The 57,671-nt window shown below is 62.8% G+C and carries 42 protein-coding genes (2 of these 42 running past the window's edge); 27 read left to right on the top strand and 15 right to left on the bottom strand.

The features are described from left to right. The 3 genes in view from phnK to HDE76_RS00660 are tightly spaced (at most 23 nt apart) and all read left to right on the top strand, a layout consistent with a single transcriptional unit that may run on beyond the window. On the top strand, positions 1-441 hold the 3' portion of the coding sequence (gene phnK / locus HDE76_RS00670; protein ID WP_179482908.1) for a phosphonate C-P lyase system protein PhnK. 330 nt of this gene lie to the left of the window's left edge; 441 of the gene's 771 nt are visible here — the last part of the coding sequence; the start codon falls outside the window, past its left edge; its stop codon occupies positions 439-441. Continuing rightward, positions 438-1,160, top strand: coding sequence for a phosphonate C-P lyase system protein PhnL (gene phnL / locus HDE76_RS00665; RefSeq protein ID WP_184504784.1), 723 nt, complete (start codon positions 438-440; stop codon positions 1,158-1,160). Before phnK ends, phnL begins: the two co-directional genes overlap by 4 nt. A 23-nt stretch (positions 1,161-1,183) precedes the next feature. Next, a complete protein-coding gene (locus HDE76_RS00660; protein WP_184504782.1) occupies positions 1,184-2,326 on the top strand; it encodes an alpha-D-ribose 1-methylphosphonate 5-triphosphate diphosphatase in 1,143 nt (380 codons plus the stop codon). Here the strand turns inward: HDE76_RS00660 and HDE76_RS00655 are convergent. Beyond that, positions 2,323-4,134, bottom strand: coding sequence for an EAL domain-containing protein (locus HDE76_RS00655; RefSeq protein ID WP_184504780.1), 1,812 nt, complete (start codon positions 4,132-4,134; stop codon positions 2,323-2,325). The two genes, HDE76_RS00660 and HDE76_RS00655, sit on opposite strands and share 4 nt — an antisense overlap. Positions 4,135-4,518: 384 nt before the next feature. Between HDE76_RS00655 and HDE76_RS00650 the strand changes: the two genes are divergently transcribed. Beyond that, positions 4,519-5,088 (top strand): hypothetical protein, encoded by a 570-nt coding sequence (locus HDE76_RS00650; RefSeq protein ID WP_179482900.1) that lies wholly within the window; start codon positions 4,519-4,521, stop codon positions 5,086-5,088. A gap of 1,125 nt (positions 5,089-6,213) precedes the next feature. Next, positions 6,214-6,468, top strand: a complete 255-nt coding sequence (locus HDE76_RS00645) for a CsbD family protein (RefSeq protein WP_179482898.1) — start codon at positions 6,214-6,216, stop codon at positions 6,466-6,468. A 330-nt stretch (positions 6,469-6,798) separates the two neighbouring features. Here HDE76_RS00645 and HDE76_RS00640 read toward each other — a convergent pair whose 3' ends face one another. After that, positions 6,799-7,533: an AraC family transcriptional regulator gene (locus tag HDE76_RS00640; protein ID WP_179482162.1), complete on the bottom strand. Its 735-nt coding sequence runs from the start codon at positions 7,531-7,533 to the stop codon at positions 6,799-6,801. A gap of 211 nt (positions 7,534-7,744) precedes the next feature. On the opposite strand from HDE76_RS00640, the gene HDE76_RS00635 reads away from it, so the two are divergent. The 16 genes from HDE76_RS00635 (at position 7,745) to HDE76_RS00560 (ending at position 33,291) form a co-directional block, all read left to right on the top strand. Then, a complete protein-coding gene (locus HDE76_RS00635; RefSeq protein ID WP_184504778.1) occupies positions 7,745-8,686 on the top strand; it encodes a proline racemase family protein in 942 nt (313 codons plus the stop codon). Continuing rightward, positions 8,683-9,780, top strand: a complete 1,098-nt coding sequence (locus HDE76_RS00630; protein ID WP_184504776.1) for an FAD-binding oxidoreductase — start codon at positions 8,683-8,685, stop codon at positions 9,778-9,780. The genes HDE76_RS00635 and HDE76_RS00630 overlap by 4 nt, the downstream gene beginning before the upstream one ends. Next, a complete protein-coding gene (locus HDE76_RS00625; RefSeq protein WP_184504774.1) occupies positions 9,777-10,031 on the top strand; it encodes a 2Fe-2S iron-sulfur cluster-binding protein in 255 nt (84 codons plus the stop codon). Before HDE76_RS00630 ends, HDE76_RS00625 begins: the two co-directional genes overlap by 4 nt. Further along, on the top strand, positions 10,024-11,307 hold the full coding sequence (locus HDE76_RS00620) for an FAD/NAD(P)-binding oxidoreductase (RefSeq protein ID WP_184504772.1): 1,284 nt from the start codon (positions 10,024-10,026) through the stop codon (positions 11,305-11,307). The genes HDE76_RS00625 and HDE76_RS00620 overlap by 8 nt, the downstream gene beginning before the upstream one ends. Positions 11,308-11,317: 10 nt before the next feature. Further along, complete coding sequence (locus HDE76_RS00615) at positions 11,318-12,220, top strand: dihydrodipicolinate synthase family protein (RefSeq protein WP_184504770.1); 903 nt, start codon at positions 11,318-11,320, stop codon at positions 12,218-12,220. Position 12,221: 1 nt separating this feature from the next. After that, positions 12,222-13,817, top strand: a complete 1,596-nt coding sequence (locus HDE76_RS00610) for an aldehyde dehydrogenase family protein (RefSeq protein WP_184504768.1) — start codon at positions 12,222-12,224, stop codon at positions 13,815-13,817. Next, positions 13,814-15,022, top strand: a complete 1,209-nt coding sequence (locus HDE76_RS00605; RefSeq protein WP_184504766.1) for a Xaa-Pro peptidase family protein — start codon at positions 13,814-13,816, stop codon at positions 15,020-15,022. The genes HDE76_RS00610 and HDE76_RS00605 overlap by 4 nt, the downstream gene beginning before the upstream one ends. A 264-nt stretch (positions 15,023-15,286) precedes the next feature. Continuing rightward, positions 15,287-17,017, top strand: coding sequence for a DUF885 family protein (locus tag HDE76_RS00600; protein ID WP_255481420.1), 1,731 nt, complete (start codon positions 15,287-15,289; stop codon positions 17,015-17,017). 28 nt (positions 17,018-17,045) lie between these two features. Further along, positions 17,046-18,617: an APC family permease gene (locus HDE76_RS00595; protein WP_184504764.1), complete on the top strand. Its 1,572-nt coding sequence runs from the start codon at positions 17,046-17,048 to the stop codon at positions 18,615-18,617. Positions 18,618-18,809: 192 nt separating this feature from the next. Beyond that, positions 18,810-21,179: a Tat pathway signal protein gene (locus HDE76_RS00590; RefSeq protein WP_184504762.1), complete on the top strand. Its 2,370-nt coding sequence runs from the start codon at positions 18,810-18,812 to the stop codon at positions 21,177-21,179. Positions 21,180-21,202: 23 nt separating this feature from the next. Continuing rightward, positions 21,203-22,420, top strand: coding sequence for a glycoside hydrolase family 27 protein (locus HDE76_RS00585; protein ID WP_184504760.1), 1,218 nt, complete (start codon positions 21,203-21,205; stop codon positions 22,418-22,420). Between the two features lie 287 nt (positions 22,421-22,707). Next, positions 22,708-24,675 carry a glycoside hydrolase family 127 protein gene (locus HDE76_RS00580; RefSeq protein ID WP_184504758.1) on the top strand — a complete coding sequence of 656 codons (1,968 nt, stop codon included), beginning with the start codon at positions 22,708-22,710 and terminating at the stop codon, positions 24,673-24,675. A 266-nt stretch (positions 24,676-24,941) separates the two neighbouring features. Continuing rightward, positions 24,942-27,821, top strand: a complete 2,880-nt coding sequence (locus HDE76_RS00575; RefSeq protein WP_184504755.1) for a TonB-dependent receptor — start codon at positions 24,942-24,944, stop codon at positions 27,819-27,821. 47 nt (positions 27,822-27,868) lie between these two features. Next, positions 27,869-29,461 (top strand): DUF5597 domain-containing protein, encoded by a 1,593-nt coding sequence (locus HDE76_RS00570; RefSeq protein WP_184504753.1) that lies wholly within the window; start codon positions 27,869-27,871, stop codon positions 29,459-29,461. A gap of 455 nt (positions 29,462-29,916) precedes the next feature. Continuing rightward, positions 29,917-32,094 carry a TonB-dependent siderophore receptor gene (locus HDE76_RS00565; RefSeq protein WP_343205646.1) on the top strand — a complete coding sequence of 726 codons (2,178 nt, stop codon included), beginning with the start codon at positions 29,917-29,919 and terminating at the stop codon, positions 32,092-32,094. A 6-nt stretch (positions 32,095-32,100) separates the two neighbouring features. Then, the gene (locus HDE76_RS00560) at positions 32,101-33,291 is read left to right on the top strand and encodes a PepSY-associated TM helix domain-containing protein (RefSeq protein ID WP_184504749.1); all 1,191 of its coding nucleotides are present in this window, start codon (positions 32,101-32,103) and stop codon (positions 33,289-33,291) included. Between the two features lie 271 nt (positions 33,292-33,562). Here the strand turns inward: HDE76_RS00560 and HDE76_RS00555 are convergent, their stop codons facing one another. The 7 genes from HDE76_RS00555 to HDE76_RS00525 all read right to left on the bottom strand — a co-directional run bounded on the left by HDE76_RS00555 (position 33,563) and on the right by HDE76_RS00525 (position 43,239). Further along, entirely contained in the window at positions 33,563-35,122 is a 1,560-nt protein-coding gene (locus HDE76_RS00555; protein WP_184504747.1) for a chemotaxis protein CheW, read from the bottom strand. An 11-nt stretch (positions 35,123-35,133) separates the two neighbouring features. Next, positions 35,134-35,607, bottom strand: a complete 474-nt coding sequence (locus tag HDE76_RS00550; RefSeq protein WP_184504745.1) for a chemotaxis protein CheD — start codon at positions 35,605-35,607, stop codon at positions 35,134-35,136. Continuing rightward, a complete protein-coding gene (locus HDE76_RS00545) occupies positions 35,604-36,437 on the bottom strand; it encodes a CheR family methyltransferase (protein ID WP_184504744.1) in 834 nt (277 codons plus the stop codon). The genes HDE76_RS00550 and HDE76_RS00545 overlap by 4 nt, the downstream gene beginning before the upstream one ends. An 11-nt stretch (positions 36,438-36,448) precedes the next feature. Continuing rightward, positions 36,449-37,972 carry a PAS domain-containing methyl-accepting chemotaxis protein gene (locus HDE76_RS00540; RefSeq protein WP_184504742.1) on the bottom strand — a complete coding sequence of 508 codons (1,524 nt, stop codon included), beginning with the start codon at positions 37,970-37,972 and terminating at the stop codon, positions 36,449-36,451. Positions 37,973-38,665: 693 nt separating this feature from the next. Beyond that, positions 38,666-39,436 carry an SDR family NAD(P)-dependent oxidoreductase gene (locus tag HDE76_RS00535; protein WP_184504740.1) on the bottom strand — a complete coding sequence of 257 codons (771 nt, stop codon included), beginning with the start codon at positions 39,434-39,436 and terminating at the stop codon, positions 38,666-38,668. A gap of 13 nt (positions 39,437-39,449) precedes the next feature. Continuing rightward, positions 39,450-40,874 carry a coniferyl aldehyde dehydrogenase gene (locus HDE76_RS00530; RefSeq protein ID WP_184504738.1) on the bottom strand — a complete coding sequence of 475 codons (1,425 nt, stop codon included), beginning with the start codon at positions 40,872-40,874 and terminating at the stop codon, positions 39,450-39,452. A 34-nt stretch (positions 40,875-40,908) separates the two neighbouring features. Continuing rightward, on the bottom strand, positions 40,909-43,239 hold the full coding sequence (locus tag HDE76_RS00525) for a TonB-dependent receptor (protein WP_343205625.1): 2,331 nt from the start codon (positions 43,237-43,239) through the stop codon (positions 40,909-40,911). A 303-nt stretch (positions 43,240-43,542) separates the two neighbouring features. On the opposite strand from HDE76_RS00525, the gene HDE76_RS00520 reads away from it, so the two are divergent. The 3 genes from HDE76_RS00520 (at position 43,543) to HDE76_RS00510 (ending at position 47,347) form a co-directional block, all read left to right on the top strand. Next, positions 43,543-44,586, top strand: a complete 1,044-nt coding sequence (locus tag HDE76_RS00520) for an AraC family transcriptional regulator (protein WP_184504734.1) — start codon at positions 43,543-43,545, stop codon at positions 44,584-44,586. Positions 44,587-44,840: 254 nt separating this feature from the next. Then, complete coding sequence (locus tag HDE76_RS00515) at positions 44,841-46,157, top strand: D-arabinono-1,4-lactone oxidase (protein WP_184504732.1); 1,317 nt, start codon at positions 44,841-44,843, stop codon at positions 46,155-46,157. Further along, a complete protein-coding gene (locus HDE76_RS00510) occupies positions 46,154-47,347 on the top strand; it encodes an alanine racemase (RefSeq protein WP_184504730.1) in 1,194 nt (397 codons plus the stop codon). Before HDE76_RS00515 ends, HDE76_RS00510 begins: the two co-directional genes overlap by 4 nt. Before the next feature lie 41 nt (positions 47,348-47,388). Here the strand turns inward: HDE76_RS00510 and HDE76_RS00505 are convergent, their stop codons facing one another. The 3 genes from HDE76_RS00505 to HDE76_RS00495 are packed head-to-tail and all read right to left on the bottom strand — an operon-like array spanning position 47,389 to position 50,429. Then, positions 47,389-48,582, bottom strand: coding sequence for an MFS transporter (locus HDE76_RS00505; RefSeq protein WP_184504728.1), 1,194 nt, complete (start codon positions 48,580-48,582; stop codon positions 47,389-47,391). A gap of 4 nt (positions 48,583-48,586) precedes the next feature. Continuing rightward, a complete protein-coding gene (locus tag HDE76_RS00500) occupies positions 48,587-49,618 on the bottom strand; it encodes an SMP-30/gluconolactonase/LRE family protein (protein ID WP_184504726.1) in 1,032 nt (343 codons plus the stop codon). Further along, positions 49,611-50,429, bottom strand: coding sequence for an SDR family oxidoreductase (locus HDE76_RS00495; protein WP_221262219.1), 819 nt, complete (start codon positions 50,427-50,429; stop codon positions 49,611-49,613). The genes HDE76_RS00500 and HDE76_RS00495 overlap by 8 nt, the downstream gene beginning before the upstream one ends. 139 nt (positions 50,430-50,568) lie before the next feature. On the opposite strand from HDE76_RS00495, the gene HDE76_RS00490 reads away from it, so the two are divergent. The 3 genes from HDE76_RS00490 (at position 50,569) to HDE76_RS00480 (ending at position 54,745) form a co-directional block, all read left to right on the top strand. Next, positions 50,569-51,345 carry a class II aldolase/adducin family protein gene (locus HDE76_RS00490; protein WP_184504724.1) on the top strand — a complete coding sequence of 259 codons (777 nt, stop codon included), beginning with the start codon at positions 50,569-50,571 and terminating at the stop codon, positions 51,343-51,345. A gap of 137 nt (positions 51,346-51,482) precedes the next feature. After that, on the top strand, positions 51,483-53,894 hold the full coding sequence (locus HDE76_RS00485) for a DEAD/DEAH box helicase (RefSeq protein WP_184504722.1): 2,412 nt from the start codon (positions 51,483-51,485) through the stop codon (positions 53,892-53,894). Next, entirely contained in the window at positions 53,891-54,745 is an 855-nt protein-coding gene (locus HDE76_RS00480; RefSeq protein WP_184504719.1) for a ribonuclease H-like domain-containing protein, read from the top strand. Before HDE76_RS00485 ends, HDE76_RS00480 begins: the two co-directional genes overlap by 4 nt. 15 nt (positions 54,746-54,760) lie before the next feature. Here the strand turns inward: HDE76_RS00480 and HDE76_RS00475 are convergent, their stop codons facing one another. The 3 genes from HDE76_RS00475 to HDE76_RS00465 form a co-directional block, all read right to left on the bottom strand. Continuing rightward, the gene (locus tag HDE76_RS00475; RefSeq protein WP_184504717.1) at positions 54,761-55,783 is read right to left on the bottom strand and encodes a Gfo/Idh/MocA family oxidoreductase; all 1,023 of its coding nucleotides are present in this window, start codon (positions 55,781-55,783) and stop codon (positions 54,761-54,763) included. Between the two features lie 128 nt (positions 55,784-55,911). After that, the gene (gene iolG, locus HDE76_RS00470; RefSeq protein ID WP_184504715.1) at positions 55,912-56,904 is read right to left on the bottom strand and encodes an inositol 2-dehydrogenase; all 993 of its coding nucleotides are present in this window, start codon (positions 56,902-56,904) and stop codon (positions 55,912-55,914) included. Next, a protein-coding gene (locus HDE76_RS00465) for a MurR/RpiR family transcriptional regulator (RefSeq protein WP_218862539.1) crosses the window boundary here: on the bottom strand, positions 56,897-57,671 show its 3' portion. The gene runs 92 nt beyond the window's last position; the window shows 775 of its 867 coding nt (coding positions 93-867); its start codon lies beyond the right edge, outside the window; it ends in the stop codon at positions 56,897-56,899. Before HDE76_RS00465 ends, iolG begins: the two co-directional genes overlap by 8 nt.

Here is a 57,671-nt window from a genome sequence, read left to right as displayed (position 1 = left end):
GCCGAACGATTGATGGCCAAGGGCATGCGCAACTACGGCCAGCTGCGCGCTATCGCCAAAGGCTGGCTGGAGCGCGTCGAAATTGATCCGGCGCGCGTGGACGATGCACCGACATCGTTCTCCGGCGGTATGCAGCAACGTCTGCAAATTGCCCGCACCCTCGTCACCCAGCCGCGGCTCGTGTTTATGGATGAGCCCACGGCTGGCCTCGATGTTTCGGTGCAAGCGCGCATTCTCGATCTGCTGCGCCGATTGGTGAACGAGCTGGGACTGGCCGCGGTGATGGTTACGCACGATCTGGCGGTGGCGCGCCTGCTGGCGGCGCGCACCATGGTGATGCAGGGCGGCCGCGTGGTCGAAACCGGACTCACCGACCAGATTCTCGACGATCCGCAACACCCCTATACCCAATTGCTCGTTTCCTCGGTGCTGACGACATGACCGCTTCCACTACGACCAACCACGCGTTGCCGATGCTTGAGCTGCGCGGACTAGGCAAATCGTTCGAGCTGCACCATCAAGACGATACGCATCTCGACGTGCTGAGCGATATCGACCTCACCCTGCACGCCGGCGAGTGCGTGGTGCTCTCCGGCCCGTCCGGCGCGGGCAAGAGCAGCCTGCTGCGGGTGGTCTACGGCAACTACCGCACCAGCCGCGGCACCGTGCGCGTGCGCCACGATGGCGACTGGCTCGATCTGACCGAAGCCACCCCGCATCAGGTGCTCGACGTTCGACGGCGCACGCTGGGCTATGTCAGCCAATTCCTGCGGGTCATTCCCAGGGTGCCTGCACTGGATGTTGTTGCGGGTCCGTTGGTCGAGGCAGGTGCACACGTAGAAGAGGCGCGAGATCGCTCCAGCGCCCTGCTGCGCCGACTGAATGTGCCGGAGCGCCTTTGGCGTCTGCCGCCCGGCACGTTCTCCGGCGGGGAACAGCAGCGGGTCAATATCGCTCGCGGCTTGATCGTTGCGCGTCCGCTGCTTTTGCTGGACGAGCCGACGGCCTCGCTCGACGGCGGCAACCGCGATGTCGTCGCCGAACTGCTGCAGGAAGCGAGCGCGGCCGGTACGGCAGTACTGGGCATCTTCCACGACGACGACATGCGTCATCGCGTTGCAACGCGGCTATTCCCCATGCGTCAGCTATCGATCGCTTAAATTCAACTCAACGGCACTTCTCCATGAATGATTTGGTTCTGACCAATGCTCGCATCGTGCTCGACGATAGCGTCGTGCACGGCACCTTGATTGCCCGAAACGGCCTCATTCGGCTCGTGGACGAGGGATCGACGCAAGCTCCGGGGGCTATCGACTGCGATGGCGATTTCGTCATACCCGGCTTGATCGAATTGCACACCGACAATCTGGAAAAACATCTGATGCCCCGCGCCGGCGTGATCTGGCCAGCGCTTTCCGCCGTGCTGACCCACGATGCGCAAATCGTGGCGTCTGGCATCACCACGGTCTTCGATGCGCTGTCGGTTGGAGATCTTGAAGAAGAAAGCGTGCGCATCGAAACGCTGCGTAGCACCTACGATGCCATTCTCGCCGGACAGGCCAGCGGCGCCCTGCGCGCCGATCACTGGATTCACCTGCGCTGCGAACTGGCATACCCGCGATTGCTCGAGGCGCTGGAGCCGCTGATGAATCACAGCAGCGTTCGCTTACTGTCGCTGATGGATCACACACCGGGACAACGCCAGTACCAGGACATCGAACAGTACCGAAAGTACTACAGCAAGAATCACATGACCTGGACCGAAGAGGAGTTCGCCGACGTCGTGAAGCGTCGCGTCGATCAACAAGCCAGCTACAGTGCGCGCCACGAAAAGGCCGTCCTCGACCTTGCACGCGGCAGAAATGTCGTGCTGGCAAGCCACGACGATACCAATGCGGAACAAGTGGCCCATGCACAGCACATCGGTGTGACTATTTCCGAGTTTCCCACGACACTGATAGCTGCCGATGCCGCAAAAAAGCTTGGCCTGACTACCGTCATGGGTGCACCCAACGTGGTGCGCGGCGGCTCGCACTCGGGCAATGCCTCAGCCTTGGACCTGGCCAAAGCCGATCGCCTCGATATGCTGTCGTCCGACTACGTGCCGGCGAGTCTGCTGCACGGTGCGTTCATGCTGCACACTCATGCAGGATGGTCGATGCCACGCGCCATAGCGACAGTCGCACTGAATCCGGCCAGGGCGCTGGGTCTGCATGATCGTGGTCAGCTTACGCCAGGGTATCGCGCGGACCTCGTACGGATGCGTGCGATGGACGGATTACCCGTCGTTCGTCAGGTCTGGGTAAGAGGCGAACGCACTTTCTAATACGGCGTCGCTCCCTCGGCGGCTTCGGTTGATTCCGTGGAATAACCCGAAAGAACATGGAAACCCGAGCGTTCGCGCTTTGCTCGACGCTTGGCTCTCGCAGCGAGCGTAGCGATCATCTCCGGACGCCGAGGGAACGACGTTTGAATGTTGACTGCGCCGATCGATACCGTCGTCAACGGAAAAAACTGTTTGGCGCCACGGCGATCCTCGCCGTGGATGCCGCCTAGATCGAGGTCGCCGGCATCGAACAAGGAGCGCGAGCGCTCATTGAACTCGGCAATGATGGTGCGGCAGATGGACTGCCACTGCTCACTTTGGAAAAGCAGCATGAAATCGTCGCCACCGATGTGGCCGACGAAATCTCGCTCGGAGTCGATTCGTGCGGTGAGAATCGCTGCAAGCAAGCGGATCATTTCGTCACCGCGCAAGTAACCGTAATGATCGTTGAACGGTTTGAAGTCGTTGAGATCGACATAGGCGGCGACGAATGGGCGCCTCTCGCGCATCAACCTCTCGATATGTTCAGTCACCGGAATATTGCCGGGAAGGAAAGTGAGCGGATTGGCGTAGCGAGCCGCTTCGACTCTGAGCTCGGTGACACGCCTGACCAGCGACTCACCCGTGCCCAGACCGAGATAGCAGCCGTTACGCGTAATGATGAATCCATCGGTAAGGTAACGCTGGTCCTCGCCGCGAAGCACATCGGCCATGCTCTCGACGGATTGTTTCTCATCGCACAGCAAGGGGGACACGTTCATGAAGGTCTCGCAAGACTTACGACCGAACAGTTCCCGCGCAAAAGGCTGCGCCAGCCGTTCCGTAAATAGCCTGCGATTGATCAGGCCCAGCGGGCGTTCGCCATCGGTGACGGCCACGGCGTGTATCTCGCTATGCTGAGCGAAGACCGCAGCGACATCGTCGTTGGTGTGCTGCAACGTGACGGACGGCGCGAGAATCACGAGATGAGCCGCCTGCAGCGGCCTTTGGGTAACCGGCCCACGTGGGCGAGGAGGAACCGGCACCGTTTGTTGCCGAAGCGCTTCGCGAGCCTCACCGCTCGCAGAGATCACGGCGTTGGCAACGGGCCGACCCAGTAGAAAGCCCTGCGCGTAGGAGATACCGAGTTCCCGAAGCAGTCGTAGGTCTTCCGCGTCTTCCACGCCCTCGCCAACCAGGTCGGCACCCAGTGTCTCGGCAACACTGCACAGGGCTCGGACGATGGCAAGCTTTTCGGCGCTATGCGCCAGTCCATGGACCAAATAACGATCGATCTTCACCACCTCGGGATGTAGTTCATTCCACATCTCGAAATTGGAGTGACCGTTACCGAAGTCGTCTAGCGCAATACGCGTTCCCCGTGCTCGAAGATAGCCCAGCGCGTGCGCCAACTCCGCTGGATTTTCCACGATGTCGCGTTCGGTAATTTCGATCGTGATCCGGTCGAGGCTCACTCCCGCATCGGACAGCGCCGCAATAAGCAGGTCTGGCTTCAAGCCTCCGTGGAGAATGGTGTGCGCGCTGAGATTGACAAGCAACCGGCCACCGACGTCCTGAGCGGCAAAGGCTGTGCAAACCGTACGTGCGGCAAGCAACTCGAATTCGCCGAGACGTCCTTTGGAACGGGCCAAATCGAGCAAGTCGAGTATGCCAAGACCGTTCGTTGGGCGGGACAGCCCCTCGTGCGCAACCACCGCCATGGAATCCAGTCGCACGATAGGCTGAAAAACCGCGCGCAGGCCCGAACCGCCGGTGGCTTGGTCGAGCAGCGACAGGTTGGAATGGATCGAACCGATGTCTATGGCCATGTGAGCTATAGCGCCTCAAAAGGCACTCACCATTTGTATGAGGTGGTTGGGTTCGTGGTGGGAAAGTATCACGAGCATCTGACAGTCGTTCGCTTTTGTTTGGCGTCCAGTTTTTTCCATGCACAAAAGCCCTTCGGGCGATCGAAGGTTATGAAAGCCTGTTGCCAGCGTTCTTTTGCGTACCGTTCCGTTACACACGAAACTGTCACAGTGCGACGCTATAGTGCGCCGACTCTCCAATTAAGCCCCGTCCCAAGCGGGGCTTCTTTTTTGTCTGTCGTTTAGCGAATTCAAACCATCGGACGTGGCATGGCGACATGTCAGCCATACATCGATTCGCAACACTGGATGGATAGGCTGATTTGTTGTCAAGAACATTTCGCGATGCAGCGAACCAACCCGAAATCGGTGAATGCCATGTCGCGCCTCTTTGCTCGTACCCATCGCAAGTACATTCTTCTTGCGTTGGCACTTGTCGCGGTCAGTGCGTTGCTTGGCCTCGGATTGTGGCACTTTCATACCTCGACGATAGCGCCCGGGGATGGCGCCGCCGTGGGCAATTCCAGCGGCATCGGCGTTCTGTCGGGTCTTGCCGAGACGGCATTTCGCGACCACCATCTCGTCGCGCCCGAGGGCAGCAACCTTTACGAATTCTATTTAAGCGTCTTGGCGCTCGATCCTCACAACAAGCAGGCTCTGGAACGCCTTCACGCATCCTTCGAGCCCGCTTGCCGCGTCGTGGAGCTGACGATCGCTAAAGGCGACTTGGATGAAGCCGAACGCGAATTGCGTTTATTGCGCGATTACGGCACGCAACAGGATGCGGAAAGCGATTCTTATAAAGTCTCGCTTTTGGGTTCTTATCTCTACGCTCAACGCAGCGTCGTCACTCGCAAACACGAAGCCGAGGCCTTGCAGATTCAGGAAAGACAGTCGGCCAGTAGCTCTCATTGATGGGCACAGTTCGCCCTTTACAGCATCCAGCCGGCTCTAAAACGGTCACCCGGTTTGTTCAGTCATTTCATTGCCTTGAGACAACAAAGAAGACGTCATCGCACGACCTCTACGCTATGGGTACCAAGGCCACGGAGATCGCTCGTGTTGAGGCAGTACGTCCATCCTTCCAAACCCGGTTTGCTACGCATTGTCGAGCATGGTCATCGGTGGCGAACGCTACTCGATGAGTGCGAAGTCGGTCGGCATGAAACGGCGGAAATGGCGTTGGCGGCATTGCGGCGCTGCTGGCCCAACGCGCGTTTGCCTGCATCGCTGCTGGAATGGAGGTACTTGCAAGGGTCCAGTTGGTATTACTCGCGAAAGCGATAGGCCATGCCAAAGACCATATGTCTCACCGCCGACAGAGGCCGAGGCAAATTACTACGGCCACTCACCCGGCAGGCCGCCGTTCTGGAGGCGCGACTTCCACCAGACAGCCTCCACGAAACTCGGGACGAAACATCCAAGATCGACTAGCCCCAAAAAGAAACCGCCCGGCGAAGGACCGGGCGGTTGGGCATGCAGTGAACTGCACGATTTGTTCATTGCCGGAATTCGTCATCCGTGGCGAGGCAGAGAAGCTACCTTGACCGGCGATGCCAGTATCAGCGGCAGTACGTGAGCAGAATGTCATAGTAGCGCTGTCATTTTGTTCGAACGGCCCTGCTCCGCTACGCCATCGCTTGTTCACCGATCGGTAGTTACGCCGGCGTCGATCGGGACATCCACATCGCCGCTTCGTACCGAATTGCCGTTGCCCTGCGGCGTGCCTGCGGAGCCGGTGTCACTATCCGTTTCGGCCCCGATATTGCGAGCCGGATCCACGAGGGTTGTTGGCTCCGCTCGTCGGCGATTTCGATGGCTCATAATCGATGGCTCTTTTCGATGCGGCATCAGGGTCTCTTTACGGCGTCACCGCACCTCGCGTGGAGATTTTGAGCCGGCTCTTTCTGACTTTCATTCGGTGCTCCGGTGAACCCTATCCTGAACGGCCGGATGAGGAAGCGTGCGCCCTTTCTATGTTCTTCACGACGTTTCGCGCATCGTCTCGATTAACGTCAACCAACCGTAAGGTCTTTACCCATGAACGAGAATCAAGTCGAAGGCACCGTCAATAAAGTGGCCGGCCGCATCCAGGACGCCGCCGGTGCTTTGACCGGCGACGCCGACCAGCAAGCCAAGGGCAAGGCGCGCGCTGCCGCTGGCGATGTGCAGGCCACAGCCGGCGACGTCATCGAACGCGTGCGCGAGTGGGCGGCCGATCGTCCGTTGAATAAAGTGCTGATTGCCGCGGGTGTGGCATTTCTGCTGGGACGTCTGACGGCCAGCCGCGACTGACGCTCTCGCGGCAATGTGAGCGATAGCGAAAAAGCGGCCTGCGTGGCCGCTTTTTGCCTATGCCATGCGCCACTTGGATCAGCGCATCGCTGTCCTTCGCTCGCAGGTCATCTGCGAATTGACGCGTTCTATACGACATGTCACCCCGCTGTTATCCGGGGTTTACGTCGATGCGGGGATACTTGTTCGGCTGCACGTGATGACCAAGAGGCTTGCGGCCGGAGGCCGTGCGTCAGGTGAGCGGACACGACTCGCGCTGAGCGGCGCCGGCTGCAAGCCTCTTGGCCAATGCGTTCGCGACCTATTTTCCGGCGCCCGGTTTATCCCGCGTCACGAGCCGGTGGAGGCTTTGGCCTCTTTCTCCGACGGTGCCGATGCCATCGTCCGATAGTCGCGTGGCGTCATGCCGACCGTAGCCTTGAATTGCCGGGCGAACGCGCTCTGGTCGACGAAGCCGCAGGAAAGCCCGATGGAGGCGACGGTGTCGCTCCCCTGCAGCGCGCGCATCGCGGCTTCGATGCGGATCTTGGTGAGCACCTGTTGCGGGGTCAGTTGGAATACACGTCGAAAGTGACGCTCCAGCTGCGCGATCGACAGCGCGGCCAGTCCGGCCAGCGCCTGCACGCGAAGGCTTTCGGCGTAGTGCTCGTTCATGTAATTGAGCACGCGACGCAGGCGATCGTAGGTAGGGTGTCGACCGTCAGGCTGGCCCAGGTCGCGCGAGATGCCGATGACGCCGCGAATTTCATCGCGCACGATCAGCGGTCGCTTGCAGGTAAGGCACCAGCCCGGCGCGCGGTTGTTGAAAATATGCACTTCCAGCTGGTTTTCGATGATTTCGCCGGTGAGCACGCGCCGATCCTGAGCGGCGTAGGAGCCGCCCATGGTGGACGGGAACAGCTCGGTGACGCTTTTGCCGATGACCTGATGGCGCTGTTTCAAACCCAGCCGCCGCACCAGGGTCAGGTTGGCATGCGTATAACGCCCCGCGGTGTCCTTGACGAAGAACACCGCGTCGGGCAGCGCATCGAACAGCGCCTCTATTTCATCGGCAGAAATCTTCATACGAGTCGACGGCTCCACGACCTTGCCAGAACGGATGCGACGAAGGGTTGGCTCTCGGCACACCTAATCATAGACGGCGTTGACACCTGGGCGGCAAGCTTTTCCATCCGGTTCCCGAAAAGAACCGCCCGCGACCACTGTGCCGAATTCCGCACTCAATGCCCGCAAGGCTTTCTAGACGCGCCGGGCCGGCGAAGGCGAGCATGAGTGCATGCAGACTATCGACTTTATCGATTCACATACCGGCGGCGAACCCACGCGTGTGGTGCTGGCCGGCTTTCCCGATCTGGGCAACGGCACGCTGGCCGAGCGGCGCAACCTGTTTCGCAGCCATTACGACCTGTGGCGCCAGGCGATTGCCTGTGAACCGCGCGGTTCGGACACCATGGTGGGCGCCCTGCTCCTGCCGCCACAGGACCCCACCGCCTGTGCGGGGGTGATCTTCTTCAACAACGTCGGTTATCTGGGCATGTGCGGTCACGGTACGATCGGCCTGATCACCACGCTGCTGCATCTGGGTCGCATTGCGCCGGGCAAGCATCGGCTGGAAACCCCAGTGGGCATGGTCGGCGTGGAGCTGCATGCCGACGGCCGCGTGGCCGTCGACAACGTCGAAAGCTATCGCCATGCCAAAAATATCGAACTGGACGTGCCGGGTTACGGCAAGATCCATGGCGATGTCGCGTGGGGTGGCAACTGGTTTTTCATCACCAACGATACGCCACTGCCGCTGACGCTGGCGAACCAGCGCGGTTTGACCACGTATACCGAGGCGGTTCGCGCGGCGCTGGCGGCCGCCGGCATCACCGGCGCGCAGGATGCCGAGATCGACCATATCGAGATCAATGCCGGGTCGATCCAGGACGACGCCGACGCGTGCAATTTCGTACTGTGCCCGGGCATGGCCTACGACCGTTCGCCGTGCGGCACCGGCACCAGTGCCAAGGTGGCTTGTCTGGCGGCGGATGGCAAGCTGGAGCCGGGACGCGTCTGGCGCCAGGCCGGTATTCTGGGCAGCGTCTTCGAAGCGCAGTATCGGCCCGGCGCGCACGGCGTCCTGCCGCGCATTACCGGTACCGCCCACGTGACGGCACGAGGCCAGCTGCTGCTCGACGAGCGCGATCCGCTGGTCTGGGGCATCGGCGCCTCGTGAAAAGTTATGACCTGGTCGTAGTGGGCGCAGGCATCGTCGGTGCCGCTTGCGCCGACTATGCCAGCGCCCAGGGTCTACGCGTGGCCATGGTCGAACCGGGCCCCATCGGCGGCGTGGCCACCGCGGCGGCGATGGGTCATCTGGTGGCGATGGACGACGATCCGGCCGAACTGGCGCTGGCGCACTACTCGCTGGGCCTATGGGACGAGTTCGTCGATCTGCCGCAGGCCGAATTCAGCCGCTGCGGCACCTTGTGGGTAGCGAGCAACGCCGATGAATATGCCTCGATCCCGGCCAAGCTGGCGCGGCTCGCGGCAGTGGGCGTCGTGGCCGAGCAAGTCGACGCCGAGCAGCTCTATCGATTGGAACCCGCGCTCGCCCCCGGTCTGGCGGGAGGCATGCGGGTACCGAACGAGGCCGTCGTGTATCCGCCCGGCGTGGCGCGCTATCTGGTGGATCGTGCGATCGCGCGCGGCGCCGCCTGGTATCCACAGCGTGCGCATCAGTTGACCGGCAGCGGCGTGCGCTTGAACGACGGCACCAAGCTCGACGGCAACGTGCTGATCGCCACCGGCTGCGCCCTGCCGCAGCTGCTTCCCGAATTGCCGGTGCGCGGTCGCAAGGGGCATCTGGTCATCACCGATCGTCACCCCGGCCTGGTCCATCACCAGCTGCTTGAGCTGGGTTACGCCGACAGCGCACACGGCGATGCCGACAGCAGCGTCGCCTTCAACGTGCAGCCGCGGCCGACCGGACAGATTCTGATCGGGTCGTCGCGCGAATACGGCAGCCAGACCTCGGATATCTCCATGGCGATGGTGCGCCGGATGCTGGCACGTACGCTGCAGTTTCTTCCTGGCTTGAGCGGGCTCGACGCCCTGCGTATCTGGACCGGCTTTCGCCCGGTCAGCGTGGATGGACTGCCGTACCTGGGAAAAGTGCCGCAGCACGCCAATCTGTGGGTCGCCGCCGGTCACGAAGGCCTGGGCGTCACTACGGCGCTGGGCAGCGCGCGGCTGGTGATCGATCAAATGCTCGGAAACGTTCCGGCGATCGATCCGCGTCCCTATGATCCGATGCGGGTGGCGGCATGAAGCCGGCGCTGATCCGCTTGCAGATCAACCATCGCACGGTCGAAGTCGTCGCCGGCAGCAGCGTGGCGGCCGCGATCGCGGCCGCTCAATCATCGGCGGTGTTTCGCCGATCGATCACAGGACAACCGCGCGCGGCTTTCTGCGGTATGGGCGCGTGTTTCGAATGCCGTGTGCGTATCGATGGCACGGGCCAGCAGCGTGCCTGCATGGTGCCGGTGCGCGAAGGCATGCAGGTGATCTGCGATGAATGATCGCTACGACGTGCTGATCGTCGGCGCAGGACCGGCCGGACTGGCAGCCGCTCATGCCGCCGCCAGCCACGGCGCACGCGTGGGCCTGATCGATCAGCAGGCGACGGCCGGTGGTCAGGTCTGGCGTCACGATGTGCGGCGTGCCTTGCCTGCACTGGCAAGGCAAAGCATGCGCAATGCGTTGGATCATGCGACGGTCGATTGGCTGGCGCAAACGCGCGTGGTCACCGGCGAAGACGGCGGCTTGCTGGTGGAAGACCCGAAAAGCGCCCGCCTATTGCACTACCGCGCGCTCGTGCTCGCCACCGGCGCGCGCGAACTGCTGCTGCCGTTTCCCGGCTGGACCTTGCCCGGCGTCACCGGCGCCGGCGGACTGCAGGCGTTGGCCAAGCAGGGCTGGCCGCTGGCCGGGCGTCGGGTCGTCATTGCCGGTAGCGGTCCGCTGTTGCTGGCCGCGGCAGCCACCGCTCGCGCTCACGGTGCCCATGTCGCGGCTATTTACGAGCAATCCTCCCGCGAACAGATGCAGCATTTTGCGACCGGGCTCTGGCGCTGGCCGGGCAAGGCGCTGCAGGCGACCGCACTGAAGGCGAAGCTGCTCGGCGTGCCGTATCGCTGTGGCAGTGTGGTGCGCCGCGCCACCGGCGAACATCAGCTTCAGTCCATCGAGGTGGACGGACCGGGCGGCCTCGAACGCATCGACTGCGATGTGCTGGCGGTGGGCTACGGCCTGCTCGCCAACGTAGAGCTCGCCCAGCTGCTCGGCTGCACGCTGCAATACCAGGGCGCACACGCCGTCGTCGAGACCGATCGTTACCAGCAGACCAGCGTGGCCCACGTCTACGCCGCCGGAGAACTCTGCGGCATCGGCGGACGCGACACCGCACGTGTCGAGGGCGCCATCGCCGGCCACGCCGCTTGCGGCGAAGGCGCCGCGGCCGACCGCCTGCTGCCCGCGCGTCGGCGCGCGCGACATTTTTCCGACGCGCTGGATCGCTGCTTCGCGCTCGATGCGCGCGTGCATGCGCTGGCCCAGCCGGACACCTTGATCTGTCGCTGCGAGGATGTACCGCTTGCCGCTTTGGACGGCCATACCGATGCACGCAGCGCCAAGCTCGCCACGCGTTGCGGCATGGGCGCCTGTCAGGGACGGATCTGCGGCAGCGCGCTGGCCGAGATCGGTCGTTTTCCTCGCAGCGGTGCACGCCCGCCGCTTTTTCCGACCCGGCTTTCCACCCTCGCCGGCGTCGAGCTTTCTCACTTTCATGAACCCTGAGGATTTACCCATGAGCCATTCCCTCTGGCACGGCGTGCTGCCGGCCATCACCACGCCCTTCCACGCCGACGGCAGCGTCGACCATGCGTTTCTTGCCGCCCACGCCAGGCAATTGATCGACGCCGGCTGCAAGGGCATCGTGCCGCTCGGCTCACTGGGTGAAGCGGCGACGCTGAGCTTCGAAGAAAAGCTGGCCGTTCTGAAAACTCTGGTCAAGGTGCTCGGCGACAGTGCGCCGGTGATTCCGGGTATTGCCTCGCTGTCGACCGATGAAGCGGTCAGGCTCGCCCGCGAAGCCAAGTCGATCGGCTGCCGTGGCCTGATGGTGCTGCCGCCGTACGTGTATTCGACGGACTGGCGCGAGATGGGCGCGCACGTCAAGGCAGTGATCGCCGCCACCGACCTGCCCTGCATGCTTTACAACAACCCGGTCGCGTACAAGACCGACTTCACGCCGTCGCAGATGGCCGAGCTGGCTGCCGAATTTTCGAACCTGCAGGCGGTCAAGGAATCGTCCGGCGACGTTCGCCGTTTTGCCGCGATTCGCGCGCTGCTCGGCGATCGCCTACAGCTGCTGGTCGGCATGGACGACGCGATCGTCGAAGGTGTGAGCATGGGCGCGGTCGGCTGGGTCGCGGGCCTCGTCAACGCGTATCCATTCGAATCGGTGAAGCTGTTCGAACTGGCCAAGAGCGGCGGCGCCAAGGCGGCCGAATCGCTGTACGCGTGGTTCTTGCCGCTGCTGCGTCTGGATACCGTGCCGACCTTCGTGCAGCTGATCAAGCTGGTACAGGAAAAAACCGGTACCGGCAGCGAAACGGTGCGCGCGCCGCGACTGCCCGTGGCCGGCGCCGAACGCGAGGCCGCACTCAAGGTCATCGAGCACGCCATCGCCACCAAGCCGAGCTTTTGAAATGACCGCGTCGGAACCCGTATTGGTCGGCGGCCAGTGGCGTGAACCGGTGAATCGGCTGGGGCGTTTTCAGGCCGAAGATCCCACGCGCGGCGCGCCGATCGGGCCGCTCTTTCCGATCAGCGGCGCGGCGGATATCGAATCGGCCGTGAGCGCTGCCGTGGCGGTCGCCGACGAACTGGCCGCCACGCCGGCGGCTCGCATCGCCGATTTTCTCGATGCCTACGCGGCGGCCATTGAGGCGGACGCCGATACGCTGGTGGCGCTGGCGCACGCCGAAACGGCATTGCCGGTCGAACCGCGGCTGCGCTCGGTCGAACTGCCTCGTGCCAGCGGCCAGCTGCGGCAGGCGGCCAGGGCCGCACGTCATTATGGATGGACCGATCCGGTCATCGATACGCAGACCGGACTGCGCGCGCACCGTGCGCCGCTCGGCAAGCCGGTGCTGGTATTCGGGCCGAACAATTTTCCGTTCGCCTTCAACGCCATCGCCGGCAGCGATTTCGCCTCGGCTATCGCTGCGCGCAATCCGGTCATTGCCAAGGCGCATCCATCGCATCCGGCGACCAGCCAGCGGCTGGCGCAGCTGGCGCATCAGGCGTTGCTCGATACCGGCTTGCCGGCCGCCACCGTACAGATGCTTTATCACTTCGACAACGCGCTCGGCCTGGCGCTGGCCGGCGATGCGCGATTGGGCGCGATCGGCTTTACCGGCAGCCGCGCCGGCGGCCTGGCATTGAAGGCAGCGGCGGACAAAACCGGCGTACCGATCTACGCCGAGCTGTCGAGCATCAATCCGGTGTTCCTGCTGCCCGGCGCGCTGGCCGAACGGGGCGAAGCGTTAGCGCAGGAATTTTTCGCTTCATGCGTGATGGGCAGCGGCCAGTTCTGCACCAACCCCGGCGTGGTGGTGGTACCGGCGCAACACGATGGCGATGCGTTCATCGGCGCTGCGGTGGCGCACTTCGCCGGAGCGACGCCCAAGCCGCTGTTCTCGCGCGGCGTCCAGGATTCGTTGCGCAGTGCGATCGCTGTGCTTATGACGGCCGGTGCCGAGTTGCTCGCCGGAGGAAACGCCGGCGAGGGCGAAGGCTACCGCCATCAGCCGACCCTGCTTTGCGTCGACGCCCAAGCCTTTCTCGCGAACGCCGACGCGCTGCAGACGGAAGCCTTCGGACCGGTCAGCCTGCTGGTGCGCGCTGCCGACGCCTGCTCGATGGCGCAGATCGCCGCGGTGCTGGAAGGCAATCTCACCGGCACGATCTACCGGGCGGGCAATGGCCGCGACGACGACGCCTGGTCGGCTATCGCCCCCATCCTGCGCTCCAAGGTGGGCCGCCTGATTGCCGACAAGATGCCCACCGGCGTGGCCGTCAGCCCGGCGATGAATCACGGCGGGCCGTATCCGAGCACGGGCCATCCGGGCTTTACGTCGGTAGGCATGCCGGCCGCGATCCATCGCTTCACCGCCCTGCACAGTTACGACAACGTTCCCGATGCACTGCTGCCGATCGAGCTGCGCGACCGTAACGTGGCGGGTATCCAGCGGCGCGTGGACGGGCACTGGACTGAGCGCGATGTCGGTGACGGCGCATGAGCGGCCAGATCGGCGGTCTCTCCTTCGAGCAAGCAGAGGCTGCCCTCACACCGTGGAAAGAGCGGGCAGCGCCGATCGGCGCCGAGGAATATCAGCATCGGCTGGAGCAAGCGCGACGGCTGATGCGCGAGCGCGGTGATGAAGCTCTGCTGATCACCGCCGGCGCATCCTTGCGTTATTTCACCGGCATCTCGTGGGGTGCCAGCGAGCGACTGGTTGCGATGCTGCTGACGCTGGAAGGCGATCCGTTCGTGCTCTGCCCCGCTTTCGAAGAGGGCTCGCTGCAGCATGCGCTGAAGATTTCTGCGATAACACGGCTGTGGGAAGAACACGAAGATCCGCAGCAGCAGGTCGCCGATCTCGTGGCGGCCCATCGCGTTCGTCGACTGGCGCTCGACCCGGCGGCCACGTTCCTGATTTACGGGCGTCTGCGCACGGTGCTGGGTGCCTGCGAACTGGTGGACGGCAGTCCGATCGTGGACGGCTGTCGTATGCAGAAATCGGCAGCCGAACTGGCGCTGATGCGTCAGGCCACGGCGATGACCTTGCAGGTGCATCGCCTGGCCGCCGGGTTGATGCATGAAGGGATCGGCATCGGCGAGGTGCGCCGCTTTATCGATCGCGCTCACCGCGCCCTCGGGGCCGACGGCGGCTCGACATTTTGCATCGTGCAATTCGGCCACGCGACGGCCTACCCGCACGGCATTCCCGGCGAACAGCAGCTGCGACCGAACGAGCTGGTGCTGATCGACACAGGGTGCAGCGTCGAAGGCTACCAGTCGGACATCACACGCACGTACGTCTTTGGCGAGCCCAGCGTCGTGCAGGCGCGGATCTGGTCGCTGGAACAGGCGGCGCAGCGCGCGGCGTTCGATACCGTAAGGCCTGGCGTCGCGTGCGCCGAGGTCGACGCCGCCGCGCGTCGGATACTCGAAGCCGCGGGCCTGGGCCCGAACTACCGGCTGCCCGGGCTGCCGCATCGCACTGGCCACGGCTGCGGGCTGAGCATCCACGAAACCCCGTATCTGGTCCGCGGCAACGAGACGGCGCTGGCGCCGGGCATGTGCTGCAGCGATGAGCCGATGATCGTCGTGCCGGGAGAATTCGGTATCCGGCTGGAGGACCACTTCCACGTCACCGAGGACGGCGCGCAATGGTTTACCGAGCCGTCGCCGGCCATCGACGTGCCTTTCGCAAGCGCTTGATAACGGCATCGCCACCGCTTTTCAGCTGCATCGCGACTGTGCCCAATTCCGCACGGTGCGGGCACAATGCTTTCTATACACCGTGTCGGCCAGCGATGAGTATGAGGGTCTTACCCGATGGGGCGAACCCGCTGCCCGTCGCCACGTCATGACTTCCGGGGTGTCCTGATGCCGTTGAAACGGATGTGTTGCAGCCTCGGTCTGCCTTGGCTGATTGCCAGCGGCATACTCATGGCCTCGATGGCGCACGCATCGCCCCTGCCGATGAGTGCGCTCGCCGATACCGCTGGCGCAACCGGCCACGCCGATACCGCGGACAAGCGCTTCCACGACCTGTATACGCGCGAGTGGCACTGGCGTCAGCTGCAGTTTGCCGGTGCCGACGACGAGAATGGCCCGGCGCAGGATGCCGGCCATCTGCCCAAGGTCGATGCGGCCACGCAGGCGATGCGCGAGGCCTACTGGGCCGATGTGCTGACGACGCTCGACGCCATTCCACGCGGCCAGCTCTCCGGCGAGGATCAGGTCGACTACGACGTCTACAAGCAGCAGATTCAGGTATTGCTGAGCGATCAACGCTTCAAGACCTGGCAGATGCCGTTCAACAGCGATTCGGGCTTCTGGAGCGATCTGGGTTTTACCGCTCGAGCCACTTACGCCGACAGCAAAAGCTATCGCGATCACCTGGGCAAACTGCGCGACATACCGCGCTACTTTGCCGAGCAGACCGTCAATATGCGGCTCGGTCTGGCGCGTGGCTTCAGCCAGCCGAAAATCATTCCGCAAGGCCGCACGCCGTCGATCGGCGAAATCATCGCCGCGACCGGCGAAAAGAATCTTTTCTACACGCCATTTCTGCGGATGCCCGCCACCATTCCCGCCGCCGAACAGGCCGCGCTGCGCGCCGAGGCGCTGGCGACAATCGACGGTCAGGTGATTCCCGCCTATGCCCAGCTGCTGAGCTTCATGCAGAGGGAGTACATCCCGCAGGCACGCAGCGATATCGCGGCCGAGGATCTGCCGGACGGCAAGGCGTTCTATCGGGCGCAGATTCTCGAATACACCACGCTGGACATGAGCCCCGACGCGATTCACGCACTGGGCCTGCAGCAGATGGCCGTCATCCATCGGCAGATGCTGGACACGATCAAGCAGACCGGTTTCAAGGGCAGCTTCGCCGACTTCCTGCAGTTTCTGCGCACCGACCCGCAGTTCTATGCCAAGACGCCGGACGAACTGCTCAAGGATGCGGCGTGGATCGCCAAGCAGGTCGACGGCAAGGTCGGCGACTATATCGGCCGCCTGCCGCGACGACGCTTCGCGATCGAACCGGTTCCCGCCGACCTCGCGCCGATCTATACCGGCGGCCGCGGTGGCCCGGGTATCTATCTGGTCAACACCTACAACCTGCCCGCCCGCCCGCTGTATTCGCTGCCGGCGCTGACCCTGCACGAGTCGTCGCCGGGTCACGCGCTGCAGATGCCGCTGGCGGCCGAAACCACCGGCCTGCCCGACTTTCGCCGCTACAGCTATATCTCGGCCTACGGCGAAGGATGGGCGCTTTACTGCGAATACCTCGGGCAGGAGATGGGCATCTATCACACGCCCTACGAGCAGTTCGGTTATCTCAGTTATCAGGCCTGGCGAGCGGCGCGGCTGGTCGTCGATACCGGCCTGCATCACCTGCACTGGACGCGCCAGCAGGCGCGCGATTATCTGCGCGAGAATACCGCGCTGGCCGAGCACGAGATCGATACCGAAGTGGATCGCTATATTGCGTGGCCGGCGCAGGCGCTGTCCTATTACCTGGGCGAAATGGCCATACGCGACGACCGCGCACGGGCCGAAAAAGCGTTGGGCGAGAAGTTCGACATCCGCGCGTTCCACGACGCCGTGCTGTCGACCGGTTCGGTACCGCTGCCGGTGCTCAACGCACGCATCGATCAGTTCATCGCCAGCGGTGGCCAGTCGCCCTACGCCACGCCTTCGCCGTAAGGGTGGCATCGACCAATCCGGAGGTCCCATGGCGCACCAGGGAAAATTTCAGAAGCAGCTGAGCCTGGTCGACCTGACCATGATCGGCCTGGGCGCCATCTTCGGATCGGGCTGGCTGTTTTCGGCCAGCCACGTCGCGGCCATCGCCGGGCCGGCCGGGATCCTGTCGTGGCTGATCGGCGGTGCGGCGGTGCTGCTGCTGGGCCTGGTCTACTGCGAACTCGGCGCCGCCCTGCCGCGTGCCGGCGGCGTGGTGCGTTATCCCGGCTATTCGCACGGCGCGCTGCTCGGATCGCTGATGGGTTTCATCACGCTGATCGCTTTTTCCAGCCTGATCGCGATCGAAACGGTGGCCTGCCGCCAGTACGCCGCCGCGTGGTTTCCGTCGCTCAGCAAAAGCGGCAGCGGCGATCCGACGGCGCTGGGCTGGAGCGTCCAGCTGCTGCTGTTGACGGTGTTTTTTCTGCTGAACTATTTCAGCGTGAAGACCTTCGCCAAGGCCAACAACATCATCAGCATCTTCAAATTCGTCGTGCCGCTGCTGGTGATCGTGGTGCTGTTGACGCATTTTCAGCCGCACAATATGCAGGTGCAGGGCTTTGCGCCGTTCGGCTTTGCCGGTGTGGAAGGCGCGGTGTCGGCCGGCGGCATCATCTTCGCCTACCTCGGACTGACGCCGATCATCTCGGTGGCCAGCGAAGTGCGCGATCCGCAGCGCACGATTCCCATCGCGCTGATTCTGTCGGTGCTGCTCTCCACGGTGATCTATCTGCTGCTGCAGATCGCGTTCCTCGGCAGCATCCCGGCCGCCATGCTCAGCCACGGCTGGACGGCCATCGGCACAGAGTTTTCGCTGCCGTATCACGATATCGCGCTGGCCCTGGGCGTCGGCTGGCTGGCGGTGCTGGTAGTGTCGGACGCGATGATCTCGCCCAGCGGCACCGGCAATATCTACATGAATGCCACGCCGCGCATCGTCTACGGCTGGGCGCGCAGCGGTGCGTTTTTCAAGGTGTTTACTCGCATCGACGATAAGTCCGGCATACCCAGACCGGCGCTGTGGCTGACCTTTGCGCTATCGGTTTTCTGGACGCTGCCGTTCCCCTCGTGGGAGGCCATGATCGGCGTGGTATCCACCGCGCTGGTGCTGAGCTATGCGGTCGCACCGATCACGGTCGCGGCATTGCGCCGAAGCGCGCCGCAGCTGGCGCGGCCTTTTTACGTGCATGGCTTCGCCGTGCTCGGGCCGCTGTCTTTTATCGTCGCCGCACTGATCGTCTACTGGTCGGGATGGACGACCGTGTCGTGGCTGCTCGGCCTGCAGATCGTGATGTTCGTTATCTACGTAGCCTACAAACTCGGCACACGTGCGAACCGTGCGGTACTGCGGACAGAAGTGTTTTCGTCGGCGTGGCTCATCGGCTTTTACGCGCTGATGATGGCCGCCTCCTATCTGGGGACCTTCGGCGGAAAGCGCCTTATCCCGCACCCGTGGGATTCGGTGACCGTCTGCCTCATCGCCCTGCTGATCTACTACTTGGGCAGCTACACCGGCCTGCCGGCGTCGCAGCTCGATATGGGCAGTGAAGACGACGATTGATCTGTGCATGAATCCGCATGCGCGATGAACGAATTCGACAAGATGTCGTACCTCGCGCATCGCATGATGAATACTAGGCCTGCGTATTTTCGCGCCTGCGCCCTTCCCTCCGCGAGGCGCGATTCCCCGATACGCGGGCCTCTTTCTGCCACCACCGAATGATCCCGCCCGTTTCGGGGGAGTATGGAATCCATGCATCGTCGACGCTTTCTTCAAGGCCTGGCAACGACTGGCGCCGCCGTCGGACTTTACGCGGCGGGAAGCGATCCGGTCGCCGCGGCGTCGACGTCATCCACGGCAACGCCAAAGACCACAGCGCCACCGGTGCGAGTAGCGCTTTCAAAAATATCCACTCAGGGCCATCAACTGCTCGGCTCGTTCAAACAGGCCACGCTTGACTGGCAGGTGTTCGAAGATCTCACCCAGCCCGACGGCGAACTGATCCTGGTCAGCGGCGGTGTGGCCTGCGTACTGAGCAAGCGTACCGAGCCCTCGTTCGCCGCCGACGGCGCGCCCTACTTCGACATGCAGCTGGCCGACATCGCTCTTGCCGAAGCGGACCTGTTGGCCGATTACCTGCTTGCGCACGGCGAACCCGACGAAGCGCAGGTGCGCCTGGCCGCACCGCCCGTCGCGTCGCAGCTCAATCCCGAAAACTACTACGGCCGGCTGCCGTGGACGACCTTCGTCGGCACGCGCCAGTGCGCCGATACCATGCCGGTATATACCTCGGGCAGCACCCGCACCTATCACTCCGATCAGATCTTCGCCGAGCTGCACGATTCAAAGCGCGTGGCGCGTCGGCGCGAGGGCCTGCTGGGCGGATGGATGCCGGCCGTGCACAAGGTCGTACCGATCGACGACGACCGCTGGTACGACGTGCTGGTGTTTGCCGACGTCGATGCCACCGATCGATTCGTGGTGCAGACCTGGCATCGCACCGCGCTGATCGAGCATGGCAGCATCAGCAAGGTGGCGTATGGCCACAGCTATCCCAGCTATCCGCCGCGACGGCTGCCGCCGGAACCGGCCGCGTTCTATGCCGCCCTGCTGCGTTTTCATGATGACTGGCAGGCCGAACTGAGCGGCATCAGCGTGGCGTCGATTCCCGCACCGGGCTGGAGCGACATGGCGCGCTATGCGTTCGCCCGCGAACTGGTGGTGCGTCCCGACGGCACCTATCCGAAATACGGCGCGGTGGATCGCGATTACTACGGCAACGAATACGACGGCTTCCAGGACACCTTCACCAGCTCGCTGTACGCCAACCTCGAATGGGGCCGCTTCGCGCAGGCGGCCGCGGTACTGGACGAATACTTCACTGATTTCGTGCAGGACAACGGCCTGATCAACATGCGCGGCGCCGAAACTGCGCAGTTCGGTCTGACGCTCTCGCTGCTGGCGCGCTATGCCTTCTATGCCGGCGATCTTGCTCTGCTGCGCAAACATCGGCCCAAGATCGAAGCCACCGCGCAGGTGCTGCTGGAACTGCACGACGAGAGCCTGAAGCTGGACAGCGCCGATCCCGGCCACGGCTTGATCCACGGCTGGAACGAATCGGACGCCTGCCTGTTTCCCGATCCCACGCTGTGGTGGAAACCGTATTACGCCAATAGCGCCATGGCGGCTCGTGGGCTCTATGACCTCGCCGCTGTCTGGCCGAACATCGCGCCGGGTGACACCGCGCGCTCACACGACTGGCGTAGGCGCGCCGACATGCTGCGCGAGCAAACCGTGCGCACGCTGCGCGCCAATATCCGACATGATCTAAAGCCGCCCTATATCGGCCCGCTGCCGGGCGCGAAGCTCACCTTCCGCGAGTCGCTGGCCAAAGAGACACCCAGCGAGCAACAGTGGCCGCATCGCGCCTACGCCGAGCTGTTGCAGGCCGACATACTGCCCGACGAACTGGCCCATCTGGTGATCGACTGCATGCGCGGGCACGGCGCGACCAGCATCGGCGTGGTTGCCAACATCGGTCCGGTCAGCAAGGACGGCCGCGATATCCTCGGTTTCATTTCCTACGGCTACGCGCAGCAGCTGCTGCGCCTGGGACGCATCGACGAGTACCTGCTGTTTCTCTACGCCCACCGCCATCACGCGCACACGCCGGGCAGTTGGACCGCCGGTGAAGTGTCCGATATCAGCGGCGGCATGCCGCTGTTCTGCATCCCGGCACAGATGACGATACCGCTGCTGCTGCGCTGGGCGCTGGTATTCGACGACAGCGCGGGCGAAACGCTTTACTTGGGACGCGCGATTCCCCGCGCATGGATGGCCAGCGGTCAACCGGTAGGCATCGAACGCGCGCCGACGCGTTGGGGATACGTGAGCTTCCGCTTGCAAACAAGCAGCAACGGCGATGTCGAAGGCGAGCTGACCTTGCCCGATCGCGGCAGCCCCAAGGACACGTGGCTGAGCCTACGCGCGCCGACCGGCAAACGTTTGGCCGAGGCGCGGCTGGATGGCGTGGCGATCGATGCCGCCGATCGGCGCGACGACGCCGTTCGCGTTCGGGGCAAGCCGGGGCAGCGTATTGAGGTTGCCGCACGATTCATTTGAAAACCCGCCATTGAGGTCATCGCATGCGTCTGATCACTGCCGTTATTTTCAGCGCCGCGCTGTTATTCGGCGCACGGGCATTCGCCGCAACGCCGGTCGCCCCCACCCCGCCGATGGGCTGGAACAGCTGGAATTTTTTCGCCGACAAGGTCAGCGATGCGGACGTGCGCGCCGCCGCCGACGCGCTGGTATCCAGCGGCATGCGCGATGCCGGCTACGTCTACGTCAACATCGACGATGGCTGGCAGGGCGTGCGCGATGCGAACGGAGTGATCCAGCCCAACGCACATTTTCCGGACATGAAGGCGCTGGCCGACTACGTCCATGCGCGCGGTCTCAAGCTCGGGCTTTATTCCTCGCCCGGCAGCAAGACCTGCGGTGGCTATACCGGCTCGCTTGGCCACGAGACACAGGACGCACGCCGCTATGCCGATTGGGGCGTCGACTATCTCAAATACGATTTGTGCAGCTATATCCAGGACGTGATGCAGGCGCAGGCGCCGCACGATCCCGATCGGCAGATGCAGCTGATGATCGGTGCCTATCGGCGCATGCATGCAGCGCTGAAGGCGACCGGCCGACCCATCGTTTTTTCGCTGTGCCAGTACGGCTGGGACGCGCCGTGGGAGTGGGCTACCGGCACGGATATCGGCGGCAACCTGTGGCGCACGACCGGCGACATCACGCCGGAATGGGATCGCATTTATGCCATCGCCACGCAGCAGGCCGGACTCGCCGCTTATGCCGGCCCCGGCCACTGGAACGATCCGGACATGCTGGAAGTGGGCAACGGCAAGCTGACGCCTGCGGAAAATCGCGCCCACTTCAGCTGGTGGGCGATGCTTGCCGCGCCGCTGCTGGCGGGCAACGATCTGGCGCATATGACGCCGACGACCAAGGCCATCCTCACGCAGCGCGCGGTGATCGCCATCGATCAGGATCCGCTCGGTCAACAGGCCACGCGTGCGTATGCCGATGGAGAAATCGAAGTGTGGACTAGACCGTTGCAGGGCGGCGCGCTGGCGCTGGCGATATTCAACGTAGGCAGCGATCGTCACGCCGGAAGCCATCCGATGCATCTGTCGCTGTCGCGCCTGGGGTTGAAAAGTAGACAACCCGCGCATGATCTGTGGAGCAACCAAGTTGTCACTCTCGTGGAAGGAATGCCCATCGCCATGCAGCGGCATGACGTGATGCTGCTGCGTATCGATGCACCCGTCGCTGCATTGCCACCTCGGTAATTTGCCCGCCAACGTATCAACGACGCGGTACTGCACACGATCACCACGTGCGACGTTCTCGTACGCACAGGACGTTACATACGGCCTTGCAGCGATACACGCAGCGGATCGCTAGGCGCGCTGCGTCTGCGCGAAAAGAACAACGCGACGCATAAAACTATGCCGTATTCCGCATGCAATAGCCGCAAATGACACAAGACGACAGGTCTATGTGACGGCACGATGAAAGCGAAGGTGGAACTATCAGCGCATCTCGCCAAAGGCGCGATGCATATACGGGGATCGGGATGCACAGCGGCGACGTCCATCGCAGACGGTTCATCAAAGGCGCAGCCGCCCTGCTCGCCTCCGCTGCCGTGACGCCCGCCGTGCGCGCATTCGCTCCCGACGTTGCCGATCCGAAGGCCGCGGTTTCCGACGCCACGCTGATCGATGCGGCATCGCGCGAAAAGCCGGTGCAAAGCATGCATGCGTTCGCGCTGAATCAGGTCCGCTTGCTGGACAGCGATTTTGCGACCGGCGCAGCGATCAACCGTCGCTATCTGCAGAGCATTCCGGTCGATCGGCTGGCACGAAGTTTTCGCGTGCAGGCTGGCCTCGCATCGAGTGCAGCCCCCCTGGGAGGCTGGGAAAAGCCCGATTGCGAATTGCGCGGCCATTTCAGCGGAGGGCACTATCTGTCGGCGGCGGCGTTCGCGTATGCCAGCCAGGGCGATGAAATACTCAAGGCGCGTGCCGACGAACTGGTGACGCAGCTGGCGGCGTGCCAGCAGCCCAACGGTTATCTGAGCGCCTTTCCGGAAAGCTTCTTCGATCGCCTGAGCAGCGGCCAGAAAGTGTGGGCGCCGTTCTACACGATCCACAAGATTCAGGCCGGCATGCTCGATATGTACCGGTATGCCGGCAATCGACAGGCTCTGACGGTTGCCACCGGTATCGGCAACTGGACGGTGCGCTGGCTCAACGGTTTCTCCGATGCCCAACTCGCGCACATTCTGAAGACCGAATACGGCGGCATGAACGAGTCGATGTACGAGCTGTATGCCATCACCGGCAACGGTCGCTACATGGACGCCGCACACCGCTTCGATCAGGTATCCCTGTTCGATCCGCTCGCTGCGCATCGCGACGAGTTGCAGGGCTTGCACAGCAATACCCAGATTCCCAAGATCATCGGTGCGGCGCGACGCTACGAACTGACCGGCGATCCGCGCTATCGGCGCATTGCCGAGTTTTTCTGGGAAACCGTGACCACCGAGCGCACCTACGCGACCGGCGGCTCCAGCAACGGCGAGTTCTGGAACACCGGGCCTGGCGATCTGAAAGGCCAACTGGGTCTTTACGCCGCCGAGTGCTGCGTGGCCTACAACCTGCTCAAACTCACCAGACACATTTACGCCTGGAACGGCGATCCCCGCGCGTTCGACTACTACGAGCGCACGCTCTACAACGCGCGGCTGGGTACGCAAGATGCCAACGGCCTGAAGCTCTACTACTACCCGCTGCAGCCGGGCGGCAACAAGTTCTACAACTCGCCAACCGATTCCTTCTGGTGCTGCACCGGCTCCGGCGCCGAAGAGTTTGCCCGCTTCAACGACAGCATCTATTTCCGCGAAGGCAAAGACCTCTACGTCAACCTGTTTATTCCCTCCGAATTGAGCTGGCCGGAAGAGCAGCTGACGCTGCGTCAGGAGACGGCGTTCCCGCGCGAGCCGCTGACGCGTCTGGTGCTCGGTCTCAAGGCACCGGAACATCGCGCCATCCATTTGCGTATTCCGCAGTGGATAGGTCCGGATGCCGCCGTACGCGTGAACGGTGAAACGCTGGACGTATTTGCCTCGCCCGGCAGCTATCTGACTCTGCGCCGCGAGTGGCGTGACGGCGACCGCATCGAGCTGGATTTGCCGATGCAGCTGTATACCGAAGCCCTGCCCGGCGATGACGAGCAGCGTGCCGTGCTTTACGGACCGCTGGTGCTTGCGGCGCGACTGGGCAGTGCGGGACTGACGCAGTCCATGCAGTACTGCGGTTACGACGCCGCGCCCAACCCCGAACCCAAGCCGCAGCCATCGCCGACGATTCTCGCCAACGCCGCGCAGGACGTCAGCAGCTGGATGCGCGTCCACCTGGCATCCGAACTGAGTTTCGAAGCGACAACTCGACAAGGCAAGATCGCCGTTGCGCCGCTGAATCAAATTCATGCCGAGCGCTATGCGGTTTACTGGAAATCCGACGTCACGTCGGAAAATAGCTAGAACGTTTTCGCCGTAAAGACGTCTAAATAGAAATTTGTCGGATCGCTCACAAGCGCTTCGCATCGCACCACACATATCGCTTCGCAGCGCTGGCGTAGGGTCGCCGCGTCTGACGAAAAATTTAGAGAGCGTTTGCCCCGCCGTTCCGGAGCTTCCGGAGCGCAACGGCGAGGCGCGCATGGATGCCAGACCGTTAGTGCCAATCCACCACCCAGGCATGCGTCCCCAAGCCGCATCCACCGTCAGCCTATTCAAGCGAGGACATCATGCTCAATCTATCTCAGGTTCTATCCGACCATCCGCCCTGTCGACGTCATCCGCTTCTCTCGCATGCGGTGAGGGTTGCCCTCGCCGTCGGTTTGCTGGGTAGCGTCGTTGTGCATGCCCAGGACGCGAATACCGGCACGGACACCAACACGCCGGCGAAAGGCACCAAGAATCTCGACGCCGTGACGGTGACCGGTTCGCTGATACGCCGCGTCGATACCGAAACGTCCAACCCGGTGGTCACCATCGACAGCGCGCAAATCGCCGCCAGCGGCAAGCCGACCGTGGGCGATCTGATCCAGCAGCTGCCCGCGATCGCCGGCAATGCCACCAACCCCGGCATCGACAACGGCGGCGGCACGGGCGCGTCGACGGTATCGTTGCGCGGTCTCGGCTCCAACCGTACGCTGATCCTGGTCAACGGCCACCGCCTGGCCTACGACGATGTCAACATCATTCCCTCGTACATGATCGAGCGCATCGAGGTGCTCAGCGATGGCGCTTCGTCCGTGTACGGCTCCGACGCCATCGGCGGCGTCGTCAATTTCATTCTGAAGGACCGCTACACGGGCGTGCAGCTGACCAGCGACTACGGCATCAGCTCGCACGGCGACGGCAACCGGCGCAACTTCAGCGCGATGGGCGGCATCTCCGGCGATCGCTGGAACCTGCTGGTCGGCGCGAGTCAGCAGAGCCAGAACGCTATTTCATCCAGCCAGCGTAGCTTCGCACAATATGCGCTGGCCTTGAAAAATGGCGGCGTGGTCCATCTGGGTTCGTCGGCCACGCCGACCGGCCTGGTCGAGAACGCCGACGGCACCTATGTAACACTCAACAATGGCGTTACCGGTGTGACGACGCTCGCGGATTACCACACGTATACCTCGGCCGACTCGTACAACTACCAGCCCTACAACCTGGTGGAGACGCCGCAGGAGCGCACCAACCTGTCGCTGGTCGGCGATTTCAAGATCACGCCCAACGTCGACGCCTACGCCAACCTGTTCTACAACAAGACCTCGTCGTCCTCGATCATCGCGCCGGTGCCGATCTTCGCCAACTCCGACGACTTCTTCATTTCCAAGAACAGCTACTACAACCCGTTCGGCGTCAATTTCGGCACCGACCGCAGCACCGGCCAAAGCTACAACGACTTCAATACCCGCCTGACCTCGCTGGGCAACCGCGACTTTGCCAGCCAGACCTACAACCTGCAGTTCACACCGGGAATCAAAGGGAATTTCGGCGACAGCAGCTGGCAGTGGAATGCGGACATCAACTACGCCAAGGTCAAGCAGAAAACCGAGAACGAGGGCTTCATCAACTATTCGGGTCTCGAGGAAGCGCTGGGTGCGTCGTTCAAGGACACCGACGGTGTGGTCAAGTGCGGCTCGGCCGGCAACGTCATCGCCGGCTGCACGCCGATCAACATTTTCAATGTCAATGACCCCACCACGATTGCCGCGCTGAAAAAACTGATCGTCAATCCGGTGACCGAATATACCTACACCATGAAGCAGGCCGAGGTCAGCGCCAACGGTGAGTTGTTCGATCTGCCTGCCGGCCCGGTCAGCCTGGCGGCCGGCCTGTCGTACCGCAAGGAATCGCAATCCGACACCACCGACACGCCGATCGCCACCGCCATCAGCGACGGTGACTACGCCGGCCTGTGCGGCGTGGTGGAAGACTGCGGCACCGTGCTCAGCGGCAGCTACAACGTGAAAGAGGCCTATGTCGAAACGCTGATTCCGCTGCTGTCGCAGAAGCCGTTGTTCTATTCCCTGAACCTGGATATCGGTTCGCGCTACTCCGACTACAGCGCATCCGGCTCGACCACCAACAGCAAGGTCGCGCTCGAGTGGCGTCCGATTGCCGACCTGCTGCTGCGCGGCACGGTTTCGCAGGTGTTCCGCGCGCCGAACATCAGCGAGCTGTACGCCGGCACATCGGGCGGTGCGTATGCCGCCACCGACATTTGCGATGGCTACACGGGCGGTCACGCGGCGGCATGCGTCAACGTGCCTACCGACGGCAGCTTTCAGCAGAACAACGCGCAGCTCGGGGTCAAGAGTTCAGGTTCGGTCGCCGCCGGCTACGATCTGCGGCCCGAGTACGGCAAGTCCTTCGACTTCGGCCTGGTCTACGATCCGCATTGGCTCCCCGGGCTGTCGTTCAGCGCGGACGTGTGGCGCATCAATCTCAACGACACCATCGTCGACGGCCTCGATCCCAGCACGATCCTCAACGAGTGCTACTACAGCGAAAAACTGTGCAGCCTGATTCATCGTTCGGGCAACGGACAGATCAGCTATATCAGCCTGCCGACGGTGAATCTGGGGCAGACCGCCGCCAAGGGCGTGGACTCCACCGTTCAATACACGTTCGCCACCGACACTTACGGCAAGTTTGCGGTCAGCCTCAACGGCACCTATACCGCGCGCTACGACGTCGATACCGCCCCGGGCGATGCCAGCGTGCCGGTCACGCACTGCGCCGGCTCGTACTGCTCGGTCTACGGCGAGTTTCCGCGCTGGCGCGGCCTGGGCACGCTGAACTGGAAACTCGGCAACTGGGGCGCCAGCTGGACGATGCGCTATATCGGCCGCACCCGCGTAGGCAGCGACGTGCTTTCCGAAGGCTATTCGGCCGATGAAAGCATCCCCGGTGTCGAGCACAAGATCGGCGCGTATACCTACAACAACGTGTCGGCGAGCTACGACTTCGCCAAATATCACACCACCGTGTCGCTCGGCATCGACAATATCGCCGACAAGACACCGCCGCTGTTCTACCAGTGGGGCAGCAATTCCAATACGGATGCCTATACCTACGACCAGATCGGACGTTACTACTGGGTGCGAGCCAGCGTCACGTTCTGACTTTGCAAAAGATGGCCGGCGCTCGCGCCGGCCATCGAGGACTGTCCATGTTTTCTCTTGCGCGTTTTCGCTACCGGTTATGGGCAGGATGCCTGTGCGCCTTGTTTGCATCGCCATCGTTCGCTGCCGAGCTGCCCAGGCTGGTGCAACAACACGGGCGCTTTGCGCTGTTCGTGGATGGCGCACCCTATACGGTGATGGCCGCACAGCTGCACAACTCCAGCGCATGGCCCGACACCCTACCCGACACCTGGCGCAGCGTGGAAGCACTGCACGCCAACACCGTGGAAGCGCCGGTCTACTGGGAGCAGTTCGAGCCCGAGCCCGGTCACTTGGACACCACCAATATCGATGCGTTGATCGATCAGTCGCGCCAGCACGGCGTGCACCTGATCCTGCTCTGGTTCGGCAGCTGGAAAAACGGCCAGATGCATTACGCCCCCGGCTGGATCAAGAGCGATCCCGCGCATTACCCGCGCGCACTCGACGCACACGGCGAGCCGGTCGAGGATCTGTCCCCGTATGCCGCCAGCAACCTGCAGGCCGACGAAAAAGCCTTTGCCGCCCTGATGCGTTACCTCAAGCAGAAAGACGGCGAGCAGCACACCGTGATCATGGTTCAGGTGGAAAACGAGCCCGGCATGATCGGCGGCATCCGCGATCACAGCACTGCCGCCAACGCGGCTTTCCATAGCAAGCTGCCATCGTCGCTCGCCGCCGCCCTGCATCGACCCGACGGCAGCTGGAGCGACGTCTTCGGCACCGATGCCGACGAGATGTTCAACGCCTATGGCATATCCCGCTATATCGATCAGGTAGCGGCCGCCGGTAAGGCGGTTTACCCGCTGCCGATGTACGTCAACACCTGGCTGCGCTACAAGGGCAAACACCTGCCCGGCGACGATTACCCCAGCGGCGGCGCCACCTGGAACGTGCTGGATCTGTGGAAAGCCAGCGCGCCGCACATCGACCTGATCGGCACGGATCTGTACACCACCGACTACGGCGAATTTACCAAGGTGGTCGACCAGTATGCGCGCCCGGACAATCCCGCGTGGATTTCCGAGACGGGCGACGAAGCGGGCAATGCGCCGTATTTTTTCTACGTGCTGGCGAAGGGCGGCATCGGCTTCTCGATCTTCGGCGTCGACAACGCAGACGACACACCGGCGCTGCAGGCTGCTACCGCCGCGCATGCGCGCAACTTCCAGCTAGTCGGTGCCATGCAACGTCAGGTGGCGAAGGCCGCCTTCGATGGCCGGCTGCTGGCGGCGATAGAGCTGCGCGGCCAGCCGAAGAAGACGCTCGATATTGGCCGCTGGCAGGCCAAGGTGTCCTTCGGTGCGCCGATGTGGGGTGACGCCCCAGCCGAGCTTCCGGGCAATCCCTCGGCCGACGGCCACCTGCTGATCGTCCGGCAAACCGACACCGAGTTTCTGGTGTGCGGCGTCGATGCGCGGGTGGAATTCGAGAGACACAACGACGATCACCGTCACGGCCAGCTGCTGCGCGTCGAACAAGGCAGCTTCATCGACGGCCAGTGGCACATGCAGCGCCTGTGGAACGGCGACGAAACCGACTACGGGCTCAATTTCGGCAGCAGGCCGACGCTGCTTCGCGTCACCGTCGGCAGTTATTGACCGACCCGATTGGCCGGGACGGTAACGATAACCCCGGCCCTCATGCGGGCATCGCATGCGTATCTCTTGGTGCTCGGAACATTCGCGATCCGGTTATTCGGATCGCTCGCTTGGCATCGACACGTCGGAGTGAATTTCACATGCGCTTGGGGTTCTGCACAGTCGGCCAAGCTCACGATCGTAGCGCCCCTCTGACTTGTCACCTGAATACATATAAACGATAATTGTTCTCATTAAAGGTAGCCAGCCCACGCCAGCAGCCTCATCGCCTTGCTTGTGTGGCCGTCCCGTCGGTCCGACGAGCAACTTCGCTGACCTGACTGGGACTTCCTTTCGTGAAAAACGCTTTGCCTAAGCGGCGCGTTGCGCCGTTCGTTTGCTCCAGCCCTTCCCGCCTAATCTTCCCCGTGCCGCTTCATGGACTGCGCAAGCGTACGTGGGCGACAGCCTTGGCCGTGGCCATCGCGGCATCGTCCAGCTATGCCGGCGATGCGACGTCACAGACGGGTGGCGATGCAGTGCCCATGGAAACAAAAACCAGCCCGAGTACGCACGCAAAGACGCTTTCCAAAGTCACGGTGACCGCGCAAGGCGCCACGGGGTACGTCGCCAGCGATGGCAGCGCGGCGACAAAAACCGATACGCCGATCACCGAAACACCCCAGTCCATCTCGATCGTCACCCGGCAGCAGATCGACGATCAGCAGCCGCAAAGTCTCAATGAAGCGCTGCGCTATTCCCCCGGCGTCGTGCCTGAAACGGAAGGCACCGCGTCCAATTTCTGGGGTGCCAACAGCCTGCAGCTGCGCGGCTTTACGCCGGGCGTGTTTCTGGACGGTCTGCAGGACGACAGCTCGGCCAACGACATGGTCGATCCGTATTTTTATCAGCGCATCGAAGTGCTCAGCGGGCCACCGTCGGTGTTGTATGGGCAAGCCAGTCCCGGCGGTATCGTCGATGTCGTCAGCAAACAGCCCACCGCCACGCCCCTGCACGAAATCACCTTTGGCCTGGGCAACTATGATCGTTATCAGGCCGGCTTCGACTTCAGCGGTCCGCTCGACCAGGACGGCCATTGGCTGTACCGATTGACCGGCGTCGGGCTGACGCAGAGCACCCAAACGTCGTGGATCAAGCACAAGCGTTACGGCATTGCGCCGGCGCTCACGTGGCACCCCGACGAAAACACCTCGCTGACCGTGCTGTCGAACTTCACCTACAGCCCCGACATGGGCGATTACTCCAACGTTCCCGCCGTCGGATCGGTACTGCCCAGCCCGCTGGGCAAAGTCTCCGCCGACTTCAACCCGGGCGATCCGAGTTTCAACAAGGCCGAACAGCGCCTGGCCATGATCGGCTATCAGTTCGAACATCACTTCAACGACATCTGGACGTTTCAGCAGAACGCGCGTTTCACCGACAACCGCAATGAAGCGAACATGATCTGGCCTTCCGGTTTGGAAGCCGATGGCGAAACACTGGATCGCTACGCGTTCGTGCGCCATATGAGTGCCAGGTCCTTCCTGATCGATAACCGTCTGACGGCGCAGTTCGATCTCGGCGCCATCAAAAATACGATGCTCCTTGGCGCATCGTATTCGCGCTTCCATGAAAACTGGAATTACGGCTCCAACTTCGACGTACCGCCGATCAATATTTTCGCCCCGGTCTACGGCGTATCGGTACACGGCCCCGATCCGGCTTCGCTCAGTGCCTACGTCGACCACAGCCGTCAGACCGGTGTGTATTGGCAAGATCAGCTGAGCCTGGATCATTGGCGCTTGCTGCTCGGCGTTCGCCAGGATTGGATCAAGACGGATCAGACCAGCAACGATGCCAGTCTGGCCATCCCCAACCAGTCGGACAACAAGTTCACCTGGCGGACGGGTCTGGTTTATGTGTTCGACAACGGACTGGCGCCGTACGTGAGCTACGCCACGTCGTTTCAACCGCAGTTCGGATCCATCACGACGAGCGGTAAACCGGCATTGCCGACCACCGGCCAGCAATACGAAGCGGGACTGAAGTTTCAGCCGGCCGGAAGCAACAGCCTGCTGACAGCGGCCATCTACAACCTGACCGAGCAGAACGTGCCCGAGGCCGCCCCCCTCGACCCCGGCTTCGTGACCCAGGTGGGAGAGATTCGCTCGCGCGGAGTGGAACTATCCGATCGTACCGCGCTCGGCAACGACCTGAACCTGATTGCAAGCTACGCGTATACCGATTCGCGCTACACCCGAACACCGACGATCGACACCGGCTACGACGGTGTTGCCGCGCCAGTGCAGGGACATTACCAATACGCGGTGCCCAGGCAAACCGCCTCGCTATGGCTCGATTACACCGCGCACGGGTCGGTGCTGCAGGGCCTGGGCATGTCCGCAGGCCTGCGCTATGTGGGATCGTCCTACGGCGACGATGTGAATTCGTTCAAAGTACCCGCTTTCACGTTGCTCGATGCGGCCCTTCGCTACGACATGGGCACCGTCGACCCAGCGCTGCAGGGACTCAAGCTGCAGCTCAACCTCTCCAATCTGCTCGACAAAACGTATGTCTCGGCCTGCACCAGCAGCGCCACCTGCAACTTTGGCGTACGCCGCACGCTTTACGCCAGCGCGACCTACGATTGGTAAGCCGTCATGCTCGCCAAGCATTCGCTCAAACGCTGGTATCTCATTCACAAGTGGAGCAGCCTGATTTGCACGGCGTTCCTGTTGCTGATCTGCCTCACCGGCCTGCCCTTGATCTTTCGCGACGAGATCGATGGGTGGCTGCAGCCGCATCACTATGCCCACCTGCCCGCCGACACCCCGCAAGTCAGTCTGGATCGCCTGGCGACAGCGAGTCAACGCCTGTATCCCGACGAGGTCATCGCCTCGATGTTCGCCGACGATGACGAACCGCAAATCTATGTCTGGATGGCGCCTTCGTTCACGCAGATGCGCGCGCAACCCAAGAGCATGCATTTCATTCGCTTCGACGCACGCACCGGCGAGGTTCTGGAGACATCGAAGTCCGCTGCTGAGCAGCCCAGGACCTTCATCGACATCATGCTGGCGCTGCACACCGATCTGTTCGCCGGCTTGCCGGGTGAACTTTTTCTCGGCGCGATGGCGCTGATGTTTGTCCTGGCGATCGTGTCCGGCATCGTGCTGTATGCCCCTTTCATGAAGAAGCTGGCATTCGGTACGGTACGAGCAGACCGTTCGTCGCGTCTAAAGTGGCTGGATCTGCACAACATGCTTGGCATCACCGTCATGGCATGGACACTGGTCGTTGGCGCGACGGGTGCGATGAACGAACTCTCCACTCCGTTGTTCGCTCTATGGCAGCAGACCGATGTGAAAAATCTGCTCGGCTCGTATCAAGGTACGGCCGTACCGCCGCAGCTCGCCTTGCCATCCGTACAGACGGCAAAGGAAACCGCCAGTCGTGCTGTGCCGGGCATGACGGTAACCGCCATGGTTTATCCCGGCAACCCTTATGGCAGCCCCTATCACTATCTGTTTTGGGCCAAGGGGCGCAGCACGCTGACGTCGCGTCTGCTTACTCCGATCCTGGTGGATGCCCGCTCGGGCAAACTCAGTGCGGTTGTCGCGATGCCCTGGTACCTGCGCGCCCTGGAGGTGTCGCGGCCGCTGCATTTCGGCGACTACGGCGGGCTGCCGCTGAAGATTATCTGGGCGTTGCTCGATCTGATCACCATCGGCATTCTTATCAGCGGGTTGTATCTATGGATCGCTCGACGCAACACGCGATCGACGCGACTTGACCGCATCGTCGCCAAACATCTCGGCGACGCGACCGGGTCTGCGCAGCATTTGCCATGAGCCGCGCATCGTCCAGCCCACGCCACGGGCGCACCTGGTCCGCTCCTGTCCTGCTTGCGCTGACCACGGCGGCAGGACTGCTCTGCGCTTTGCTGGGCGAGCAAAGCGGCTGGAAGGTGCTCGCGTGGTTCGCCTTGTCGGCGCCCGTGATCACGGCGATCCGGTTTACTTGGTTTCCAAGATCGTAAGGAGAGGCCGGCAGCGTTCGCCTCGCGATCGACTCGGAGCATGCTTCGACGTGGAGGAAAGGATAGCCACCGCTAGCGGACCGTCACGCTTGACCCACAACACGTTCGGGCAATGCCGCAACAACCGTCGACCCGCCGCCGTTACCGGTGAGGCGCTGCATGAGCGGCACGGAGTCCAGCAGCATGATGGTGGTCTGGTCGGGCAAGTCGACGATCTCGCGCAGATCCTGGCGCAACTCGGTGTCGAGCTGGTTCGCGACCATAGCGGGAACGCGCAGCTTTTCGGCGCGTTCGATATTCACAATGTTCTGCACGGCATCCACCACAAGGCCGTACTTGTACCCGCCATGTTCGACAATGAGGATCTTGCTCGCAGCAAGGTCCTCTGCCTCTTTCATACTGTAAAGACTGCGCAGGTCGATAACCGTGATCAGCGTCTGCCGCAAGTTGAGCACGCCGCGCACATGGGACGGTGCGCCAGGCGGTCGAACTAGCGTGGGGTCGTAGTCGATCACTTCGCATAGCTGTTCGATTCGCAGGCCCATCAGTCGATCGAGATGGAACGTCACCCAGGTCTCGCGTGCTCGCTGGCGAGTGGTTTCCACGTCGCGTAGCTCATCATCGGCCACCAAATACAGATCGTGATGGCCTTTCGCCAGCTCTGCCATATAGGGTTCGGCCAGCAGTGCGGGCGCGCTGACCAAGATCAGGTCGTGGGCACCGGTGTCACAGCGGCTGATGCAGCCGGCGAACAAGCCTGCCTGGCCGCGGATAGCCGGCATCGGAAGCAACTGCGCACCGAGGTAGGCGACTATGCTGTCGACCTCGTCCACCAGCAGCCCGAGGTAGGAGTCGTCCCGCCGCAGCACCATCACGCGGCGCAGGTCTTCGCTGTCCGAGCCATCGGCTGCTTCCGTACTGCAGCTCTCCAGTCCAAGGAAACTGGCGAAATCGACTACCGGTACCGGGCGACCGCGCAACTGCAGCCAACCGCGGCAGCGAGAGTCGGCGAGCACCGAATGCTCCAGTACGGGGAACCGGACGATTTCATGTATGGCTTCCATCGGCAGTGCCATGGGTCGTCCCCCCACCTGGAACGATATCGCCTGATGGCGGCTCCCTTGGGCCATGCGACGCTGGCTCGCCTGCTGTGCAAGGTCGGGATTGAGTACATGCGGCAGGCCCGGCAGGCGCGACAGTACGTCGGCCGAGAGCACCTGCAGAATACGCTGACCGAGATGGAATGCGCTTTCGATCAAACCAAGCGATTCGCTGCCGTGACGCAATGGCACGATCTGGCCAGTCGACACTCGCAGGATCTCACCGGTGCGATCAAACAAAACGCCCAGGCGCATGTCGCCGGAGGCGATCACCGCGATCCGGGCTTCGCTGTGATCAGTGCCATTGGGCAGGCCGAGGAAGCTGCCCAGGTGCACGATCGGAATCAGCAGGCCGCGCAGAGTGAACATTCCTAGCAGGTGCGCCGGTGCCAGCGGCATCCTGGCGATCGCATCGGGGAAGGTCACCACCTCCTGCAGCGCATCGATCGGCAGTGCCAGCTCGAATTCGCCCAGATGGAATGAACCGTATAGCTGCACGGGGTTCTGAGCGGCAGGTGCAGCAGGGGAAGACGGACGATCCATAGGGCGGTCCTTTAGTTGATGCGTTCGAAGGTACGCACGACATACTGTCGTGTTTCGCAATGGATGCTCAGCTGGCGGCCACTCGTACCACCGATATCCGTGTGCACCACGCGGATACCCGCCTCGGCCAGCAGTCGTTGAGCCATTCGAGTGTTCAGTTCTCCGATCATCCCGTAGAGGGCCGGTCGGAGGTGATGCATCATGTAAGCGCCTCCCGCGATGACCGCCTCGAGCTGGTGATAATGCGAAGGCTCCGCACCGATCAATCGCAGTAGCGAAGGAATAGCGTCGGTGACGTACTTGGCCGATAGTTGTTCGGCACGCACGGCCGATTCCGGCAATAGGCAGTGTGCCAAAGCGTACAGGTCACGCTCACGCCATAAAAGGCCAATACCGACGCACGAGCCAAGCGTGCTGCGCAAGACTTGCGGTGCGCTGCCGGACCTCACCTCGCACATCTTCACGTGGACATCTTCCCCGATCATGCCGATGCGTCCGCATTTCGGTAAATGAGCGGTTGCTGATAGGTGAAACCGGTGCGGATGCGGTTGAGCGACTCGGATTCGCCGACTAGCAGTACGGCCTTCGATGCCATCGATTGCCGGACATTTTCCAGTACCGTTTCCTGTCCGGCCTCGTCGAAGTAGATGAGCACGTTGCGCAACATCACCAGGTCGAAGCGAGTGGGATCCTTGAGGCGCTGATACAGGTTGTGTGTGCGGAAGGTGACATGGGCGCGCAACGACGGTGCAACGGCGTGCGTTACCCCATCGGGTTGGAAGTACTTTTCCAACATCGCCGGTCGTGCCTTTTGCAAGCCCTCGACGTTGCGGCCGAGGTATGTTCCGACGCCGCCGACGTCGAGCACGCGCTGTGCGATGTCGGTGCCGAGGATGCGGTAGTTAAAATCCGTATGCTTCTGGCGGAACTCTTCGAACAGCATCGCTGCCGAGTAGGCCTCCTCGCCGGTAGATGCGGCGGCCGACCACATCTGCAGCGTGCTGCCCGCGTTGCCCGCATACCACGCGGGTAGAAAATCGTTCCAGAGGTAATCCCAGATCCGCGGCGTACGGAAGAACGAGGTCTCATTCGTGGTGACCATGTCGATGAAATGCCCCACCTCCACCGTCGAACTGTCCAGCACGGCGAGGTAATCGCCGTAGCTGGACAGGGACAAGGCCTGCAATCGTCGCCGCAAGCGCCCATGCAGCAGGGTCCACTTGCGATCCGCCATATCGATGCCAGTGTGCCGGCGTACTCGAGCAAACAACGCCTTCCGGGTGGCCTGGTCCACGATAGCTTCGGCATCGAACATGGATGACTCCGTCAGACCGCGAAGTTTTTGACGGTAGCGCTCAGTTCACCGGCACCCTCCATCAGATCGCCACAGGCGCGAGCGATGTTGTCGCAGGTAGCGGCCGTCTTCTCCGTTTCCTCGGCAATGTGCTGCACGGCCGTGGCCACTTCGCGCGCCGCCACCGCCTGCTCTTCGGCGCCGCATGAGATTTCCGACATCGCCTGGGTGGTACGAGCCACGCCGAAGACGATCTTGTCGAAAGCCTCCGACGCCTCCTTGGAGATATCGCTGCCCTGCGCGATGCGCTTGGTCGACTCATTGATCAGCTTGGAGATCTCCTTGGCGGCCTGCGACGAGCGCTCCGCCAGCTTGCGCACTTCATCGGCGACCACCGAGAAGCCCAAGCCATGCTCACCGGCGCGAGCCGCCTCGATAGCGGCGTTGAAGGCAAGCAGGTTGGTCTGGCTGGCGATCTCGCCGATCACCTTGCTGATCTCGCCGATATCCTCCGAGGACTTGTTGATCAGGTCCATCGCTTCGATCGATTTGTCGAGCGCCTTGGCGCCGCGCTCAGCCTCCTGTTGCGTGTCCTTGGCCAGCTTGTCTGCACCTTGTGCATTGCTGGCTATGGAGTTGATCGAGGCAGTGAGCTCTTCGATAGTGGCGTTCATCTCCTCCACCGTGGCCCCCAACAGCTGCGCGCCGCTGGCCATGGAATTGGACTGCTCGGCAATCTGCGTGGAGGCGAGAGAGAAGTGCTCGGCACGACGTTTGACCAGTTCCTCGAGCTCTCCCTGCGACGTGATGTCGGAGGCGAACTTGACGATCTTCTGCAGACGTCCATTGCCGTCGTAAATCGGGTTGTAGCTGGCTTGCAGCCAAATCGTACGGCCGCCTTTAGCGACGCGGCGATAGCGGCCGGAGTCGAACTCGCCTCTGCGCAACCTTTCCCAGAACGCTGCGTACTCCGGGCTCGCCGTATATGCTTCCTCGCACAGCACGCGATGATGCTTGCCGGCAATTTCGTCCAGGCTGTAACCGACGACCGCAAGGAAGTTGGCGTTGGCTGTCAGCACACAGCCATCGAGGTCGAATTCGATCACCGCCTGCGATTTTTCCAGTGCCGTCATCTTGCCTTGCAACTCGGCTCCTTGGTTACGCGAGGAGGTGATGTCGGTGGCAAACTTGATGATCTTGTAGGGCTTGCCCTCGCTATCGAGGACCGGGTTGTAGGAAGCGTTGAGCCACACCTCGCGTTTGTCTGCACCGATACGCTTGAATTCGCCCGTCTCGAACTTGCCGCTGGCCAGCCGCTCCCAGAATTTCTTGTAGTCGGGACTGGCTACATAGGCGGGGTCGCAGAATATACGGTGATGCTGCCCGATCACCTGCTCGAGCTTGTAGCCGAGCAAGCCGAGAAAATTCTCGTTAGCACCGAGAACCTTTCCCTTCAGGTCGAATTCGATGATGGCTTGAACGCGGTTCAGTGCGCTGCTCATCCCCTGCAGTTCTTGGAGGTTGGTTATTTGCAGGTTGGTTGCTTCGTTACCCATGGTTTTGCCCCTTGGTCAGTATGCGAGGGAACGGCCAAACCTGGCAGAGAGCTTGCCGATGAGAGACTCTTGGGAAAGGGTCTTTCGCACAGTCAAGGGAACCAATACCTGTTCGTCCGCTTTCAATAAACGGGGCCAAGCGGACAGGCTGTAGCCAGTCAGCTTTTTGCTGCTTTGGCATCTCCGCTAGCATCCTGCCGCGCATTGCCCGCGCGCTGAGCCTAGGGATTTATCGACGCGGCCCGAAAAAACTTTAGCTGCCATGTGGAATTGTGATGTATGCCTGTGCGCGGCTTTCAACTTTGCGGTATGCACATGCGAACCCCCGAGGAATTCACAGCGAACTGCTGCAAGGGTCGGATCAACCAGCTCCGATTTGATTGAATGGATTTGCCGCCGCAGCGAGTGGCCTTCCGTGCCGGCGACACGAGAGCGAGCCAAACCGGCGACACCGGTTCGGTCTATCTTGGAATACCGTACGGCAGCCCGTGTATGGCTTCCAAGATCGCAAGAAGATGCCGGTGACGTTCAAGCCTCGGCCGACTCGGAGCATGCTCCGATGTGGAGGACGTATCATCCATCCGCTGCGCGCCGAGCATTCAAGCTGAATCGGCGACACGCGCTGGCAGAATCCCCACCACCTGCAAACCACCGCCTGGCAGATTGTCGGCCTGGAGCGATATCGTATCCGCATCAATAGTCGGCAGGCGTCAACTTGAGCATCGAGTGCGCCGCCCAGGTCTTCGGCAACCACTGCAGAGTGCGAGTCATCCAGGCGGTCTGCCATGGGAAAGGAGCGTCCAGCGTCTCCCGCTCCATGGCTTTGACGATATGACGTGCGCAGACCTGCGCCGATATTTCGAACGGTGCGGGAATGCCGTCGTTGGCGGTGCGCTCGGTCGCGATGAAACCGGGATAGATCGAGGTAAATCGCACGTTGTGACTTTTCAGCTCCGCTCGGCAGGTATCGAGCAGGAGCCGGCACGCGGATTTCGCGGCCGAATACGGCCCCTGCATCGGCACGCCCAAAAACCCTGCCAGAGAATTGGTGTGGGCGATCAAGCCGCCACCCGAGTTCTTCATGTGGGCGATCAGAGGAACAAGATAATTGACGGTGACATCGTAGTTGATGCGCATGCAGCTCTTGATGGCCGCGGCAGAAGCGGTGGCCATGTTGCAGGCTGGCCCTTCACCGATGTTCAGCAGAGCGGCGTCGATCTTGCCGAACTCGGTGATGGCGCGCTTGACGGCTTCCTGTGCCGCCTTTTCGTCGAGTGCATCGGCAGCGACGACCAGGCAGCGGCTGCCCAGCGACCTGACCTCGTCAGCCACCTGCTCCAGCTCCACGAGTCGCCGCGCGGTAATGACAAGCTTCGTGTCGGCCGTAGCCAGCAGTTCCGCCACGCAGCGCCCGATACCCGCGGATGCGCCAGTGATGAAAATGGTCTTGCCTCGCAGCTTCATGGCGATGGCCTTGCTAGCGAACCAGCGCCTTGACGACGAAGTCGGCCAATTTCCCGTAAGGCGGCTTGATGCGGTCGCTGATCGGCCACGCGGCCTGTGTAAGAACCGGCATGGCCTTGCTGAAGGTTTTGAATCCTTCCAACCCGTGATAATGCCCTATGCCGCTTGCACCCACGCCACCGAAGGGAAGATCGCTCACCACGTTGTGCAACAGCGTTTCATTGACGCTTACCCCACCGGCCACGATATTTTCCAGCACGCGCTCTATTTCCGCTTTGTCGCGGCTGAAGATATACAGCGCCAGAGGACGATCGTGCCGGTTGATGTAGTCGATCGCCTGCTCGATGTCTCGATAGGTTTTGATGGCGAGAATCGGACCGAAGATTTCCTCTCGCATGATCAGCGCATCGTCGTCGGGGTCGAGTACCAGCGTCGGCGGCAACACGCGATCGCGGGCCGCCCGATCAGAATCACGCGGTTCGACCAGCGTCCGAACCGTCAAACCCCTTTGCCTTGCTTCGGCCAGATAGCCGCACAAACGCTCGAACTGGCCGGCATTGATCACCCGCGTGTAGTCGACATTGTCATCGATGACGCGATAGCGCTTTGCGACTTCGTCCGCGATCGCTTCCAGCAAATCATCGCGCCTGCTCTCATGCACCAGCACGTAATCTGGCGCGACGCAGGTCTGTCCGGCGTTGTAGAACTTGCCGGTCACCAGCCGGTTGGCGGCCCTGGACACATCCACGTCGCGGCCGACGATGACCGGAGATTTTCCACCGAGTTCGAGGGTCACCGGGGTAAGATTCGCCGCCGCGGCCAGCATCACCTTGCGTCCCACCGCCGTCGACCCGGTAAACAGCAGATGGTCGAAGGGCAGCTTGGCAAAGGCGTTTCCGACCTCCGCCCCGCCCAACGCCAGCGCCACACGATCGGCTGGAAAAACGGCAGTGAGCAGTTCGCGAAGAAAATCGCTGGCGTACGGCGTATGTTCGGACGGCTTGAGAAAGACATGGTTGCCCGCGGCGATGGCAGTCGCCAGCGGAATCAGCGCAAGACTGATCGGATAGTTCCACGGTGCGATAACGCCGACCACGCCGAGCGCCACGTAGCGCACCTGCGCTCTGGCCGGCCACAGCCGCCAGCCCACCGATCGACGCTGCGGGCGCATCCAGCGACGAAGGTGCGCCAGCATGTGATCGATCTCGGCCAGCACGGTCATGCCTTCGCCAAGCAAGGTCTCGTGACGCGAGCGATGGCCGAAGTCCGCCGACACGGCCTGGGCCATCGATTCGAGTCGTGCCTTGAGAGCCGATCGCAGTCGATTCAGATCGACTCTTCGTTGCTCATGCGAGGGACGATGAGCCATCCATGCGCGACGCAACGACTGAAAGGTCTGGTCCAGCGCCAGGGCGTCCGTATCTGCTCGAAGGTTCATTGACGTTCCATGAAAAACGACGAGGCGGCCACGTTCAAAAGCTGTAGCTCGCCTCGACACCGAACATGCGTGGCGGCGTGATCGAAGCGAACGGCGTTCCCAGCGTGGTTGCCGTGAGGTTGTTGATCTGGCTCACGTAGCGCTTGTCGAAAATGTTCGTCGCGAAAGCGGCAAAAGCCCACGGCTGCTTCGGCGCCGACCAGGCCACCCGCACGTCGGTGCGGTTCTGCGCGGTACCTAACTTGAACGCCGGCGTGACCAGACACTGCGCCTGCGCCACCGAGTCGCTGTTGCAGCGGGTTTTTCCGCGATAGGCATCCTGCACGGTAGCCACTACATTGCCGCCGTAGATGTCGTGCCAGGTGTAGTCGAAGCCACCGGCCACCGTCCACAGCGGTTCGCCCGTGGGCTGGTTGGAAATATTGGTGCCATCGGGTGCGATGTAGTGCTGGTAAGTCGAGTCGATATACGCCGACGTGAAATTGAGCTGCAGCGCGTCCGTGGCCTGCCAGTGCACCTCGGCATCCAGGCCGGTCGCCACCTGATTGCTCGTGGTCACCACGTAGAGCGGCAGCGCGCCGTTGCCGTTCGCCTCCAGTGTCAACGACTGCAGGTTGTCGTAGCGGTAGTGGTACACCGACGCATCCAACAGCAGGCGCGACGCCGGGAAATACGCTTTGATGCCGGTCTCGTAGTTCCACACTGTTTCCGGCTCATAGTGGGATGCGGGCAGCTGACCGTTGTAACCACCGGCCTCGTAACCCTTGGAGACGGACCCGTAGACCATGATGTCGGGGCTGATCTTGTAATCGAGCAGCACACGCGGGCTGGTATCGGTCCAGCTGTTGCTCACTCTCAGCGGCGCCTGCGTCGCGGCGGGACTGTTGAATTCGAGGTTCTGCTGGAAGGTCGACAAGGGCACGCCCACCGCGTTGAGAAATGCGGCAACAGCCGGCTCGTTGAGCGTGGCATCGAGCGCGGTCGCCGTGCGCGTGGGGTTGTACCAGCTGAAGTCTTTCTGGTCCCGCGTGAAGCGCACGCCGGTGGTGAGGTTGAGCGTATCGGTGAGGTGCCAGATGACGTCGCCGTAGGCCGCTCGAGCGGTCGACGTGCCCTTGTTGTACATGGTCTCCTGCCACGGGTCGCCGAGAAAGTTGGCGGGTATGCCGAAGGCCGGAAGCACCTGGCTCAGAAAACCGTACAGCGATCCGTCCGGCGAACCCTGCACCGGCGATACGTGCTTGATCAGCGTGTCGATGCTGGTGGTGGTGAAGTCCAGTGGCGTCGCCTGGCTGGCGTTGTCGTGGTAGTAGCTGATCCCCGCCACCCAGTCGGCCACACTGGTTTGACCGGAGAGTTTCAGCTCCTGCTCCCAGCTGGTGTTCTTCTCGATATTGACGTCGTCGACGTAGAGCTCCGGCTGATTGGTGCCGTCACCATCCTCGCGGTTGAACGTGGAGAAATGCCGATAAGCCGTGATGGCACTGAGCGAACCGAACGCAAAATCGTGATTCACGAAAAGGCTGGTGCCGTCGAAGCTGCGCTTCTCCAGCGCGCCGCCGACGACGTCGTTGTACAAGGGTGTCTTGCGCGGATCGAGGTAGGTATTCGGGTCCGGCGGAAACGTCGGCAGCCCGGGCGATGCGGGTATCGGCACAATGCCGATGGCCGGTCGCGCCGGCTGATTCAATTTTTCGTGCTCGTAGACCAGCCGCACTTCGGTGCCGTCGGGCACGTTCCAGCGCAGCTGCCCGCGTATGCCCCAGTCGTCGTTCTTTTCATAGTGCTGACCGGTCGCCGCGTCGCGCAGCCAGCCGTTGCTCTGGTTATCGACGAAGGTGATTCGACCGGCCACATCCTTGGAGATCGGCAGGTTCAAAAAGCCGTCGGTGTAGTGCAGCCCGTCATTGCCCAAGCGCTCGCGTATCTGGCCGCCGAAGGTATCGGTGGGTTCGTTGGTCACCACGGAAATGGCGCCAGCGGCGCTGTTGCGACCTAGCAGTGTGCCTTGTGGCCCCTTCAGCACTTCGACGCGTTGCACATCGTTGAAGACCAGCAGAGCGCCACCGGTTTTACCGGTGTAGACGCCGTCCTCGTAAATGCCGATGGGTGAATCCGTGCCGATGCCGACGTCGGTCACGGCGATGCCGCGCAGCGAATATTCCGGCTGCGTGGGCTGCTCGGCATTGATGTACAGCCCGGGAATATAGCCGTTCATCTTGCTCAGATCGGTCGCCTCGATCGCGTTGATCTGCTTGCTGGTGACGATCTGCATCGCGATCGGCACGTCCTGTACTTCCTGCGTACGGCTTTGCGCCGTGACAGTGACGTTGCCCAGCGATTTCGCGTCCGCGACCTTGGGCACCGGCGATGCCTTGGCATTTGGCGGGCTATCCGACGCGGTTTCAACGGGCGTCGTCTGCGCCAATGCGCATGTGCCGATGGCGCCATAAAGAACGACGCCACCACTCAGTGCAAAACGAAGGCATGCAGCAAGACGATTATTAGACTCTGACATTGTTCGATCCCCATCGAATGAAGCGCCAACGCCGATGGCACAACTCCCCAATCCTTCGTTGTACATTCGGCCCATCCACATCCACCGCCATAGACTGACGCGAAGCGCTGTTCTATGGTGGGGACTAATTCGGCCAATACGGATTCGAAGATGCCGCGCAGAAAGCTGGAAGTTCGGCAGCTTGTCCCTGAAATATCGCCTTACACGCTGGTTGCACTGATGGGCCTCGTGGCCACGCTGGGCGTCGAGCCCGAGCGACTGTGCGAAGGCATGCCCTTCAACAGCCACGACCTCACGATGGGCATGCTGGCCTCCAATCGGCAGGCATGGCGAATGATACGCCGCGCCATACGCCTCACCGGGCGGCCGGACCTCGGACTGGAACTGGGACAGTCGCAAAAGCTCAGCGACTTCGGTCTGACCGGGGTGGCCATACCCGTCCAGCGTACCTTTGGCGAGGCGGCTGCGCTGGCCATGCTCGATCAAAACCAGAACGGCAGTCTGGTCACGCAGCATCTGGTCTTGAACAACAAGGACGGTTTCGCCGTGCTGATCGGCGAGCCGCGCATTCTGGATGCCAGTCTGCAGCCGTTTCTGGTGGAAGAAATGTTTGCCAGCGCCCTGATGGTGGCGCGTGCACTGCTGGGCGCGGATTTTTCCGTGGCCCGCATCGAGTTCGCCTACCCGCCTCCCGCTTACGTCGAGCGCTATCAGGCGCTGTTCGCCTGCCCGATGTCCTTCAACTGCCGACAGAACCGCGTATTCATCGACCGACGGTGGCTCGATGCGACGCTTCCAGGCGCCTCCTCGGTGATGGCCGCCGAACTGGCGGATTTGATCAAGCGACGTGCCGACGCCGCCGCCGTCCCTGCCGACATTGCCAAAACCGTGGAGGCGCTGCTGATCCGGGAGGATCGTGTCGCCTTTAGCATCACCAAGACAGCCCAGGTGCTGGACCTGAGCGTGCGGACGCTGCGACGTCGCCTGGAAGAAGCAGGCACATCGTTTCGCGAGCTGAGCGATCGCGCGCGCGCGCGCGTGGCGCTGGAATTGTTGAACTCGCAAACCTTGTCCGTGGCGGCCATCAGCCAGCGGCTGGGCTTCAGCGACGCGCGCGCCTTTCGCCGCGCATTCAAGCGCTGGCAGGGTCAGGTTCCAGGCATGCTGCGCCACCGCGCCGGCACTACGCGTTAGAGCCTGTTCACGCTCTCTCTGCGCCCCGCGCCGGGAGCTGTTTGCGCGCAGGCCAGGGAAGAACGAGTGAGTTGACGTCGGTCCACGACCGAGTGATGACGCAGGAATGCGGGCAAACAGACCCGGCCCGCAGGGTTGCGAGGTACGGGGAGAGCGTGAACAGGCTCTTAGATTTGGCCTCGCCGGACCCTATGCCTGATCCGCGCCGACGGTGAGACTAAAGCCAACGTCGAGGCTCGGGAATAAGGCTCTTGTTGACTACCATCAAAACATCGGCGCGGGACACGCGAAGCCTCGGGACGCCGTGGAAAAACTGGTCGGGCTCGCAGGTCGCGCATCCATCGCTGCGCGCGATGCCGTCGTCGGAAGCCGAACTCTCGCTGCTCGTGCAGCAGCAGGCTCGTGTCCGTGTGGTCGGTGCGGGCCACTCCTTTACACCGCTGGCCGCCACCGACGACTGCATGATCTCGCTGGACCGGTTGTCCGGACTGGTGGCGCACGACACGGTATCGCACCAGGCCAAACTGTGGGCCGGCACGCGGCTGTTCGACTGTGGTCCGCTGCTGCAGTCCGTCGGTCAGGCGTTGCCCAACATGGGCGATATCGATCGACAAAGCCTTGGTGGCGTGATCTCCACGGCGACGCACGGAACGGGAATGGGCCTGCCCTGCATTGCCGCGGGTGTCACCGAACTGCGTCTTGTGACTGCCGATGGAAGCGTGCTCAGCACGAGTCCGCAGCGCGACGCCGACGTGTTTCATGCGGCAGCCGTATCGCTCGGCGCGCTGGGCGTGATCTCGCAAGTTACCCTGCAGAACGTCGCGCCCTTTCGTCTGCGCGAGCGCGTGGACGTGGTGCCGCTCGATACCGTTCTTGGCGATCTGCAACGCTGGAAGCATGAACATCGCAGCTTTGAACTCTGGGCTTTTCCGTATAGCCGTCAAGCCATCGTCAAGACGCTCGACATCACCGACGAGCCGCCGCAGATGCAAAAAAAAGGCGGCGATGCTGCCGATGGACTGCTGCGCCTGTGCAGCGAGCTGACGCGCATGTGGCCATCGCTGACGGCACCGCTGCAGAAGCTGGTCGGCCGATTCGTCAGTCCGACCTTGCGCATCGGGGATTCCTGGCGCATCTACCCCAGCGAACGGCATGTGCCGTTCAACGAAATGGAATATCACGTGCCGGCAGACGTCAGTGCCGAGGCACTGGATGAAGCCTGCCATGTGTCCGTGAACAGCCGAACCGCAGGCTTTTTCCCGATCGAATTTCGTTTCGTGGCGGGCGACTCGCACTGGCTCAGTCCCTTTCAGGGAGGCGGCCGCGCCTCGATCGCCGTACATCAGTATTACAAACAGGATTACCGCCCGCTGTTCGCCGCCGTGGAACCGATTCTCAGGCGTTACGGCGGACGGCCGCACTGGGGCAAGCTGCATACGGCGACGCATCGGGACCTGCTCCATATGTATCCGGATTTCGGCCGGTTTCTAAAGCTGCGCGCCGAACTGGATCCGACGGCCAAATTTCTGAACCCGTACCTGCAAAAGATTTTCGGGCTGGTGCACGCGTGACGACGGCGCACGACGTCTACTTTTCCGGCTTGCAGCGCGCGTTGAAGGACGCGGGCATCGCATGGCCGGTGATCGTGCTGGACCGCGCACGCATGATGCGAAACGCTGCGCGTCTCAAGGCATGGATCGCGCCGGATAAAACGCTGCGACTGGTGGAAAAATCCTTGCCGGTACCGAGCATGCTGGATCGGCTGATGCAGGCCACGCAGACGTCTGCGCTGATGGTTTTTCACGAGCCGCAGCTGCGCCAGACCGCGGTACGATTCCCGCACAGCGACCTGCTCCTCGGCAAGCCCATGCCGGTTGCCGCCGCCGCGCACTTCTATGCGCATCTCGGTGCGACGACGTTCGACCCGGCGCGGCAGCTGCAGTGGCTGATCGACACGCCGCAGCGGCTGGCGCAGTATCTCGACTTGGCGCGCGAACTTGGCGTGCGCCTGCGCATCAATGTGGAAATCGACGTGGGCCTGCATCGCGGCGGCTGCGCCACGCCGAGCGAACTGGCAAGCATGCTCACGACGATCAACGAGCATCCCGATCAGGTCGAGTTTGCCGGCCTGATGGGTTACGACGCCTTCGTCGGCAAACTGCCCGCCGTGGTGGAGTCCAGCGCGACCAGCTTCGAACGCGCCAACAGCAGCTATCGCGCGTTTCAGGAGGCGGCCCGTTCGGTGTATCCCGAGCTGTCGGCGAGTGTCTGCTGGAACGGTTCCGGCAGCCCCACGGTGGCTTTGCATCGACAAAACCGATCGCCGCTCAACGATATCAGCGCGGGGTCGTGCCTTCTCAAAGGCACGATGTTCGACCTTCCGCTGCTACGCGATTTCGAGCCGGCGGTGTTCATCGCCTCGCCCATACTGAAAGCCATCGAAGGCTCGCGGTTGGCAGGCCCGCCCTGGCTCTCCACGCTGCTGTTTGCCGGACGCAAGCAGCGTCAGCAAACGTATTTCACCTACGGCGGCGACTGGCGCGCCAGGATCGAGTCTCCGCCTCACGTCGCGGAAAACAAATACTTCGGCGTCAGTTACAACCAGGCGATGTTTTCCGGTCCGAGTGACGAGCGGCTGGCCGTCGACGATTTTCTGTTTTTGCGCCCGCACCAGTCGGAAGGCACCCTGCTGCAGATGGGGCCGCTGCAGGTATTCGAGGGCAGCCGCATCGTCGACGCGTGGTCGCCGTTCACCGAGTGATCGCCATCACCGAAGCATCTCGTTTGCCGAATCGTCGCCCGTCACATCACCAGCGACTGACGGCGTAGGCGCCACGTCAGCGGAATCGTCGCGGCGGAGAACGCGATCATCAGCATCAGCGCATATGCTGGACGACCGATCAATGCCTGCACGCCCATCGCGATGATCAGGCTGCCGGCATTGCCCGCCATCCACACCAGGGCGGTGGCGGTGCCTACGCGAGGACCGGCGCGGCGCTCGGTCAGATCCAGAATCACCGGCATTCCCGCCAGCAGAAACAGGCCATAGGTCGGCATCGCGATGAGCCCGACCAAAGTGCCTGGCGCCACGACGAGCGCCAGCATGGCGATCACCCCGACCGCACCGGACAGCAGCAGCAGCTGAAACTCGCGCTTTTTTCGGGACGCCAGTGCCGGTAAAAACGACACGCCGACGATGCCCGCCACGATCAGTCCGATGAGCATGAATCCGGCCGCGGCAGGGCTCACGCCAGCCGGTTCGAGAATGGCCTCAAGCCAGGTCAGCAGAGCGGTGAAAACGCCGATGCCGATAAACGACAGCAGGGTGATCGTGCGTATGAAACCGTCCGCCCACAGCGATGTGAGCGAAGCCCACGCCGGCAGCGACTGCTCGGTCGAACGGAACGCGCCGGGCTTGCGCAGGCTTGCCGCCAGCGCCACCGCGGCAATCACCGCATACAGCGTGCTGTAGCGAACCAGCAGCGATGTTTGCGTCGGCTCGGAAAGCATCGCGCCCATCATGATCGCCGCCAGCTGGCCGACGTAGATGCTGGCCATCGCCAGAGCCAGCCCGAGCGGGCGGCGACGCTCTTCCAGATAGTCGCTGGCCACCAGGGTGACGCCGTTGAGAATCAGCGGCTGCCCGATCGCGCAGATCAGCTGGCCGGCCAGTGCCCAGGCGTACGTGTCGTCGACCATCCGCAGCGCGGCTCCGCCCGCGATCAGCGCGGCGCCCAGCAGCAGCCCCGATCGAAAGCGGCGATCAAGCAGAAATCCGGCGGGTATCGCGAACAGCACATACATCAGCGGAAACACTTCACTGAGCCAGCCGATGGCTTCCACCGAGGTTCCGTAATGCGCGGCCGCGGTCGTCGTGACCGGCGCAAAGACAAGTTGCAGACTCATCGCCGCCGACGCCGCCAGCGCGTAGGCGCCGATCACCGACCAGGCGTTGTGCGAACCCACCGCGGCGGGAACCTTCGTCGCTATCGACATCGGATCAATCCTCGGCAAAGACATCGTGCAACGGCATGCGTGCCAGCGCGTTCTCGTCGACCGAGCCACAGACCAGCCATTCGCCTACCTCGCACGCGCTGGTGATTTTCCAGAAGGCACTCTGGCCGCGATGCTGCACGTTGGCCACCAGCTTGCCCTCCAGGCCGAACGCCAGCACGATCCCGTGGCGTGCGGGTTTGGGCTGAATCGCGGCCGGCAAGTTGGCGATGATTCTACGAATCAACGGTCGCTGCGATAGCGAATCAAGCAGCGAATTGCGCGGCGCGGCGATGGCCAGCCAGAAACGATCGCGGCCGTTGAAGCTGATGTTGTCCGGAAAGCCGGGCAGATTGTCGACAAACACGTCGGCCGTTCCGGCCTTGGGGCCTTTCAGCCAGTAGCGCTGCACGCGGTACTGCCCGCTCTCTGCCACGAGCACATACGCATCGTCCGGGCCGAGTGCCACGCCGTTGGCGAACTGCAGCCCCTTCATCAGCACGCTGGTTGTGCCTGTGGCGCAGTTGTAGTGAAGCAGGCGGCCATGACCGCCGTGTTCGATGATGTCGACCGTATCGTATCCGACACCCCACTTGCTGGACGAGTCGGTGAAATACACATGCGCGCCGGCGGCGTCCACAGCGAGGTCGTTGGTAAAGCGGTACGGCAAGCCCTCGGCCTGCGTGCTGAGTACGTCTATCGAACCGTCGGGGTCGATACGCAGCAGCCCGCGTAGCGCGTCGGCCACGAAGACCGTGCCGTCGTCCCGCGGTGCCATGCCGAGCGGACGCCCGCGCGTATTGGCCAGCGTTTCAAATGTATCGTCGCGCAGACGCGAGCGAACCACCCGACCGTCCCCATAACCGACCACGATCCGCCCGACGCCATCTACCGCCACGCCCTCCGGGCCGCTGCCCTCGATCGGATAAAAGCGCTGCAGCCGCTGCAGCCGCCGGTTGATCGCATACGGTCCCCGGTCGAGCGACGGCGCTGGCGGACAATGCCACGCAACCGGCCTCACCGGCTGTCCCTTAGCCATGACGATTTTTCCTCAGCGCGGCCTGCACGCGTCGCCCCTTCGCTTCGGCGTGGTCGACCATCAGCCGCATGATGCCGGTGGTGGCACCGAACAGACGCAGGAACTGCCCGAAGCCGGCGGGCATCACGACTTCGCTCGGCTGATCGTGTACAACCCGCATGATCTTCGACGCGACGAAATCCGCGCTCACCGATTTTTCGGAAAAAGCCAGTGCGGTGGAGTCGTCGCTCAATTCCTGCTCGAGCATGCCCGTCTCGGTCGAGGGCGGATGAACGATGGAAAACTTCAGCGGCCCCTTGCGCTCCTCCAGCGCCAGCGTGTGATGGAACGCGCGCAGCGCATGCTTGGTACCGGCGTAGCTGGCCATCCCCGGCATCGGCAGAAAAGCGGTCATGCTGCACACCGTGACAAAGTGCCCGCTGCCCTGAGCCTGAAAGCGCGGCAACGTCTGCTTCATGCCGATCAATGGGCCCAGATAATTCACCTCCAGCGTGCGGCGATGCTCGTCGATGGAAACGTCGCGGACATACCCGGTATGGATGATGCCGGCATTGTTGATCAGCACATCCAGACGGCCAAAGCGGGACCACACCAAGTCGAGCGTGGTGTTCCATTGCTCGACCGAGCGAATATCCAGTGGGACGGCCAGCGCCTCATGACCGACGTCCGCCGCCACGTTTCGCACGCGCTCAGCGTCGATGTCGGCAAGAACGATCTGGTGCCCCTCATCGGCGAGCCTGCGTGCGGTGGCCGCGCCGATGCCGCTGCCGGCGCCCGTAATGAGCACCACCTTTCGAACCCTGGACTGCATGCATTCCCCTTCCGCTTTTTCGCCATGCCGAGCATAGGCCTTTGCGAAGGAACCGTTTCGGCCAAAACGCGGCAAGCCCGTCGCAGGCGATTACCGCGGGTCTAGTATGCGAACGGTCGAAATCGAATAGGGAAACGTCATGTCTGCATTGCCGCCACAAAACACACCCAGTGCGAAGATCGACGTATCGGCACAGGAGTGGCGGCTGCGCGTCGACTTGGCCGCCGCTTACCGGCTCGTCGCCCTGCACGGATGGGACGACCTGATTTTTACGCACCTGACCGTGCGCGTGCCCGGGCCGGAGCACTACTTTCTGATCAATCCCTACGGCATGTTGTTCGACGAGATCACCGCGTCGTCGCTGGTGAAGATCGACCTGGCCGGCAACAAGGTTTCCGAATCGCCGTATGAGATCAACCCGGCCGGCTTCACGATCCACAGCGCCGTTCATGCTGCGCGCGAGGATGCGCAGTGCGTCATGCATATCCATTCGCTCAACGGCATTGCCGTGTCGGCACAGAAAGACGGTCTGCTGCCGATCTCCCAGCAGTCGCTGTTCGTCCTTGCATCGCTGGGCTACCACGGCTACGAAGGCGTGGCGCTGAACGCCGAAGAAAAGCCGCGTCTGGTCGCCGATCTGGGCAACCGCGTTTTTCTGATGCTGCGAAACCACGGCCTGCTTACCGCGAGCGCCACTGTGGCCGACGCTTTTCTGGCGATGTACATCTTTGAAACGGCGTGCGCCATCCAGGTGAAGGCCTTGAGTGGCCATCGCGAGCTGATTTCCATCGCGGCGCCGATTCTCGCCGGCATCCAGTCGCAGGCGGCCCAGGTGACCCGTGGCCTTGGTGGCGCCCTGGTCTGGCCGGGCCTGCTGCGCAAGCTGGATCGGTGCAACCCGGGCTACGACCAGTGACGCGGACGCAGAACAGCGGCTGGACGCGATCACAGCGCGGCGCCGATCGCCGCCGCGAATGACCGCCGACCCCGGCAACTATCTCACGCTGTGAGACGACGTATCCGTTCAATGAGGCACGCCGCCAGGACTTGCCCATGAACGCCCAGCTCGATCGTTACCATGCCGCCGACTCACTTGTGCTCCGAGGTCCCAGCGACGGGCGCACGCTGGCGCAGCGGCTGACCAAACGCTATGCGGCGAGAATCACCGGCGCGTTCGTCGTGCCCGGTTGCGAGGGCTCCTACGCGCCGCTGCCGGACGATCTGCCCGTGGCGCTGGCCGAGGCGCTGCGATCGCGCGGCATCGATCGGCTCTACAGCCATCAGGCGCAGGCGTGGGCAGCGGCGCAGGCGGGCGATCACGTGGCCGTGGTGACGCCGACCGCATCGGGCAAATCTCTTTGCTACACCCTGCCCGTCATCACCGCCGCCATGACCCAACACGCCAAGGCGCTGTACCTGTTTCCGACCAAGGCGCTGGCGCAGGACCAGGTCGCCGAGCTGCTGGAGTTGAACCAGGCCGGCGAGCTTGGCGTCAAGGCATTCACCTTCGATGGCGATACGCCCGGCGACGCGCGGCAGGCAATTCGGCTGCACGGCGATATCGTGGTCAGCAATCCGGACATGCTGCACCAGGCGATCCTGCCGCACCACACGAAGTGGGCGCAATTCTTCGAAAACCTGCGCTATGTGGTGATCGACGAGGTGCATACCTACCGCGGCGTGTTCGGCTCGCACGTGGCCAACGTGATCCGCCGGCTGAAGCGCGTGTGCGCGTTCTACGGCGTGCGTCCGCAGTTCATTCTGTGCTCGGCGACCATCGGCAATCCGAAGGAGCACGCCGAGGCGCTGATCGAGGACGTCGTCACCGCGATCACCGAAAGCGGCGCGCCGACTGGCGACAAGCACGTGCTGCTGTGGAATCCGCCGGTGGTGAATCCCGACCTGGGCCTGCGCGCCTCGGCGCGCTCGCAAACCAACCGCATCGCGCGGCTGGCGATCAAGTCCGGCATGAAGACACTGGTGTTCGCACAGTCGCGCACGATGGTCGAAGTGCTGACCAAGTACCTGAAGGACGTATTCGACAACGATCCACGCAAGCCCGCGCGCATCCGCGCCTATCGCGGCGGCTATCTGCCGAAGGAGCGCCGCGCCGCCGAACGCGAGATGCGCGCCGGCTCGATCGACGGCATCGTCAGCACCTCCGCGCTGGAGCTGGGCGTGGATATCGGCAGCCTGGACGTGGTGGTGCTCAACGGCTATCCGGGATCGGTGGCGTCGACCTGGCAGCGTTTCGGCCGCGCTGGCCGGCGCCAGCAGTCGGCCTTGGGCGTGCTGGTGGCCAGCAGTGATCCGCTCGATCAATACCTGGTGCGGCACCCGGAGTTTTTTCAGGGCGCGTCGCCGGAGCACGCGCGCATTCAGTCCGATCAGCCGCTGATCCTGCTCGACCACATCCGCTGTGCGGCGTTCGAACTGCCCTTCATCGGCGAGGAGATGTTCGGCACCGAAGTGGCCGCACCGTGGCTGGACGTGCTGGCCGAAGAAGGCGTGCTGCATCGCGAAGGCGATCGCTGGGAATGGATTGCCGACAGCTACCCGGCGATTGCGGTATCGCTGCGCTCCGTCGCCGACGGCAATTTCGTCGTGGTCGACCGCACCAACGGCCGCCAGACGATTATTGCCGAGGTGGATTTCAGCGCCGTGCCGGTGACCTTGTACGAAGGCGCGATTCATATGATCCAGTCGGTGCCGTATCAGGTCGAACGGCTGGACTGGGACGGCCGCAAGGCCTATGTCACGCGTACGCATGTCGACTATTACACCGACGCGATCGACTACACCAAGCTCAAGGTACTCGACTGTTTCGACACCTCGCACGCGGGCTGCGGGCAGGCGCACCACGGCGAGGTGCACGTGGTGCGCCGCGTGCCGGGCTACAAGAAGATCCGCTTCTACTCGCACGAAAACATCGGCTACGGCTCGGTCAACCTGCTCGACCAGGAGCTGCACACCACGGCGGTGTGGTGGCAGCTGGCGCAGGACGTGCTGGGTGCAGCGTTCGAGGATCGCCAGCAGGCACTGGATGGCTTTCTCGGCGCCGCGTACGCCCTGCATATCGTAGCCACGGTGGCGGTGATGGCCGAAGCGCGCGATCTGCAGAAGTCCGTCGGCAGCGGCGACGGTGCGTGGTTTGTCAGCGCCGATATCAACGGTCGTGGCCAGCTACGCGGCGTCGACGGCCAGCCAACGACGCTGGCGGCCGATGCGCCGTTTACGCCGACGGTATATCTCTACGACGCGTTCCCGGGCGGCATCGGCCAGAGCGAGCCGCTGTTCGATCGTCGCGAGGATCTGATCGCGCAGTCGGTCACGCTGATCGAACGCTGCGACTGCCGCGCGGGCTGTCCGGGCTGCGTCGGGCCGGTGCTGGCCGCCGATGAAGAGACCGCGACCACGCCGAAAGCGCTGGCGCTGCGCGTGCTGGCGCTGCTGGTCGCGCTATGAGCGCACTCGCAGGCAAACTGCGCCAGCTGCGCGCGCAGAGTGGCCAGGTAACGGCGTCACCCGTGGCAGCAAGGCCGGCAATGCCCGCCAACGTGCGCAACCTGCTGCTTCGCCATGCGCAGATAAAACAGCAGGGGCCAGCACGACTGGCCTCGCGCGATCGCGACGTGGCCGGCGACGAGATCGCGCCGGGCCTGCGCTACACCGAGGCGCGGATGGACTGGCTGCAGCCGCCGGCGCTTATCGATGCCGCATTCGCGCGGATGGAACCGATGCATCACGACAGGCTGCTGCATTTCGACACCGAAACCACCGGGCTCGCCGGCGGCACCGGCACGCGCGCCTTCATGATCGGCGCAGCCGACTGGATCGACGGTCGCTTTCGCATCCGCCAGCTCACCATCACCAGCATGGCGGCGGAGACGGCCATGCTGCGCACCTTCGCCGGCTGGCTCAGCGACGACACCGTGCTCGTGAGCTACAACGGCAAATGCTACGACGCCCCGCTGCTGGCGACGCGCTATCGGCTGGCGCGGCTGGCCAATCCCTTGCACGGGCTCGCCCATCTCGACCTGCTGCATCCGGTACGACGACGCTGGAAAGGCGTGTGGGAAAACTGCCGGCTGGCCACCGCCGAACGGCAGCTGATCGGCGTGGTGCGCGAAGACGATCTGCCTGGCGCCGAAGCCCCCGCCGCTTGGCTCACCTACTTGAAAGGCGGCTCGGCCGCCAACCTGCGCCGCGTTGCGCATCACAACGCACAGGATTTGAAGAGCCTGGCCGGCGTGTTGATCCAGCTGTCGAATCTCGGCGAGATTCCGCCGCCGCGGCGCGTGCGGAAAATCACCTGAGAGGTAACGACGTCGTTAAAGCTCCACCGGTTGATGCGTCTGCATCGACTGCCGCAGCGCAATGGCAATGCGCGTCGCCTCGGCCGCATCTTCCAGGGTGAGATCGAATGGCGTGTCGTCCAGCACGGCATCGACGAAATGCACGCACTGCGCATGAAACGCATCGCCAAAGCGTTCGAAGAAGCTCGGTGCGGAGAGCGCGCGAACGCCGTAGGCGTCGGAAATTTCCACGCGGTCCATGCGCGGATTGCGGCCCACGCTGAGCTTGCCGCCGGTGCCGATAATGTCGGTGTGGGTGTCGTGGCCGTGGGCCTGCGTGCGCGAGGCGTGGAACATCGCCACGCAGCCGTTTTCGAATTCGCAGATGGCCACGCCGTTGTCGATATCGCCCAGCGCCTTCAGCTCGTCGTACACCGCGACCGTGCCGGCGGCATACGCGCGAATCGCCTTGGGACGGCCCAACAGCCAGCGCGCCAGATCGACGTCGTGCACGCTGCAGTCGAGGAACAGGCCGCCGCTGGTCGGCGCGAACTTGACGAAGGCGCCGCTGGGATCGAGCAGGTCGGCCGTCTGCGAATACACCATGAAAGGCTTGCCGATGGCGCCAGCCTCGATCTGCGCCTTGGCATCGCGATAGCTGGCATCGAAGTGGCGGACGAAACCGACCATCGCACGCAGCTGCGGATAGCGCGCCGCGTGCGCCACCGTGCGCTGGCAGGCTTCCAGTTCCAGCGACAGCGGCTTTTCGCAGAACACGTGCTTGCCGGCATCGAGCGCCAGCTCGATCTGATTGGCGTGCAGCGAGGTCGGCGTGACCAGGAACACGGCGTCGAGCGCGGGATCGGCCAGCATCTGCGCGTAGTCGCTGTAACTTTTTTCGATACCGAGCGCGTCGCGCGCCCAATCGATTTCTTCCTGCACCGGACTGCAGACGGCTGCCAGACACGCACGCGGCACGTTACGCGCCAGGTTTTCCGCATAGCGACGGCCCAAGCGACCCAGTCCTGCCAGGCCGATGTTGAGAGTTTTCTGATTCATGCATGCACTCGATAAATTCATTCGGTGAAGTGGCGCGCGAGCCGCGCCACTGAGCTAGCAACACGCGGCAAGCGGACAGTTCACGGGAAACCAGACATCGCCGTTTCCCGTTCCCTGTTCCCGAGCTCTTAGATAGAGCACTCCAGCGCCTTGCCCTCCTTGAACGAGCGCGTGGCCAGCTCGGCCAATTCCAGCGATTTGATGCCGTCGGCGATCGTGGTGCGTACGGGCGTACCGTCATTCAAGGCATCGAAGAAATGCGCGATTTCCAGCGCGTAGGCATCGCGGTAGCGCTCGAGGAAAAAATGCTCGGGCTTGTCGGTGCTGATGGACTGCTCGCCCCAGGCGACGACCTGGGTGGGACGCACGTTGCCGGCCTGCAGCAGACCCTTGCTGCCCAGCACCTCGAAGCGCTGGTCGTAGCCGTAGGCGGCGCGGCGCGAGGTGTTGATCTGGCACAGGCCGCCGCTCTTGGTGCGAATGGTGACTACGGCCTGGGTGATGTCGCCCGCGGCGGCCACTTCCGGAAAGCCCAGGCTGCCGCCGGTGGCGTACACGCTCACCGCCTCACCGCCGAGAATCCAGCGAAAGATGTCGAAGTCGTGGATCAGCATGTCCTTGAACACGCCGCCGGAGCGCTCGATGTACGACACCGGCGGCGGCGCCGGATCGCGGCTGGTGATGACCAGCATCTCGGCCTCGCCGATCTCGCCAGCCTCGAGCCGCGCCTTCAGCGCAGCAAAGGTGGGATCGAAGCGGCGTTGAAAGCCGACCATGCAGACCACACCGGCTTTTTGCACTGCCGCCTCGCACTCGCGTGCGCGCTGCACATCGAGATCGACCGGCTTCTCGCAGAAGATCGCCTTGCCGGCAGCGGCCGAACGCAGAATCAGATCGGCATGCGTGTCGGTACTGGAACCGATCACCACGGCGCCGATGGCCGGGTCGTTCAACGCGTCCTCGACCGACACGACCTTGGCGCCGAGCTCGGCGGCCAGCGCCTCGGCCGACGGCGCATGCGTGTCGACCACGTATTTCAGCTTGGCCTGCGGGTGACGCGCCACGTTGGCGGCGTGGATCTTGCCGATACGGCCGGCGCCAAAAACGGCTACTTCAATCATCGTATTCTCCAGGGGGGGTGGTTTCTTCAACGGTCAGTTCGAGCTTGTAGGCCAGCGCGACGAACAGCGCCTGGCACAGGCAGATGGTGCTGGTCAGCGCACGAAAGGCGAACGCGCTGCCCTCGCGCACTTTCAGCAGGACGCTCGCGTGGCGGGCCAGCGGGCCCATGCCGCTTTCGGTAATCGCCAGCACCTTGGCCTTATGCTGGCTGGCGATGCGCGCGCAGTAGAGAGTTTCTTTTCCGTAGGGGGGAAAGCTGATCGCGATCAGCACGTCGTTCTTGCCGATGCTGCGCATCTGCTCGCGATACATGCCGCCGAGGCCGTTCACCAGCAGCACGCGCTTGTGCGTGTGCTGCAGGGCGTAGGCGATATAGCTGGCAATGGAAAACGCGCGACGCACGGCGACCACGTAAATCGTGTCGGCCTTGACCAGCAGATCGACCGCATCCTCGAAGCTTTTCGCATCGAATTCGTTGGCCAGCTCATCGAGCCCTGCCCGGCTGGCGTCAATGAAACGCAGCGCCATCTGCGCGGGCTGCATCTGTTCGGGCCCATCTTCGATTACCCGGCGGATGCGCTGCTGGTAACTGCGCGCGGGTGTGACGTGCGCCGTGTGTTCGCTGCGGAACACCGCCTGCATCTCGCTGTAGCCGGAAAAATCGAAGCGCTGCGCGAACCGCACCACCGCCGACGCATGCACGCCGGCGCCCTCGGCAACCTCGTTGACGCGCTGGAGCATGATGTTGGCACGCTGCTCCTCGACA

The sequence above is a fragment of the Rhodanobacter sp. ANJX3 genome, from assembly GCF_014200755.1.
In the GTDB taxonomy this organism is placed as follows: Bacteria; Pseudomonadota; Gammaproteobacteria; order Xanthomonadales; family Rhodanobacteraceae; genus Rhodanobacter.
Note: the sequence above shows the minus strand (reverse complement) of the source record. Positions and strands in the feature narration are given on the sequence as shown.

Bases quoted from the DNA above. Each gene is read 5' to 3' on its own strand.
- HDE76_RS00640 (WP_179482162.1), bottom strand. From the start codon at position 7,533: ATGAAGATTTCTGCCGATGAAATAGAGGCGCTGTTCGATGCGCTGCCC.
- HDE76_RS00570 (WP_184504753.1), top strand. From the start codon at position 27,869: ATGTTTTCTCTTGCGCGTTTTCGCTACCGGTTATGGGCAGGATGCCTG.
- HDE76_RS00520 (WP_184504734.1), top strand. From the start codon at position 43,543: ATGCCGCGCAGAAAGCTGGAAGTTCGGCAGCTTGTCCCTGAAATATCG.
- HDE76_RS00540 (WP_184504742.1), bottom strand. From the start codon at position 37,972: ATGGGTAACGAAGCAACCAACCTGCAAATAACCAACCTCCAAGAACTG.
- HDE76_RS00620 (WP_184504772.1), top strand. From the start codon at position 10,024: ATGAATGATCGCTACGACGTGCTGATCGTCGGCGCAGGACCGGCCGGA.
- HDE76_RS00555 (WP_184504747.1), bottom strand. From the start codon at position 35,122: ATGGATCGTCCGTCTTCCCCTGCTGCACCTGCCGCTCAGAACCCCGTG.
- HDE76_RS00545 (WP_184504744.1), bottom strand. From the start codon at position 36,437: ATGTTCGATGCCGAAGCTATCGTGGACCAGGCCACCCGGAAGGCGTTG.
- HDE76_RS00610 (WP_184504768.1), top strand. From the start codon at position 12,222: ATGACCGCGTCGGAACCCGTATTGGTCGGCGGCCAGTGGCGTGAACCG.
- HDE76_RS00590 (WP_184504762.1), top strand. From the start codon at position 18,810: ATGCATCGTCGACGCTTTCTTCAAGGCCTGGCAACGACTGGCGCCGCC.
- HDE76_RS00655 (WP_184504780.1), bottom strand. From the start codon at position 4,134: ATGGCCATAGACATCGGTTCGATCCATTCCAACCTGTCGCTGCTCGAC.
- HDE76_RS00625 (WP_184504774.1), top strand. From the start codon at position 9,777: ATGAAGCCGGCGCTGATCCGCTTGCAGATCAACCATCGCACGGTCGAA.
- HDE76_RS00530 (WP_184504738.1), bottom strand. From the start codon at position 40,874: ATGAACCTTCGAGCAGATACGGACGCCCTGGCGCTGGACCAGACCTTT.
- HDE76_RS00505 (WP_184504728.1), bottom strand. From the start codon at position 48,582: ATGTCGATAGCGACGAAGGTTCCCGCCGCGGTGGGTTCGCACAACGCC.
- HDE76_RS00585 (WP_184504760.1), top strand. From the start codon at position 21,203: ATGCGTCTGATCACTGCCGTTATTTTCAGCGCCGCGCTGTTATTCGGC.
- HDE76_RS00575 (WP_184504755.1), top strand. From the start codon at position 24,942: ATGCTCAATCTATCTCAGGTTCTATCCGACCATCCGCCCTGTCGACGT.
- HDE76_RS00480 (WP_184504719.1), top strand. From the start codon at position 53,891: ATGAGCGCACTCGCAGGCAAACTGCGCCAGCTGCGCGCGCAGAGTGGC.
- HDE76_RS00475 (WP_184504717.1), bottom strand. From the start codon at position 55,783: ATGAATCAGAAAACTCTCAACATCGGCCTGGCAGGACTGGGTCGCTTG.
- HDE76_RS00615 (WP_184504770.1), top strand. From the start codon at position 11,318: ATGAGCCATTCCCTCTGGCACGGCGTGCTGCCGGCCATCACCACGCCC.
- HDE76_RS00650 (WP_179482900.1), top strand. From the start codon at position 4,519: ATGCAGCGAACCAACCCGAAATCGGTGAATGCCATGTCGCGCCTCTTT.
- HDE76_RS00560 (WP_184504749.1), top strand. From the start codon at position 32,101: ATGCTCGCCAAGCATTCGCTCAAACGCTGGTATCTCATTCACAAGTGG.
- HDE76_RS00600 (WP_255481420.1), top strand. From the start codon at position 15,287: ATGAGTGCGCTCGCCGATACCGCTGGCGCAACCGGCCACGCCGATACC.
- HDE76_RS00485 (WP_184504722.1), top strand. From the start codon at position 51,483: ATGAACGCCCAGCTCGATCGTTACCATGCCGCCGACTCACTTGTGCTC.
- HDE76_RS00550 (WP_184504745.1), bottom strand. From the start codon at position 35,607: ATGATCGGGGAAGATGTCCACGTGAAGATGTGCGAGGTGAGGTCCGGC.
- iolG (WP_184504715.1), bottom strand. From the start codon at position 56,904: ATGATTGAAGTAGCCGTTTTTGGCGCCGGCCGTATCGGCAAGATCCAC.
- HDE76_RS00580 (WP_184504758.1), top strand. From the start codon at position 22,708: ATGCACAGCGGCGACGTCCATCGCAGACGGTTCATCAAAGGCGCAGCC.
- HDE76_RS00500 (WP_184504726.1), bottom strand. From the start codon at position 49,618: ATGGCTAAGGGACAGCCGGTGAGGCCGGTTGCGTGGCATTGTCCGCCA.
- HDE76_RS00535 (WP_184504740.1), bottom strand. From the start codon at position 39,436: ATGAAGCTGCGAGGCAAGACCATTTTCATCACTGGCGCATCCGCGGGT.
- HDE76_RS00660 (WP_184504782.1), top strand. From the start codon at position 1,184: ATGAATGATTTGGTTCTGACCAATGCTCGCATCGTGCTCGACGATAGC.
- HDE76_RS00645 (WP_179482898.1), top strand. From the start codon at position 6,214: ATGAACGAGAATCAAGTCGAAGGCACCGTCAATAAAGTGGCCGGCCGC.
- HDE76_RS00490 (WP_184504724.1), top strand. From the start codon at position 50,569: ATGTCTGCATTGCCGCCACAAAACACACCCAGTGCGAAGATCGACGTA.
- HDE76_RS00605 (WP_184504766.1), top strand. From the start codon at position 13,814: ATGAGCGGCCAGATCGGCGGTCTCTCCTTCGAGCAAGCAGAGGCTGCC.
- HDE76_RS00635 (WP_184504778.1), top strand. From the start codon at position 7,745: ATGCAGACTATCGACTTTATCGATTCACATACCGGCGGCGAACCCACG.
- HDE76_RS00595 (WP_184504764.1), top strand. From the start codon at position 17,046: ATGGCGCACCAGGGAAAATTTCAGAAGCAGCTGAGCCTGGTCGACCTG.
- HDE76_RS00495 (WP_221262219.1), bottom strand. From the start codon at position 50,429: ATGCAGTCCAGGGTTCGAAAGGTGGTGCTCATTACGGGCGCCGGCAGC.
- phnL (WP_184504784.1), top strand. From the start codon at position 438: ATGACCGCTTCCACTACGACCAACCACGCGTTGCCGATGCTTGAGCTG.